The organism is Vibrio sp. M260121 (genome assembly GCF_036533715.1).
Classification (GTDB): domain Bacteria; phylum Pseudomonadota; class Gammaproteobacteria; order Enterobacterales; family Vibrionaceae; genus Vibrio.
This window is the reverse complement of the sequence record NZ_JATABF010000024.1, coordinates 1-57,671: the sequence shown is the minus strand read 5'-3', so window position 1 is coordinate 57,671 and position 57,671 is coordinate 1. Positions and strand designations below refer to the sequence as shown.

General features: G+C 46.1%; 48 protein-coding genes and 1 pseudogene (1 of these 49 running past the window's edge). 20 read left to right on the top strand and 29 right to left on the bottom strand.

Going from position 1 to position 57,671, the window contains the following annotated elements; translation table 11 throughout:
* From dcuC to QTO06_RS14300, 3 genes are all read left to right on the top strand, one after another.
* Nucleotides 1-149 carry the 3' portion of an anaerobic C4-dicarboxylate transporter DcuC gene (gene dcuC / locus QTO06_RS14310; RefSeq protein ID WP_331408617.1) on the top strand. Its footprint begins 1,219 nt before the window's first position, so only the last 149 of its 1,368 coding nucleotides appear in the window; its start codon lies off the left edge, out of view; the stop codon is at nucleotides 147-149.
* A 245-nt stretch (nucleotides 150-394) separates the two neighbouring features.
* Nucleotides 395-985 carry a LemA family protein gene (locus tag QTO06_RS14305; protein ID WP_033005634.1) on the top strand — a complete coding sequence of 197 codons (591 nt, stop codon included), beginning with the start codon at nucleotides 395-397 and terminating at the stop codon, nucleotides 983-985.
* Nucleotides 985-2,868: a M48 family metallopeptidase gene (locus tag QTO06_RS14300; protein ID WP_331408615.1), complete on the top strand. Its 1,884-nt coding sequence runs from the start codon at nucleotides 985-987 to the stop codon at nucleotides 2,866-2,868. The genes QTO06_RS14305 and QTO06_RS14300 overlap by 1 nt, the downstream gene beginning before the upstream one ends.
* A 65-nt stretch (nucleotides 2,869-2,933) precedes the next feature.
* On the opposite strand, the gene QTO06_RS14295 is transcribed toward QTO06_RS14300, so the two are convergent.
* Complete coding sequence (locus tag QTO06_RS14295) at nucleotides 2,934-3,290, bottom strand: NADH:ubiquinone oxidoreductase (protein ID WP_331408613.1); 357 nt, start codon at nucleotides 3,288-3,290, stop codon at nucleotides 2,934-2,936.
* Between the two features lie 576 nt (nucleotides 3,291-3,866).
* Here QTO06_RS14295 and QTO06_RS14290 point away from each other — a divergent pair.
* Nucleotides 3,867-5,099, top strand: coding sequence for an L-lactate MFS transporter (locus tag QTO06_RS14290; protein WP_009704178.1), 1,233 nt, complete (start codon nucleotides 3,867-3,869; stop codon nucleotides 5,097-5,099).
* A 95-nt stretch (nucleotides 5,100-5,194) separates the two neighbouring features.
* A complete protein-coding gene (locus QTO06_RS14285) occupies nucleotides 5,195-6,811 on the top strand; it encodes a VRR-NUC domain-containing protein (protein WP_331408611.1) in 1,617 nt (538 codons plus the stop codon).
* An 18-nt stretch (nucleotides 6,812-6,829) separates the two neighbouring features.
* Here QTO06_RS14285 and QTO06_RS14280 read toward each other — a convergent pair whose 3' ends face one another.
* Complete coding sequence (locus QTO06_RS14280; RefSeq protein WP_331408609.1) at nucleotides 6,830-7,903, bottom strand: tetratricopeptide repeat protein; 1,074 nt, start codon at nucleotides 7,901-7,903, stop codon at nucleotides 6,830-6,832.
* A gap of 10 nt (nucleotides 7,904-7,913) precedes the next feature.
* The gene (locus tag QTO06_RS14275; protein WP_331408607.1) at nucleotides 7,914-9,236 is read right to left on the bottom strand and encodes an anaerobic sulfatase maturase; all 1,323 of its coding nucleotides are present in this window, start codon (nucleotides 9,234-9,236) and stop codon (nucleotides 7,914-7,916) included.
* A 176-nt stretch (nucleotides 9,237-9,412) separates the two neighbouring features.
* On the opposite strand from QTO06_RS14275, the gene QTO06_RS14270 reads away from it, so the two are divergent.
* From QTO06_RS14270 to QTO06_RS14255, 4 genes are all read left to right on the top strand, one after another.
* A complete protein-coding gene (locus tag QTO06_RS14270) occupies nucleotides 9,413-10,201 on the top strand; it encodes a formylglycine-generating enzyme family protein (RefSeq protein ID WP_005437724.1) in 789 nt (262 codons plus the stop codon).
* Between the two features lie 166 nt (nucleotides 10,202-10,367).
* Complete coding sequence (locus tag QTO06_RS14265; RefSeq protein WP_331408605.1) at nucleotides 10,368-11,348, top strand: HAD family hydrolase; 981 nt, start codon at nucleotides 10,368-10,370, stop codon at nucleotides 11,346-11,348.
* Between the two features lie 137 nt (nucleotides 11,349-11,485).
* The gene (locus QTO06_RS14260) at nucleotides 11,486-12,133 is read left to right on the top strand and encodes an AcfA family outer membrane beta-barrel protein (protein WP_331408604.1); all 648 of its coding nucleotides are present in this window, start codon (nucleotides 11,486-11,488) and stop codon (nucleotides 12,131-12,133) included.
* Nucleotides 12,134-12,150: 17 nt separating this feature from the next.
* On the top strand, nucleotides 12,151-12,486 hold the full coding sequence (locus QTO06_RS14255; protein WP_038892365.1) for a YgiW/YdeI family stress tolerance OB fold protein: 336 nt from the start codon (nucleotides 12,151-12,153) through the stop codon (nucleotides 12,484-12,486).
* Nucleotides 12,487-12,551: 65 nt separating this feature from the next.
* Here QTO06_RS14255 and yegS read toward each other — a convergent pair whose 3' ends face one another.
* From yegS to QTO06_RS14155, 20 genes are all read right to left on the bottom strand, one after another.
* Nucleotides 12,552-13,454: a lipid kinase YegS gene (yegS, locus tag QTO06_RS14250; RefSeq protein WP_331408603.1), complete on the bottom strand. Its 903-nt coding sequence runs from the start codon at nucleotides 13,452-13,454 to the stop codon at nucleotides 12,552-12,554.
* 13 nt (nucleotides 13,455-13,467) lie between these two features.
* Nucleotides 13,468-14,373 carry a LysR family transcriptional regulator gene (locus tag QTO06_RS14245; protein WP_050914164.1) on the bottom strand — a complete coding sequence of 302 codons (906 nt, stop codon included), beginning with the start codon at nucleotides 14,371-14,373 and terminating at the stop codon, nucleotides 13,468-13,470.
* 139 nt (nucleotides 14,374-14,512) lie between these two features.
* Nucleotides 14,513-14,938: a bifunctional diaminohydroxyphosphoribosylaminopyrimidine deaminase/5-amino-6-(5-phosphoribosylamino)uracil reductase RibD gene (locus QTO06_RS14240; protein ID WP_027726810.1), complete on the bottom strand. Its 426-nt coding sequence runs from the start codon at nucleotides 14,936-14,938 to the stop codon at nucleotides 14,513-14,515.
* A 207-nt stretch (nucleotides 14,939-15,145) separates the two neighbouring features.
* Nucleotides 15,146-15,583 (bottom strand): F0F1 ATP synthase subunit epsilon, encoded by a 438-nt coding sequence (locus QTO06_RS14235; protein WP_005431788.1) that lies wholly within the window; start codon nucleotides 15,581-15,583, stop codon nucleotides 15,146-15,148.
* A gap of 15 nt (nucleotides 15,584-15,598) precedes the next feature.
* The gene (gene atpD / locus QTO06_RS14230; protein ID WP_005431749.1) at nucleotides 15,599-16,984 is read right to left on the bottom strand and encodes a F0F1 ATP synthase subunit beta; all 1,386 of its coding nucleotides are present in this window, start codon (nucleotides 16,982-16,984) and stop codon (nucleotides 15,599-15,601) included.
* A gap of 23 nt (nucleotides 16,985-17,007) precedes the next feature.
* Nucleotides 17,008-17,868, bottom strand: a complete 861-nt coding sequence (gene atpG / locus QTO06_RS14225) for a F0F1 ATP synthase subunit gamma (protein ID WP_331408601.1) — start codon at nucleotides 17,866-17,868, stop codon at nucleotides 17,008-17,010.
* A 21-nt stretch (nucleotides 17,869-17,889) separates the two neighbouring features.
* Complete coding sequence (gene atpA, locus QTO06_RS14220) at nucleotides 17,890-19,428, bottom strand: F0F1 ATP synthase subunit alpha (RefSeq protein WP_005437731.1); 1,539 nt, start codon at nucleotides 19,426-19,428, stop codon at nucleotides 17,890-17,892.
* A 12-nt stretch (nucleotides 19,429-19,440) separates the two neighbouring features.
* A complete protein-coding gene (locus QTO06_RS14215; RefSeq protein ID WP_005431763.1) occupies nucleotides 19,441-19,983 on the bottom strand; it encodes a F0F1 ATP synthase subunit delta in 543 nt (180 codons plus the stop codon).
* A gap of 8 nt (nucleotides 19,984-19,991) precedes the next feature.
* Nucleotides 19,992-20,462, bottom strand: a complete 471-nt coding sequence (locus QTO06_RS14210; protein ID WP_005431830.1) for a F0F1 ATP synthase subunit B — start codon at nucleotides 20,460-20,462, stop codon at nucleotides 19,992-19,994.
* Between the two features lie 43 nt (nucleotides 20,463-20,505).
* On the bottom strand, nucleotides 20,506-20,742 hold the full coding sequence (atpE, locus tag QTO06_RS14205) for a F0F1 ATP synthase subunit C (RefSeq protein WP_004727739.1): 237 nt from the start codon (nucleotides 20,740-20,742) through the stop codon (nucleotides 20,506-20,508).
* Between the two features lie 49 nt (nucleotides 20,743-20,791).
* Nucleotides 20,792-21,559: a F0F1 ATP synthase subunit A gene (gene atpB, locus QTO06_RS14200; protein ID WP_005533315.1), complete on the bottom strand. Its 768-nt coding sequence runs from the start codon at nucleotides 21,557-21,559 to the stop codon at nucleotides 20,792-20,794.
* Nucleotides 21,560-21,958 carry an ATP synthase subunit I gene (locus QTO06_RS14195; RefSeq protein WP_005431832.1) on the bottom strand — a complete coding sequence of 133 codons (399 nt, stop codon included), beginning with the start codon at nucleotides 21,956-21,958 and terminating at the stop codon, nucleotides 21,560-21,562.
* A 606-nt stretch (nucleotides 21,959-22,564) separates the two neighbouring features.
* Nucleotides 22,565-23,872 carry a BatD family protein gene (locus tag QTO06_RS14190; protein ID WP_331408599.1) on the bottom strand — a complete coding sequence of 436 codons (1,308 nt, stop codon included), beginning with the start codon at nucleotides 23,870-23,872 and terminating at the stop codon, nucleotides 22,565-22,567.
* Nucleotides 23,869-25,602 carry a vWA domain-containing protein gene (locus QTO06_RS14185; RefSeq protein ID WP_331408598.1) on the bottom strand — a complete coding sequence of 578 codons (1,734 nt, stop codon included), beginning with the start codon at nucleotides 25,600-25,602 and terminating at the stop codon, nucleotides 23,869-23,871. Before QTO06_RS14185 ends, QTO06_RS14190 begins: the two co-directional genes overlap by 4 nt.
* Nucleotides 25,595-26,686, bottom strand: a complete 1,092-nt coding sequence (locus tag QTO06_RS14180; RefSeq protein ID WP_038897153.1) for a vWA domain-containing protein — start codon at nucleotides 26,684-26,686, stop codon at nucleotides 25,595-25,597. The genes QTO06_RS14185 and QTO06_RS14180 overlap by 8 nt, the downstream gene beginning before the upstream one ends.
* Entirely contained in the window at nucleotides 26,679-27,230 is a 552-nt protein-coding gene (locus QTO06_RS14175) for a DUF4381 domain-containing protein (protein ID WP_331408596.1), read from the bottom strand. The genes QTO06_RS14180 and QTO06_RS14175 overlap by 8 nt, the downstream gene beginning before the upstream one ends.
* A complete protein-coding gene (locus QTO06_RS14170) occupies nucleotides 27,231-28,193 on the bottom strand; it encodes a DUF58 domain-containing protein (protein ID WP_038896274.1) in 963 nt (320 codons plus the stop codon).
* Between the two features lie 12 nt (nucleotides 28,194-28,205).
* Nucleotides 28,206-29,189, bottom strand: a complete 984-nt coding sequence (locus tag QTO06_RS14165; protein WP_331408595.1) for an AAA family ATPase — start codon at nucleotides 29,187-29,189, stop codon at nucleotides 28,206-28,208.
* Nucleotides 29,190-29,254: 65 nt separating this feature from the next.
* Complete coding sequence (locus QTO06_RS14160; protein ID WP_331408594.1) at nucleotides 29,255-30,571, bottom strand: anaerobic sulfatase maturase; 1,317 nt, start codon at nucleotides 30,569-30,571, stop codon at nucleotides 29,255-29,257.
* A gap of 95 nt (nucleotides 30,572-30,666) precedes the next feature.
* A complete protein-coding gene (locus QTO06_RS14155) occupies nucleotides 30,667-32,184 on the bottom strand; it encodes an arylsulfatase (RefSeq protein WP_331408593.1) in 1,518 nt (505 codons plus the stop codon).
* 127 nt (nucleotides 32,185-32,311) lie between these two features.
* Between QTO06_RS14155 and QTO06_RS14150 the strand changes: the two genes are divergently transcribed.
* Nucleotides 32,312-33,181: a LysR family transcriptional regulator gene (locus QTO06_RS14150; RefSeq protein ID WP_331408592.1), complete on the top strand. Its 870-nt coding sequence runs from the start codon at nucleotides 32,312-32,314 to the stop codon at nucleotides 33,179-33,181.
* On the opposite strand, the gene QTO06_RS14145 is transcribed toward QTO06_RS14150, so the two are convergent.
* Together QTO06_RS14145 and QTO06_RS14140 are read right to left on the bottom strand one after the other, a co-directional pair.
* On the bottom strand, nucleotides 33,168-35,522 hold the full coding sequence (locus QTO06_RS14145; RefSeq protein WP_331408591.1) for a tetratricopeptide repeat protein: 2,355 nt from the start codon (nucleotides 35,520-35,522) through the stop codon (nucleotides 33,168-33,170). The two genes, QTO06_RS14150 and QTO06_RS14145, sit on opposite strands and share 14 nt — an antisense overlap.
* 150 nt (nucleotides 35,523-35,672) lie before the next feature.
* On the bottom strand, nucleotides 35,673-37,220 hold the full coding sequence (locus QTO06_RS14140) for an arylsulfatase (RefSeq protein ID WP_020196647.1): 1,548 nt from the start codon (nucleotides 37,218-37,220) through the stop codon (nucleotides 35,673-35,675).
* Nucleotides 37,221-37,565: 345 nt separating this feature from the next.
* Here QTO06_RS14140 and QTO06_RS14135 point away from each other — a divergent pair, with 345 nt between their 5' ends.
* The 3 genes from QTO06_RS14135 to QTO06_RS14125 all read left to right on the top strand — a co-directional run bounded on the left by QTO06_RS14135 (nucleotide 37,566) and on the right by QTO06_RS14125 (nucleotide 41,840).
* Complete coding sequence (locus QTO06_RS14135) at nucleotides 37,566-39,131, top strand: arylsulfatase (protein WP_331408589.1); 1,566 nt, start codon at nucleotides 37,566-37,568, stop codon at nucleotides 39,129-39,131.
* Between the two features lie 141 nt (nucleotides 39,132-39,272).
* Nucleotides 39,273-41,630 carry a fatty acid cis/trans isomerase gene (locus QTO06_RS14130; protein WP_331408588.1) on the top strand — a complete coding sequence of 786 codons (2,358 nt, stop codon included), beginning with the start codon at nucleotides 39,273-39,275 and terminating at the stop codon, nucleotides 41,628-41,630.
* Nucleotides 41,631-41,648: 18 nt separating this feature from the next.
* Nucleotides 41,649-41,840: a hypothetical protein gene (locus QTO06_RS14125; RefSeq protein ID WP_331408586.1), complete on the top strand. Its 192-nt coding sequence runs from the start codon at nucleotides 41,649-41,651 to the stop codon at nucleotides 41,838-41,840.
* Between the two features lie 65 nt (nucleotides 41,841-41,905).
* Here the strand turns inward: QTO06_RS14125 and torS are convergent, their stop codons facing one another.
* Nucleotides 41,906-44,863 (bottom strand): TMAO reductase system sensor histidine kinase/response regulator TorS, encoded by a 2,958-nt coding sequence (torS, locus tag QTO06_RS14120; protein ID WP_050917565.1) that lies wholly within the window; start codon nucleotides 44,861-44,863, stop codon nucleotides 41,906-41,908.
* A 43-nt stretch (nucleotides 44,864-44,906) separates the two neighbouring features.
* Here torS and torT point away from each other — a divergent pair, with 43 nt between their 5' ends.
* Together torT and QTO06_RS14110 are read left to right on the top strand one after the other, a co-directional pair.
* On the top strand, nucleotides 44,907-45,956 hold the full coding sequence (gene torT / locus QTO06_RS14115; protein ID WP_331408629.1) for a TMAO reductase system periplasmic protein TorT: 1,050 nt from the start codon (nucleotides 44,907-44,909) through the stop codon (nucleotides 45,954-45,956).
* 63 nt (nucleotides 45,957-46,019) lie between these two features.
* Entirely contained in the window at nucleotides 46,020-46,475 is a 456-nt protein-coding gene (locus QTO06_RS14110) for a methylglyoxal synthase (RefSeq protein ID WP_005437764.1), read from the top strand.
* 79 nt (nucleotides 46,476-46,554) lie between these two features.
* On the opposite strand, the gene helD is transcribed toward QTO06_RS14110, so the two are convergent.
* Complete coding sequence (gene helD / locus QTO06_RS14105; RefSeq protein ID WP_331408585.1) at nucleotides 46,555-48,624, bottom strand: DNA helicase IV; 2,070 nt, start codon at nucleotides 48,622-48,624, stop codon at nucleotides 46,555-46,557.
* A gap of 292 nt (nucleotides 48,625-48,916) precedes the next feature.
* On the opposite strand from helD, the gene yccS reads away from it, so the two are divergent.
* From yccS to QTO06_RS14090, 3 genes are all read left to right on the top strand, one after another.
* Nucleotides 48,917-51,070 carry a YccS family putative transporter gene (yccS, locus tag QTO06_RS14100; RefSeq protein ID WP_331408583.1) on the top strand — a complete coding sequence of 718 codons (2,154 nt, stop codon included), beginning with the start codon at nucleotides 48,917-48,919 and terminating at the stop codon, nucleotides 51,068-51,070.
* Between the two features lie 243 nt (nucleotides 51,071-51,313).
* Nucleotides 51,314-51,475 (top strand): hypothetical protein, encoded by a 162-nt coding sequence (locus QTO06_RS14095; protein ID WP_162998341.1) that lies wholly within the window; start codon nucleotides 51,314-51,316, stop codon nucleotides 51,473-51,475.
* Nucleotides 51,476-51,589: 114 nt separating this feature from the next.
* Nucleotides 51,590-51,856, top strand: a complete 267-nt coding sequence (locus QTO06_RS14090; RefSeq protein ID WP_005437768.1) for a hypothetical protein — start codon at nucleotides 51,590-51,592, stop codon at nucleotides 51,854-51,856.
* Between the two features lie 98 nt (nucleotides 51,857-51,954).
* On the opposite strand, the pseudogene QTO06_RS14085 reads toward QTO06_RS14090, so the two are convergent.
* Nucleotides 51,955-54,057 (bottom strand): annotated as a pseudogene (locus QTO06_RS14085) (cadherin-like domain-containing protein); the annotation flags it as partial.
* 311 nt (nucleotides 54,058-54,368) lie between these two features.
* Nucleotides 54,369-55,052 (bottom strand): S24 family peptidase, encoded by a 684-nt coding sequence (locus QTO06_RS14080; protein ID WP_086589982.1) that lies wholly within the window; start codon nucleotides 55,050-55,052, stop codon nucleotides 54,369-54,371.
* A 249-nt stretch (nucleotides 55,053-55,301) separates the two neighbouring features.
* Here QTO06_RS14080 and QTO06_RS14075 point away from each other — a divergent pair, with 249 nt between their 5' ends.
* The gene (locus tag QTO06_RS14075) at nucleotides 55,302-55,577 is read left to right on the top strand and encodes a helix-turn-helix domain-containing protein (protein ID WP_025818902.1); all 276 of its coding nucleotides are present in this window, start codon (nucleotides 55,302-55,304) and stop codon (nucleotides 55,575-55,577) included.
* A gap of 1 nt (nucleotide 55,578) precedes the next feature.
* The gene (locus QTO06_RS14070; protein ID WP_140272538.1) at nucleotides 55,579-57,642 is read left to right on the top strand and encodes a transposase domain-containing protein; all 2,064 of its coding nucleotides are present in this window, start codon (nucleotides 55,579-55,581) and stop codon (nucleotides 57,640-57,642) included.
* Nucleotides 57,643-57,671: the final 29 nt, after the last annotated feature.

The window sequence follows — 57,671 nt, the reverse complement described above, 5'->3', positions numbered from 1 at the left end:
TCTCGCCAGTATCTGGTGTAATCGTTGCGACTTCTGGTATGGCAAACATCAGTCCATTCGAAGTAGTAAAACGTACATCTGTGCCAGTTCTTGCAGGTCTGATTACTGTGATCATCGGTACTATGGTGCTTGTACCAATGACAGCATAAACTGCGGTTACATAACGCTAATCAGTAAAGGCTCGGCTTCTATGTCGAGCCTTTTTTATTCTACGACTCTTCTACTTACGCCCTTCTCTTCTTCATTCACCAGCCTTTCGTTTTATTAGGTCGAGCGTTTTATTAAGCAATGCGTTCCATATTTTCAAAGTGCTCCACATTCTCAGCAGTCTGATTTGCTTACTATCTCAACAGCTTATATAAAAATCCCATACATTCACAAAATGGAACTTACTATGACTTCACTTATTGTTTTTATCGTCATCATTTTGCTTATCGCGGTGTTTGCGGTCAGCATTTACAACAAGCTAGTGACGCTACGTAATCGCTTTAAAAACAGCTTTGCTCAGATTGAAGTACAGTTGAAACGACGTTACGACTTGATCCCAAACCTTGTTAGCACCGCAAAAGGCTATATGGAACATGAGAAAGAAACGTTTGAGCGAGTGATTCAAGCTCGAAACCAAGCGATATCTGGTTTAAAAGCAGCCAGCAACGCACCAGACAGCGACGCAGCCATCAGCCAATTAGCACAAGCAGAAGGCATGCTACAAAACGCGCTAGGTAAGCTAAATGTGGTTGTAGAGGCGTATCCAGAACTGAAAGCCAACGAAACCATGAGCCAACTGCAAGAAGAGCTGACTAGCACAGAGAACAAAGTCGCTTTTGCTCGCCAAGCCTTTAATGATGCAGTCACCAGCTACAACACCTACAAGCAAACTTTCCCTCCTGTCTTGTTTGCCAATATGTTTGGTTTCCAAGACGGCAAGTTGTTGGAATTTGCAGATACTGAAGCCATCCAAGAAGCGCCTAAGGTTGAGTTCTAATGAATTTCTTTGACCATCAAGATACCGCGCGACAACGCACCGGGCTTTTGGTGTTTCTGTTTTCCTTAGCGGTATTTGTCATTACGGGTTTGGTCAGTGTCCTATCAATTGGAATTTACTATGGGGTGACGGGTGAGCCATTTGATCAAAACACGGCCATTAGCTATGTCTTATTGTGCTTTGCGGGTGTCGTGTTGATCGTAGCAATAAGTTCGATGATTCGTCTATCTGACTTATCTTCGAACGGTGGCCGAGGCGTTGCAGAAAGCATCGGTGGTAAGCTGATCTCTTCCAACACGATAGATGCCAAACACAGGCGACTTCTAAACGTGGTAGAAGAAATGGCGATCGCATCAGGGATTCCCGTTCCTCCTGTTTATGTGATGCAGGAAGAACGAGGCATCAACGCGTTTGCTGCAGGTATGAGTATTGATGATGCTGTAATCGGTGTTACACAAGGCGCACTAGACACCTTCACACGTGATGAATTACAAGGCGTGATTGCTCATGAGTTCAGCCACATCTTAAACGGTGACATGCGCCTGAACACACGTTTAATCGGGGTACTCTTCGGCATCACTTGCATTGCCCATTTCGGTCATCTGGTGTTAGACAACACACACCACACCAGTCGCGTCTCAAGAAGCTCTTCCGATTCAGATAAAGGCTTCGCGGTCATTATGTTGATAGCGATTGTATGTTTGGTGCTTGGCTGGGTTGGTACTTTATTTGGATCAATGATCAAAGCAGCTATCTCACGACAACGTGAGTTCTTGGCGGACGCGAGTGCGGTTCAGTTTACTCGTAATGACCAAGGTATTTCAGGTGCTTTGAAAAAGATTGGCGGTCATGCATCTGGCTCTAGCTTGGATGCGCAAGCGAGCAGCCAAATGAGCCATATGATGTTTGGTCAGTGCAACTTATCTGGCTTTACCGGCCTATTTGCAACTCACCCACCACTTGAAGAAAGGATTCGCCGAATTGAGCCTAATTGGGACGGCAGCTTTTTGAGTAAAAGTCCTAGCCAAGGAGCAACTTTCGGTAATGAACAAGTCAGTGGATTTGCGTCGGATGCCGACTTTAGTCCCCAAGACTTAGGTACCCAGGACGTTGAGCCACACAGTGTCGCGCCAACTTCCTCAGAGTTAAGTGAGACAGGGAAACAGCTCATTAGCCAATTGCCACAAGACTTGGTCGACATCGCACGTGAGCCTTATAGCGCTCGTTTTATTGCGCTGCTGCTGATTTTTGATGGCAGCGAAGTGCAGCGTGAGATGATCAAAGGTCATATTCCAATGGTGTCGCACGCAAAGCTATTACCTTGGTTAGATTACGAGCTGCCAACGCATTTGCGCCTTCCTCTTTTGGAATTAGCGGTCCCTGCCCTAAAAGCACTCAGTGAAGGCCAAAAGAACCGACTTTGTGAAGTGCTGCGTGAATTATCACAAACTGACAATCATTACTCTCTCGGTGAGTGGTGCGTCATTAATTTACTTGAGAAGCAGCTCATCGCACCTTTTGGCTCTACTCGCCAAAACAAGACCTTCAAGCAACTCCAAGAAAGCGTACACTGGTTGCTACGTGAATTGGCGTGGGTCACGCATTCAGAAAGAGAAGGCGCACAACGCGCATTCAACGCTTCGCTCACCTCGCTAGGATTTGCAGAAACGACATTGGAAGAGCCAAACAACAACTGGCGTTTAAGCCGCGCTGCATTAGAGCTGTTGCTGCAACTGAAGCCCGTTCAACGACGTCAGTTCGTTAAAGCGTGCCGTTTGGCCATTGAATCGGATGGGAAGATCACCGTTGCAGAAGGTGAATTGTATCGAGTGATAGCATGCTTTTTGGAAGTACCAGAGCCTCCACTGACTGTGACGCTTTAAACACGGAAAGCAAAACGCCAGCGATAATCGCTGGCGTTTTTGTGTTCATCAATTGATTACTTTGATTAAGCCGCTTTGAAGCGCTCAGGAACCTTGGTGATGCTTTGACGGTAGCTGAACCATAGGTAGGTTACTGCTAGTGAGAAGAACAAGTAAGACAAAGCAAATACGATTGGAGACGTAATCAGCTCAGCTGACATACCCCACATCACACCGACCACAGTAATCGTCAATTTAGACAACATGCCACAGATCAGTAAGAACAAAGCAAGCTGTGGGAAACGCGAACTACGGAATGCGAAGAAGTAGCAGCTACCTACTGCAAGCGATGCAATAGAAAGACCTAGCATGAATGAATGGATGTGATCTGCTGATGCGACACCTGCAGAAACAGAAGCCATAAGTAATAGGAACAATTTCATAAGTCACCTCACTACAAGTAGAGAAAAGCATCCTTTCATTAATGAAAACTCATTTTTCGCCCTATTTTGCTTATCTATTTAGCAATTACAAGCACATTTTTTGCTCACTTTGTGTTCAACCCTCCCTTTGGAATCTAGTTATTACAAGCGGTTAACATTCTCGAATTTATAAACCCTTTAGATCCTGCACTTACAAAAAGCAGTCTCTATTTTGGCCACTTTTGTTACAGAACATTAACACTTAAACATTTAGAAACTTTTTGCTTAAACTGTGAGCCAAACACCCATGTTCGAGCTATCAACCTTGTTTCACTTAGGATCTCACTACCAAACCAAAGCTTCTTTACGTTAGATCAACATTTCCTTCATATATAAAACGCTCTCATTACAATCATTTTTAATGTTTCAAATTATTTTTAGCCACAGGGGTAAAAAGAGATTCCAATCACACATTTATTGGTTATAATCCGCGCTCATTACGTTATGTGTTGAAAAACGCAAACTTATTTTGAGTAAACCCTATCTTTAAACCGACCCCTCTTTGCTATCTGCCAAGAGGTATTACTGAGAACAAAAATGAGCAAGATTGATAAAGCTATGCGCATCCTGTTAGCAGGATTCTGTATCAACCTTTGTCTTGGCATCCTGTATGCTTGGAGTGTATTCAACAAAGCACTAGTGACTGAGTCAGGCTGGAGCGCAGCAGAAGCATCTGCACCTTACGCGACTGCAACTATTACTTTCTCTATCTGTCTTCTTGTTGCAGGTATTCTTCAAGACCGCATGGGTCCACGTTTGATCCTAATCCTAGGTACTGTTCTAACTGGTCTAGGCATGATCGCGTCTGGTTTTGTTAACTCACCACTAATGCTGAACATCACTTTCGGTGTGATCACTGGTGCTGGTATCGGTTTCGGTTACGCGTGTCTTTCTCCTTCAGCAATGAAGTGGTTCCACGCATCTAAGAAAGGTATGGTTAACGGCATCATCGCAGCAGGTTTCGGTCTAGCAGCTATCTACCTAGCTCCTGTGACTTCTGCGCTGATCGACAGCATGGGCATCCAAACAAGCTTCTTAGTTCTTGGTGTTGGTATCCTTGCTATCGCTGTTCCTCTAGCAGCAACAATCAACAACCCACCAGCAGACTACACGCCAGCTGAACCTAAAGTAAAAGAAGGTCAAGCACCTAAGGTTGTGAAGAAGTCTGACGACCTAACTTGGAAAGCAATGCTTAAAACGCCACAGTTCTACTCTCTATGGATCATGTACGCGTTCGCAGCTTCTGTTGGTCTTATGATCATCGGTAACATCACAACTATCGCAAGCGTTCAAGCGAACCTACCAAACGCGGTTTACCTAGCGTCTATCCTTGCGGTATTTAACTCAGGCGGTCGTGTAGCAGCAGGTATGCTTGCAGACAAGATCGGTGGCGTACGTACTCTTCTTCTAGCGTTCGTTCTACAGGGCATCAACATGGTTCTGTTCGCAACGTTCAAAACTGAGTTCACGCTAATCATCGGTACAGCAATCGCAGCAGTAGGTTACGGTACGCTTCTAGCAGTATTCCCTACTCTAACGGCTGAATTCTACGGTCTGAAGAACTACGGTACTAACTACGGCGTGCTTTACACAGCATGGGGTATCGGTGGTGCAATCGGTGCAGCTGTTGTTGGTTTCTCAATGACTAACGGTGACGGCTACGGTCTTGCTTACACTATCTCAGCAGTAATGATGGCAGTGTGTATCGTACTAGCGTTCATCACTAAACCACTGACTGAAGCGAAAGTAGCACAACTGAAAAACGCTTAATCGACAGTCCAGTTCTATTTATCTAATAGATCTGCAGAAATTGATTCGAAAAAGGCTTAACCTATGGGTTAAGCCTTTTTTATTGTTAGTTGGTTATGGAAAACACCGTCGAACTCGCGCCAGATTACTATCTCGATAACTTCTTTAAACTCACTCAGCACGCTACCGAATGGTACAGCGACTTACTTAGCCAAGATGAGCACCAATGGCTATCCGCGCTTGAGAGCTTGAACAAACCCGCACAGTGTCTTCTTGTTCGCCTATACAGCCGTAAAGGTTGCTGGTTTCGCAGCGACAAACTCAACTATCAAGAAATCGAGAATATCCAGTCTGCTTTGGATGAATTGGCAGCTCATGATTTTGTCTCGCTCTCCCCTGACCTAACAACGCAAGAATTAGCAGCGAATCTACTGACCAAGCCAGAGGTCGTCACGCTCTATCCTGAGCATCCTAAAACCCTCAAGAAAGAGGCGTTAGTGGCATGCCTAAGTGAAGAGCGTTTCGAGCTATTTGAGGCTCTGGATTTCACGGTGATTAAGCTGAACTCCGCACACATGATTGATGTTTTGCTGACGCTGTTTTTTGCGAATACCCATCAAGACCTCAGTCAGTTCGTGCTTGATGACTTAGGCTTACACCAATTCGAACAATACCAGTTAAGTAAAGCGCGTCGATTCTTCGAGAGTAGAGAGCAAATCGATCGGCTTATTGAACTCAGCCAACTCTCCAACCTTTATTGGCAATGCGACAGAAAACAAAAAGCGAACCTCGATATTCTTATCGAAGCAATGCCAGAACGGGTTGAACATCGCTACGTCGATCGTAAACGCGAGCACATGATTAACGACATTGCCCGTGATTACGAACGCATAAACGAACTTGAGATTGCAATTGCGCTGTTTGAGACGACCACACTCGCGCCAAGCCGAGAGCGTCGTGCTCGCATATACGACAAGCTAGAACAAAACGATTTATTTAGTGACATTGTCACGGAGATGCTCACCCACCCTATCGATGTCTCTGAGTTTGAGGTGGCACAGAAGCTCGAACAACGCGTTAAACGTAAACAAGGCTTGAAAGTCCCTAGAGCCACCAAGCCCAAGTGCAACGAATACCACATCGAATTGGATCTGTCCCAACAACGTGTGGAGCTGGCAACCAAAGCGCATTTCGAAAGTTTAGGTTGGATCGTTTTCTATTCCGAGAATACCCTACTCAACAGCTTGTTAGGATTGACCTTGTGGGATGCGATTTTTGCACCGATAGAAGGTGCATTCATTAACGCTTATCAACTTCGACCATTGGATTTGTATCACGCCGATTTTGCCGATAAAAGAAAGCAGCTTATCGACAATGCACTTGGGCAAGTTCAACAAGGGAATAAACCGGCGTTGTTTGATACATACAGAGATAAAGTTGGGATCAGTAATCCCTTCGTCAGTTGGGCATATGTGAACGAAGAGCTGATATCTCTAGCTCTTGAACACATCCCTAATGACCTGTTGGTCGAACTGTTTAACGTACAGTTAAGCGACTTAAAACTCTATCGAAACGGTATGCCGGATTTGATTGCTTTTAAAGATGGGAAGTTTGAATGGATAGAAGTGAAAGGTCCAGGCGATAAACTCCAAGATAACCAATGGCGTTGGATCAAGGAGTTCAATCGCCTCAATGTGCCGTTCTCAGTCTGTTATGTAACAGCACAAGCTTAGGAAAAGAGCCAAATAGCCTTAGCTGCTTACTTTGGCGTTCTTCTGACCTTTCTTCTCTTTCAATTGATCAATCACGTAGCTTGGTGCGACTTTCTCTAGTTCGCCCAAGCACTCATCTGTTTTCGGGTTGTCGTAACGAACATAGATGTCGCAAACCGCATAAAGTTGCTCTGGCGCACCAGAGATCAAATACGCTTGCTCAAAAGACTTCACCGATTTGTCTAGGTTGTAGTCTTCTTGCAGTACGCCATTGAGATACCAGTAGTAGCTGTTATCTTTCGCCATGTTGGCCGCTTTTTCGATTTCTGTCGCTGCATTCTTCTTCTCATCCAAACGTACCAGTGTCAGCGCTTTCGAATAGTGCAAAGACGCATTGTCAGGATGAAGTTTGATCGCAGAATCCAACGTCTTGACCGCATCAGCATCGCGTTGCTGCGCTCGGTAGTTGTCGGCCAAGCTTAGCCAGATTTGTGGATTTTCAGGCTGATTGGTCACCAAAGCTTGATAGATTTTATCCGCTTTATCCCATTCATGGTGCCAACGATAAACATCCGCTAACAGCAGTTTGGAGCCGTCATCTTTCTTGTGCTCTAAGTAGCTGATCAGTTCAGCAACCGGCGCTTCCAGCGTTTGCTGTTGCTCGCTGCTCACGTTGCAAAAGTCACGCACTAAGTTGGTCGCAGCAGTAATACGGACCATGGCCTCTGGATCACTCAACAGTGGCTCAATCATGCGCCAGCGATGTTCAATCGTGTAAGGTTCTGCTCCCACAATCGCGGCCTCACGAACCGCTGGGTCTTGGTCTTGAAGGCTGCGTGCAACTGCCACCAGCGCGTTTTGACTTGGATATTTTGCCAACTCATGCAACGCTTCAATGCGCTTTTCTACTGGTTGTTTCACGTCTTGAGCTTGATAAGACCACTTCGCAACCACTTGCTGTGGCGACATCTGTGCTGAATGGGTTTCCTCAGCGCTTGTCACGCTCGCAGAAGAAACCTGGTCTGGTGCTAGCAAGGTTTCATCCTGTGCGGCAACAGATTGACTCACAGTGACGCCTAGAGCGATGGCTAATAACGTTTTAGAGAAGGTCATATCAATCCCCTTAAAATTTGGTTTCGAATACAGGACGCTTCGCCGCTTGTTGGCGTAACACTGCATCACTGTATTTGCCATGTGCCACAGGGTTACCCGTTGCACGAAGAATGTATGCCATTGCCTTATCAGCATGAGAGAAGAACTTTTTCCAACCTGCACACAGGTAGTTCAACCCAGGTTCACCGTCTTTGGTGCGAATGAAACGGTTTTTCGGACACTCGCCGTAGCAAGCGAATTGGTAATCACACTGTTGGCACTGCTTGGTTAGCGAGCGAGTCTTAGCAAAGCCAAACTTTTGCTGCTCAGGACCATACGCCAAGGTGTCTAACTTTTCGTGGTGGATGTTGCCAATCTTGTATTCTGGATAAACGTAGTGGTCACAAGCAAAAACATCACCGTTTGGTTCCATTGCCAAGCCTTTGCCACAAATCTCGCCCAGTGTACAAAGTGGGTTTTTGCGCCCCATCCAAGTCTCTACACTCGCTTCAAAGTACTGCACAAACACTTTGCCAATGTCGTGTTGAATCCACTCATCAAAAATCGCGATAAGGAAGTTACCCCACGCCTCGTCTGCCACACACCAAGGCTCTACTACAGAGTCTTTGTGACCAGGAATAAGACGCTTGTCGCCTTGTTTCAGTTGCTCTTGCGGCTGCCATGTTTGAGGTGCGGTAGTACGGAACGTTTTTTGTTCCACGATGGGAATGAACTGCATTTGCGGTGAGCGTACTTCATCACGCAGGAATCGGTATACCTCAAGAGGATTGCGACTGGTTAGATTGTTCACACAAGTCAGCGTTGCGAACTTCACTTCGTGTTTGTGCAGCAGTTCAACAGCCTTCATCACTTGATTAAACGTGCCACGACCTGCGCGGTTGGTTCGGTAAGCGTTGTGCATCATTTCCGGCCCGTCGATACTCAAACCGACCAAGAAGTTATTTGCTTTTAGAAATGCACACCAATCGTCGTTGAGCAAGGTACCATTGGTTTGTAAGTCGTTTGAAATGACCACGCCTCCAGGCTTGTACTTAGATTGAAACTCAACAATCTTTTTAAAGTAATCCAAGCCCAACATCGTTGGTTCACCACCCTGCCAAGAGAAGATGATTTCCGGCGTGTTCTGTCCTTCAATGTACTGACGAATGTAGGTTTCTAACGTCTCTTCATCCATCACAGGCGTGCAGCCTTTTTTGTACTCAAGTAAGTCCTGTTTGCTGAGGTAATAACAGTAAGTGCAATCAATGTTACAAGCCGCCCCGATAGGCTTCGCCATGACATGTAAACGCTTAGAGGCTTTACCGTTGAACTGAGGACCTTGAGTAATGTGCATACGTCACCTTTTTCGTTATGAAATGCAGCTGAGAACGCTCATAAGCGTGCCATTCTCACCTTGATGACCTAATCATAAATCCCATTAATACAAGAGGCTTGTTATACCGTTTATAACCTTTTTTCATAGCGTTTATTGCTAATATTTATCGTGACTTTTTTGGCGAGAAACTATTGATGAAATCATTTAAAAGCAAATCGTTAACCGCACTTTCCATTCTATCATTCAGCGTATTAATGAGTGGTTGTGCGACTCAATCACCGCACCCTATCGCGCTCAACATTGATCAAGACATGGTGTTGGTTGAAGGCGGTTCATTTGTCATGGGATCGGACAGCGACTCCGCCAAGAAGGCAGAAACCCCAGCACGCGAAGTAAAGGTAGACGGCTTCTACATTTCCAAATTCGAGGTCACTCAAGAGTTGTTTGAATCTGTCATGGGTTCTTCAATGAGTTACTTCCAAGGTGCAGACATCCCAGTTAACAACTTGAGCTGGCAGCAGGCGAATTACTTCATCGAGAAATTGAACGAGCTGACCGGTGAAAACTACCGCTTACCGACAGAAGCGGAATGGGAGTTTGCCGCAAAAGGTGGTAACAAGAGCCAAGGTTTCACTTACGCAGGTTCAAACAACATTGCTGATGTGGCGTGGTATGCCGACAACTCCAAAAACCAAGCTCACCCCGTTGGTCAAAAGCAGCCTAATGAACTTGGTCTGTATGACATGACAGGCAATGTTGGTGAGTTCGTGATCGACGCGTATGACGATACTTTCTACCGTTATGGCCCAACCGAGAATCCAAACAACGCTAAAGATGAAAAAGCCGGCCTAGCACATAAGTCCGTACGAGGCGGTAGCTTTGCCTATGATTCTGATGAATCAGAGAATTTCCGTCGAGACTTCGCTAGCCAGTCTATAATTATGTCGGACATGGGACTTCGCCTTGCTAAAGATGCTGATTAAGCACGATTACGCATGAGAAGCGACGTTACTGCCCCTTTACGCATTCTTACCAATTAACACGTCTCTTGGTTAGGGAAATGGTTAGGGAAAGAGGCTAGATCCACGTTGTTCTCATTTAACCTCAAATGTATACAAGCAATACATTCAAACTTAGGTAAATAATAATATGAAGAAACACATCTGTGCCCTTGCAGTCTTATCTGGTTTATCGTTCTCAGCGATGGCTTTAGATTGCGACCCAAGCTTGCTGCCTTCTTGGAAAGATGGAGCGAGTAAGACCGCCATCGTGAACTACGTTGACCAATCTTTGGATACAACAAAATCGACATTCATCCCTGAGCAAAACCGCATTGCCGTATTTGATAACGACGGTACGTTATGGTCAGAGAAGCCTTTCTACTTCCAGCTGGCTTATGCGCTAGACGAAGTGAAAATCATGGCAAAAGACCACCCAGAGTGGAAGACGCAAGAGCCGTTCAAATCAGTATTGAACGATGACATCGAAGGCGTCTTTAAGGGCGGTGAAAAAGCGCTGCTTGAGATCGTTAAAGTCACTCACAGTGGCATGACGGTTAAAGAATACCAAGAGAAAGTCGCACAGTGGCTGAAAGCCGCGAAAGACCCACGCTTTGGTAAGGCTTATACCGAGCTAACTTACAAACCAATGCGTGAAATGGTGACCTACCTGCAAGAGCACGGCTTTAAGACATACATAGTATCTGGTGGCGGCGTGGACTTCATGCGAGTTTGGGCACCAGAGGTCTACGGCATTCCTGCAGAGCAAATCATTGGTAGCGCACTAAAATACAAGTACGACTACAACGACGGTAAACCAACCGTGACTAAGTTAGGTGAAATCCTAACGATTGATGACAAAGCCGGGAAAGTGGAGAACATTCAACACATCATTGGTAAGAAACCCGTTCTCGCAATTGGTAACTCAGACGGTGACCACGCGATGATGCAGTGGGCAACCAGTCAGCCAAACTCGATGGCGATGATCGTTCACCATACCGATGAAGAGCGTGAGTGGAAATACGACCGTAAATCCAGCGTCGGTCACTTAGATAAAGCGATGGATGAAGCCAATCAACGCGATAATTGGCACCTTATCGACATGAAAAACGAATGGTGCACCGTCTACTAACACCCTGACGACTTCTTTAAAGCTCCCCTTCTTGGGGAGTTTTTTTATTCATTTTCAACCGTTAGTCTTTTCTTCACGATCACTTCACGACTCTTCATACACAATGCCTCCCATCAAAACGAAGAGGTAAAAATAAAATGAAAAGAACAGTCCTGACGATTCTAGCAGCAAGCTCATTTTCGGTAGCGGCCGCACCTTATGTGGGTTTGGAGTATGGATTCGGCACCACCGACCACGATTTTGAAACATCTTTTGAAGCTGACGGTGTGAATCTCAACCCTGAACAGGAAGACGGTATTTTTGGTGGATTTGTTGGCTACTCGATCAACGACTCTTGGGCAGTAGAACTGGGTTACAGCCAATTTGAACTGGACGATAGTCGTTCAAAAAACTTAGGCATCGAGAACGTTGATGGTAAAGACTACCACCGTGAAATGGAATGGGATTCATCCATCAAGGCAAAACAAATCACTCTTGCTCCTGTGTTTAGCTACGCATTAAACGACAAATGGACCACCAAAGTAAAAGCAGGCCTGAGCTACACACAATACGAATCTAAAGCAGGTAAGTATGAAGAGCACGAACTGGTTTCAAATGACGATGTGGAAATGAGCAAAACACTTTTCCACAACACAGAAAAGAATAACGAGTTGGGTGCCGTGTTCTCTGTTGGTGCAGAATACAAAATCTTCCCTCAATTGACCATCGGTGCAAACGCGAAGTACCAACTTGATAGCTACGCAAACACAGCATCAATCAACGTAGGTTCTACTTACTATTTCTAAATTAGGAAGCCATTAGCATGAAAAAACTGATTCTTGCGTCAATGCTCGCCCTACTTTCAGGCTCAGCATTGGCTGCCTTTACCGGCCCTGAAACCTCTGCAATCAATACCGTCAAAGAAGCACAAAAAGCGGCTGATGACAGCTATGTGTTGTTAACGGGTAACATTGTGCAAGCGTTGGGCAATGAGACTTACCTATTTAAAGACAACACGGGTGAAATCCAAGTGGAGATCGACAACGAAGACTGGATGGGGCAAGACGTGTCACCGAAAGATCAAGTTGCTATCCGTGGTGAAGTGGATTCGGAATGGACTAAAACTCAAATTGAAGTCGATACGATTCAGAAACTTTAAGCACTAGCGATTATCCCTTGTTCCAATTAAGCAAAAGCCACCGTCAGCGGTGGCTTTTCGTTTTTCTAGTGAACACTCAAGCAAGGACAATGTGACGGAAGCACCAAGCGAATGCTTTGTGGTTTGACATCAAATCGAATCTTATTAGAACGGTATGGCTCACCGTCCAAATTCAGTGGTAGCATTTTAGGAAAATCAATCTCTAACCAACTTGCCTGAGTATGCTTAACGAAGTGCCCTGTTTCGGTTGGGTTTTGAATTTCATCAATCACCTGAGGTAGCTCATGGGGCAAGAATGGATGCACCAAAGTAATGTCCATTAAACCATCATCAATAAGTGCGTTTGGCGCAAGCTCTTGTCCACCACCTGCTAAACGACTATTACAAAACGCGCCAACGAGAATTTCTCCCTGATAGCTGCCCTGCTCTATCGTCAACGAGCCATCATAAGGTTTAAAGCCTAGCGCTTTTACTAGTCCTGTTAATGTGTAAGCGCCACCACCTAAAAAGTTCTTCAGCTCTACGGGCGTCTCAGCAGTAATTTCTGCGCCAAAACCTGCTGCTGCAATGTTCATAAAATAACGGTCGTTGGCTTGAACGCTATCTACCGCAACGGCCTCACCTTTAACGGCAAGTTCTATGGACTCCCGAATCGTGGAGGGGATTTTCGTCGCAGTAGCGAAATCATTCGCAGTCCCCATAGGGATGATGGCCAACTCAGGTCTAGCATTTGAGTCTACCTGGTTGAGTGCTGTGACGGCTTCATTGACGGTGCCATCACCACCCGCGACAACGATACGTTTAATGCCTTCATTGACCGCTTCTATAACTAAGCGTTCCATATCCGCAGATTCCCAAGTGACCCGAACTTGCAGATCCACACCTTGCTCTCGCATTCGCATGATCTCACTGCGAAGCTCCGGTGTTCCGGCTTTCTTACCGTTTAGAATGGCACGTATTGCTGTCATGGTCGTCCCCTACTTAATATTCGATCGTCTTACCTGCTTGTTTAAGCTGCGCCCTCAACCACTGATGCGCACTTTCATTGTTGCGACTAGAGTGCCAAATCGCACATAAATCATGTATTTTGTCGGTAAAAGGCAGCGATATCGCTTTGATGTTATAGGTTTTAGAAAAGTGGTTTATCGTTGATAGCGGTAACATCCCAATGTATTCCGTTCCATCAATGACTGGCAACATCTCCATCGCACCAGATGCACGATAAACGATATTACGTTTCGCCAGATCTTCGATATCCTCTTCGCTCATCAAGCTTTTTCGTGCATGCCAGCGGGAAACCACAACGTGCTCTTCTGCTAAGAATTGCTCGACAGAACATGAGTCATGGATTCGCGGATGATCTGCACTGCACACTACCATCAAACGTTCGGAAAATACTGGCTCCATCTTAAGAACCGTCCGCCCACGTGGTGGCATATCGATGATCAAATCATATCGCTGTAAACGCAGATCGCTCTCGTAGTCTTCAGTAAACAAAGGATGTACTTCTAAGCCTACGTTAGGCGCGTTTTTACGGATCTGACGCATAAGTTGCGGCATCAACTCATAGCTCGCTACAGATACACAGGCGATCGAAAAAATGCGGTTAGAAACTTTAGGATCGAAGCTGCTCGAAGCGGAAAGTGTTGAGGTGAAGTTTTTTAACGCAGCAACCATTGCGGGATAGATATCCATCGCAAAGCTAGTTGGCTCGACGCCAGAAGTACTTCTGTGGAAAAGTGGTTCATCGTAAATATCACGCAGACGAGCCAGTGCTTTGCTCACCGCAGGTTGGCTGATATCAAGACGAGCAGCGGCCTTAGACAGGTTCTGCTCTTCGTAAATCGCCACAAAAATTGGGATAAGGTTTAAATCGGTGCTCTTCATTTTGCAAACATAAAACAGGACATGGTCTTATTTTAGCTAACAGTATGATAGTTAACGACTCAGAACACCGGATTTGAGCGTCTATGCATGTTTTCGCGAGTTTTAACCTTGCATTGACGAAGAATATTCTGAAAATCGCTCAGGATTTTCCTAGGTAAGGGGTTAAAAAGGCACTCACCTCTTCTCCACACAAACCAATTTCTACTTCTACGCCGCCTTCTTTCAGGATGTCGATACCACGACCAGCGTTACGTGGGTCAGGATCTAACATGGCAACCACCACTTTTTTGATACCGCAAGTCACTAAGGTTTTCGCGCAAGCAGGTGTACGTCCAACAAACGAACACGGCTCTAGTGTTACGTACGCAGTCACGTCACTTAAATCGCCGCTGTAAGCTTTGAGAGCTTCAACTTCTGCATGATTGCCGCCAATCGCCTGTGTATGCCCCTCTGACACGATTTCACCGTCTTTGACCAGCACGCAACCAACAGGTGGGTTTGGTTGACAAGCAGGCAGCGCGTTGCGTGATACTTCCAACGCACGAAGCATAAATTGTTGGCTCATTTGGATCTGATACTCGTTATTCAAAATTTGGGTGATGGATTCTAACGCCAGCATGCTTTCCTCGCTATATAAAAGTGTTTGCAAAGCTCTTACGTTTGGCCTCTCCAAACAAATCAATCCCTGTCTGTTTTTCACAAAAAATAAAACGGGGCGAACCGAAGTTGCCCCGTTGATTACCACTCTTCAGACCGCATTCCGAAAAAGTGACTAACGAATTCTCATCGTTAGTTCTACTGCACGAAGTTGCGCCAATGCTTTGTTCAACTCCATGTGTGCCTGTGCAAAGCTGATGTCGTCCACATGCGCGCGAATGTTTTCTTCCGCCGCTCTGCGAGCTTCTTCCGCTCTTGCTTTGTCGATGTCTTTACCATGAAGCGCAGTATCCGCTAGCACAGTAACCACATCAGGTTGGACTTCGACCAAACCACCAGAGACATACAGAATCTCTTCAGGCTTCGACAAGTCACCGGTAATACGAGCAACACCCGGCTTGATTTTACTGATCAGCGGTGAGTGACCAGGACGAATACCTAACTCACCATCCGCACCTGCTACCGCGATAGCGTGCGCTGGACCTGAGTAAAGTGTGCCCTCTGCACTTACCACATTCAGCTGAAACGTATTTTGTGAAACCGCTATGGCCATATTGCCTCCCGCGCTTTACAGTTTTTTCGCTTTTTCAAGCACTTCGTCGATGTTGCCGCAGTACATAAATGCCTGCTCTGGGATGTCATCGTACTGACCATCTAACAGCGCTTTAAAGCCTGCAATGGTGTCTTTTAGCGGAACGAATACACCCGGTTGACCCGTAAACACTTCTGCTACGTGGTAAGGCTGAGTTAGGAAACGTTCAACTTTACGAGCACGAGATACCAAGCGCTTATCTTCTTCAGACAGTTCATCCATACCTAGGATGGCAATGATATCTTTTAGCTCTTTGTAACGTTGCAGCGTTTGCTGAACTTTACGCGCCACATCGTAGTGCTCTTGACCAACCACTTGAGGATCAAGCTGACGTGATGTCGAATCCAATGGGTCAATCGCTGGGTACAGACCCAAAGCTGCGATGTTACGAGACAGAACGACAGTCGCATCCAAGTGCGCAAACGTAGTTGCTGGCGATGGGTCGGTCAAGTCATCCGCTGGTACGTAAACCGCTTGGATAGACGTGATAGAGCCATTCTTAGTCGACGTGATACGTTCTTGAAGCACACCCATCTCTTCTGCCAGTGTTGGTTGGTAACCTACCGCAGATGGCATACGACCAAGCAACGCCGATACCTCAGTACCTGCCAATGTGTAACGGTAAATGTTATCCACGAACAACAGTACATCACGACCTTCATCACGGAAACGTTCTGCGATGGTCAAACCTGTTAGCGCAACACGTAGACGGTTACCCGGTGGCTCGTTCATCTGACCGTAAACCATGGCTACTTTGTCGAGAACGCCCGCTTCCTTCATTTCGTAGTAGAAGTCGTTACCCTCACGAGTACGTTCACCTACACCAGTAAATACCGACAAACCTGAGTGAGCTTTAGCAATGTTATTGATAAGCTCCATCATGTTTACCGTCTTACCTACACCCGCACCACCGAACAAACCGATCTTACCGCCCTTCGCGAACGGACAAATCAAGTCGATAACTTTAACGCCCGTTTCTAATAGCGCAGTGCTGTTAGATTGCTCTTCGTAGCTTGGTGCATCACGGTGGATCTCGTAAGAGACTTGCTCACCGATTGGACCACATTCATCGATTGGATGACCCAGCACGTTCATGATACGACCTAGGGTTTCTTCACCCACAGGTACCGTGATTGGGTTGCCAGTAGATTCCACTTCTAGGCCACGTTTCAGACCATCCGAAGAACCCATTGCGATACAGCGAACCACACCGCCGCCCAACTGTTGCTGAACTTCCAGCATCAGTGAGCCATCGCTGCCATCGTTGATTTTCAGTGCATCGTAAACTTTCGGGCCTTTGCCTTGTTCGAACTCGACGTCGACCACCGCACCGATGACTTTGACGATTTTGCCAATACTCATAATTTAAACCTCAAATTCTCTCTCTAAACCGCTTGTGCGCCGGATACAATTTCACTCAACTCTTGAGTAATCGCCGCTTGACGCGCTTTGTTGTAAACCAGCTGTAGGTCTTCAATCAGTTGCGCTGCGTTATCAGTCGCGGCAGACATTGCCATCATCCGCGCGGCTTGTTCACAAGCGATACTCTCAACCACACCCTGATAAACCAGTGATTCCACATAGCGTTGAATCAGGTGGTTGAGAATGTCTTGAGGAGACTGCTCGTAGAGGTAATCCCAACGAGCCTCTTTATCACGTGAAATGTCTTCTTTCGGGAACGGCAGCATTTGCAATACCGTTGGTTTTTGCACCATGGTGTTTACAAATTGGTTGTAAACAAGGAACAAGCGGTCGATTTTGCCTTCGGAGTAATGCTCCATCATGGCATTAACCGCACCCAGCATATCTTCCAGTTTTGGTGCATCACCAAGGCCAGAAGTCTGTGCCATTACTTTCCCGAGGGACTGGAAAAAGCGGATTGCTTTCGAACCAATGAGCGTCGTATCTACTTCAACGCCCTTCTCTTGCCAGTCCTGCATTTCTGCCAATACTTTTTTGAACAAGTTACTGTTCAGGCCACCACACAAACCTCGATCGGATGAGATGATGATGTAAGCCACTCGCTTCACTTCACGTTCTTGAAGGAAAGGATGACTGTACTCCAGCGTACCGGACGAGACGTGACCGATAACCTTACGCATGTTCTCTGCGTAAGGACGGGACGCCTGCATGTTCTCCTGCACTTTGCGCATCTTGCTGGCGGCGACCATTTGCATCGCACTCGTAATCTTTTGCGTGCTACTCACGCTAGCAATTTTGGTGCGAATCTCTTTGGTATTTGCCATAACGGACTCCTGTTAGTGGTCCTACGATTGCAGCGCAGTGAACTCTTTCAGCAAGCTATGTAGCTCACTCTCGATCTCGTCGTTGTAATCACCGGATTGGTTGATCTTGTCCAGTAGCGGCTGCGCGTTTGTACGACCAAATGCCATCAACTCTTCTTCAAAACGAGAGATTTGGTTTAACGCGACATCAGTGAGGTAACCCTTCTCTGCTGCAAAGATCGCCAGTGCTTGCTCAGCAACCGTCATTGGTGCGTACTGTTTCTGCTTCATGAGTTCCGTTACTTTCTCACCGTGGTCAAGCTGACGACGTGTCGCTTCATCTAGGTCAGAAGAGAACTGAGCAAATGCTGCCAATTCACGGTATTGCGCCAACGCAGTACGAATACCACCCGACAGTTTCTTGATCACTTTGGTTTGCGCTGCACCACCTACACGAGATACCGAAATACCTGGGTCAACCGCTGGACGTAAGCCTGAGTTGAATAGCTGAGTTTGTAGGAAGATTTGACCGTCGGTAATCGAGATTACGTTGGTTGGTACGAACGCCGATACGTCACCCGCTTGGGTTTCGATGATTGGCAGTGCGGTTAGAGAACCTGTCTTGCCTTTTACTTCACCGTTAGTGAATCGCTCAACGTATTCTTCGTTAACACGTGCTGCACGCTCTAGAAGACGTGAGTGGAGGTAGAAAACATCACCCGGGAAGGCTTCACGACCTGGTGGACGTTTTAGCAGTAGTGAGATTTGACGGTAAGCCACCGCTTGTTTTGATAGGTCATCATAAACAATCAGCGCATCTTCACCACGGTCACGGAAGTATTCGCCCATGGTACAACCTGCGTATGGCGCTAGGTATTGCAGCGCTGCGGCTTCTGATGCTGACGCAACCACTACGATGGTGTTTTCTAGTGCGCCGTGTTCTTCTAGCTTGCGAACCACGTTGGCAATGGTCGATGCTTTTTGACCAATTGCAACGTAAATACATTTAACGCCCAGTTCTTTTTGGTTGATGATGGCATCAATCGCCATCGCGGTTTTACCTGTCTGACGGTCACCGATGATCAACTCACGTTGACCACGGCCGATTGGCACCATGGAGTCTACCGCTTTGTAACCGGTTTGGATTGGCTGGTCGACAGACTTACGGTCGATAACACCAGGGGCAATCACCTCAACAGGGTCCATACGGTCGAATGACACCGCACCTTTACCATCGATTGGTTGACCTAGCGTGTTCACAACACGACCTAGCAGACCGTTACCGACTGGCACTTCAAGAATACGACCCGTGCCTTTTACTTTCATCCCTTCTGACAAGTCCGCATATGGACCCATCACAACGGCACCGACGGAATGACGCTCTAAGTTCAGTGCCAACGCGAAGCGGTTATCTGGCAGTTCTAGCATCTCGCCTTGCATAACATCTGCAAGACCGTGAATTGTGATGATGCCGTCACTCACAGAGACGATAGTACCTTCATTTCTCGCTTCACTTTCGAGGTTGAAGTTAACAATTCGCTCTCTGATTAATTCACTGATTTCATTTGAATTTAATTGCATTTCTATACCCCGTTACACATGTAGGTTGGTCGCCAATCGGCTTAGGTTGGTGAGGACACTGCCGTCATACACGGTCTGCCCTGCTGTAATCACCACACCACCTACAAGGGATGGATCCAGTTGTGTTTCTAGTGTGATGGCTTTACCGTATTTTTCGGTTAACGCTTGTTTAAGCCTTGCCATCTGTTCCTCATCCAGAGGTTCTGAAACACGCACTGTTACTGTCATGGTTCGTTCGTAATCCGCTTTCATCTCTTGGAACTGAACGTTTACTTCACTGAGCGCTTTTAGGCGTTTGTTCTCTTCCATAATGCGAAGAAAATTCTCGAAGTTTTGATTCAACCATTCACCACCAGCATGAAGAATCAGATCCAACAATGGTTGTTCAGAACCGTCTTCATCAAGGTCATTCAAGACCAGAAGCGTGTTAGGTTGTTCCAAGACCACTTGGGTAATCGCAAACATTTGTTGCCAATCGTCCAAGCATTCTGCGTCGCGTGCGTAATCAAACGCCGCTTTTGCGTAGGGTTGAGCTACCACTGTCAATTCGGACATGTGCCCTCCTACATTTCGTTGATGAAGCGGTTCACCAAGTCGCGGTTAGCCGAGCTATCCAGATTGCGATTAATCAGCTTGCTGGCACTTTCAATCACCAGATCCGCCATTTCATCTTTCAGCTCTTGGCGAACTTTGCTGCGTTCGCTTTCCACTTCTGCTTTGCCTTCTGCGACAATGCGCGCTTTCTCTTGATTTGCCAGATCAACCGCTTCCGCAACCATCTGTTCTTGACGTTGCTTACCTTGGTTGATGATAGCTTGAGCTTTTGAGCGAGCTTCTGTCAGCAGCGCTTCACCGTTCGCTTTTGCCAGTTCTAACTCTTGTGCTGCTTTTTCTGTTTGCTCAAGACCTTGGGCAATTTCAGCACGACGCTCATCAAGCAGTTTTACAAGTGGTGGCCAGACATATTTCATGCACAGCCAAACGAAAATCACGAAGGAGATCGCCTGACCAAACATTGAGGCATTTAAGTTCATAGCACCCTCTCTTCTATAACGTTATGAAAATTATTAATTCGAATTACGCTACAGCGAAGATGATGTACAAGCCGATACCTACACCGATCATTGGCACCGCGTCCACAAGACCCATCATGATGAAGAACTGAGTACGAAGCATTGGGGTCAAATCAGGTTGACGAGCCACACCTTCAAGGTATTTACCTGCAAGGTTACCGATACCTGCTGCGGCACCCGCTGCACCAAGACCGATCAGTAGTGCACCCGCCACGTAAAGAACTGCGCTAACGATATCCATAACAACTCCTAGAATTGAATTTTTTAATTAAGAAACAAGATTTTTGAAATTAATGCTCTTCAACAGCCATGCCGAGATAAACCACGGTCAGTACCATAAAAATAAATGCTTGAAGAACAACAATAAGAATGTGGAACAGTGCCCAAGGAACACTTAGTGCCCATTGCATCCACCACGGCATTAATGCAATTAGAATGAAGATCATTTCACCTGCATACATATTGCCAAACAATCGAAGGCCTAAAGATATTGGTTTAGAAATTAACGTTACCAATTCAAGAACTAAGTTCACTGGATATAACAGCGGATGTGAAAATGGTTGAGTAGTTAACTCTTTAATAAAACCTTTCACGCCTTTGTTTTTAAACGTATAACCCAACACCAAAATAAATACGCCTAATGCCATCGACATCGTAATATTGACGTCAGCGGATGGTAAGTCACGGAAGTGTTCAACGCCTACAGCACGAGTAAGTGCAGGAATTAAATCAATCGGTAACAAATCCACGGCATTCATTAATAACACCCAAACAAATATTGTTAGTGCTAAAGGACCAATTAACTTGTCCTTGGCTTGAAATATTTCTTTTACGATGTCATCGACGAACTCAAATATTATCTCGATCAAACACTGGAATCGTCCTGGTACTCCTTTCGTTCCTTTCGTCACCGCATAACGGAATGAAAGAATGAAAACGAGCCCCGTCAGCCAGACCATGATCATGGAATCAAGGTTAATTCCAAACCAACCGTCGCCGGCGGTGAGAAAGGTCAGGTGGTGCTCAATATATTCATGAGCGGACTGGACAGTCTCCATTTATGCCTTCCTTTCGAAGCGGTCTCTGAACAGCGGCGTTAAGAAGTGACCAAACATCGTCACACAAAAGCCTATCAGGACCACGATGTTGCGAAGAGCCATAAATCGAAACGTCAAAACAAACATCACAATGGTGTAAATGACTTTGATATTTCGACTCAGATGCATGAGGTCACGCAAACTCTCTTCTGGTTTCACCCTAGATTTAATGGACGCGAATACCATGCCGAACAGAGATGGAAGAATCGCGATAAGCACCCCAGTAATCGCTGACTCAGCACTGAGAGAGCCGCTTCGCATGTACTCATACGCGATGAATACCAGACCCAAAGTTGCTTGAGCAATCAGAATCCTCTTGCCTGCCACCAATATTGGATCGTCGTGAATATTAGCTTCCATAAATCACCCTTTAAAATAATTTCGAATTAAACTTCTGATAATTAAACTTCACAAAATAAAGCTGCCTAGTGACGACGAATTATATTAAGATAAATTTAATACACAGAATTAAATTTAATCTGATAATTATTATTCACATATTTAAAAATCAAAACGGAATCACTCCGTATTTCCGTTTCCCCAGAAATATACACCGATAATTTTAATAATCTAAATCGAAAAACTTGCAAATTATCATTCCATTTTTGAAGTGTTATTTTATTTGAACAAACCAAAAATGAAATATACATTGATTAAGCCGTCTTTATCAGGGTTAAGACGAAAAGCTTGTCACATGGAAGTGACACTCCATCAGAAAGGAATAAAAGTGATTTTAGGGTATATATTTTCAAATATAGCAGTTGTAAATATATAACCAATTAATAAACCTGTTTAATATCGCAATGAAATATCTTTTAAATAGAATCTTAAAAGATAAGAATTAAATATATTTGAAATATATTATTTCTTCACGTCATTTGTAGCACGTTAAAATAGACATCCCATTTACTTATTGCGATTAAAAAGAACAAAAAAAGGACGCTGAATAAGCGTCCTTTTTCGTTTTTATTTCTTATTACTTGTCTGCTTATCGATTTGCGGCAAAGCCTTTGGTATCGCCCACTTGAGGCGTTTTGGCTTCAGCGCTTGTATCCCTTTCCAAAGCGCATTCATCAAGCTTGCATCCTCCTGCCCCTCTTGTAGGCGCTGTGAACGCTTCTGCCAAACGTCAGTGTTACTGGCCTTACTCATTTCAAGACCACCCGTGTTGCTTCTCAGCTGCTTATACAAGCTTGCTCGAGCAGCGCCCCATCGATTCGCTTTCACCATTCGTCTGAACACTAACCATGGCGGCGTAGGACGAGAACGATAATAACGGTGAATGCTCAAGGCGGCGATAACGAGAACAAATAGCGTCACTGCGCAGCCAATCAACCAGCCAGAATAAGCTCTAACAAAGGATTTGAATGTATGTTTGGCGTTGAAGGTCTTACCCTCAATCACCACCGTTTCCAGCTCTTTACTCTTGCTATTCCACCATTGGAACTTGTGTTCCGGCAAGGTGAACTCACCGCCTTGTTGAATCACATACACGCTTTCTTCTATTCGACTCGATTGGTAATCGCCACGTGTCTGCTTATCGTCTAAGCGGTTTGGTTGAGGATACGCTTGATAGCTGGCAGTAGAATCATTGGATAACAAGTCTGGAAGCAACACTGACAAACTGTCTTGTGCATTGATCGTTATGGTGCGAGTGATTGCATCACCGACTTTCAGCTCATCGTTAGACGTTGTCCATTTCTGATCCACACTCACCTTAGTCGCAGTAAACCATTCAGACTCATCACTGAGCAATCCAGAAGGCATAGACGCTTCAAACTTAATTGGCTGCGTATAAAGCGTGCCAGCGACCTTCGAACCATCAGGCGCAGAGACTTGCACACCAACGGCGACCGGTGGAATTACAAATTGTCCCGAGGCTTGCGGATACAGGGTTATTTCCCAACGCTGACGAGACCACGTTTGCCCCCCTTTACGCTCGGTATAGTTGGTTGCTAATTGGTTACGCTGCTTTGCAATCACGTTAGGGATTTCTACGCTGCCAATGCGTGTACCACCGGTGAACCAACGAGGCGTTGCGACTTCGATGTACAAGATCACCTGCTCATTCACACTGAACTTAGGCGCTTCTTTCGTATCTACCCCTGCTCCCTGCTTACCAACCCATGCTAACAATTCAACATTATCGCTGCGCTGCAAGTCTTGAATGTCTTGTGCGTTCGCCAAGCCAGTAAAAAACAAGGTAAACATCATCAAGATAGTGCTTAAACGCCCAACCACGGAGTCAGCGCCAAGTTTGAATGCATTCATCATTGTGCTTGCTCCTCTTCTTGTTGTGGCTGCGTTTTCACGGGCTCACGCAGTTGAATTTGGAATTTAGCGCGCAAGAAGTACTTAGGATCGGCCTCTACGCGTTTTAACCACTTATCCGCCAGTTCTTGGCTGCCAAGGATTTCGTTCGCATTGAGTTTCTCTTTCAGCATTAATTCAGCCGCGGTTTTTTCGTCTGCCCCATCTGCCGTTTGCGGGTTGTCACCCAGCTCAAACGACTCTTCGGGTCCATCTGTTGTCCCCGCTTGGCTTTCACTGGTGCGGTTAATCTCTTCGACAATGCCACCAATGACTTTTAGGTTGTGCTCAACGTCTGGTCGCAATTGCTCACTCAAGGTGTCTTTGTCTACCAGTGTTTGCAACAAATTACGCGCGGCCAAGTATTCACGTTGACGCGCCAACGCACTCGCAGCGTTGTACAAGCCATAGTCTTTTACTGCATCTGATGGATCGTTTTGCATCTCCAAGAAAGCGGTATGAGCCAGTTTGTATTCGCCTGCGTAGTAATAAGCTGTCCCTTTACGCAGCGGATCCGTAAAGTGCTTTGCTGCCTCAAGGTATTCGTTTTTGTTGAACAAACGTTGCCCTTGTTGATTTGGGGTGAGCCATAAATCCCACCACCATTGAGACGCTTTATCCCAGACGGTTACCTCTTGCACCACTTCAGGCTTATCCGCTTTGAGCGATACCGTTTCCGCCATGGCTTTTGGCGCTATAAACAAAGACGTTGATACCATCGCCACCACACACCATTGCACTAGCCAGCCTTTGCGGAACCAAAGCATCATAATGAGAGCAATTGGGAACAACAGTTGATAGCCCATGTCTTTCCAAGGCATTGATGATTCGCCATTGAGTTGCATGTTTCGCTCAACAAAGCGATTCAGCTTCTCTATGTCGCTGTTATCTACCGTCACTTCAACAAGGCGTCCACCTGTCGCACTGGCAAGATTGTTTAACGAGTCCAAATCGACTGGGTTGTTAGAAACAATGTCCGAGTTACCCGCAGCCAAGATAAGCAATTGATAAGGCTTGTCTGCAAAGTAGTTTTTGTAAGCGGTAATGGTTGCAGGATTGACGCCATCCGTAACCAACAAAACCGTAGAACCCGGTTGGCCTTGTAATTGTTGGTCAATCAAAGGCAACGCCGTTTCAGCAAGTTTACCTTCCACTGGCATGATTTCTGGTGTTATCGCCGCTAGAAACGGTTCGAATACTTTGCTGTCCTGCGTCACAGGCATTGCGACATGAGCAGAACCCGCATACACAACCAACCCAGTGCTGCCACCTTTCCGTGCGGCCAAGAGGTCACGGATCTTTTGCTTAGAACGTTCCAAACGGCTTGGCGGAAGGTCTTTTTGCAACATTGAATCGTTGTTATCCAACACCACCAGCATGGAGGCTTTATCTTCGCCAAACGGTGAAGCTTGGCGCTCCCAAGAAGGTCCCGCACAGATGATGATGGCAATCGCCACTATCACCATAAGCAGCTTAAGTGGCAGTTGTTTTCGCCAACCATAGTCGCCAATCGTTAAGGCTTTACGTAAATGCTCAGGAAGAATGTCTTTCCAGCTTGGTTTGGATTCTTCTCGCCATCTTAACCAAAGCAAAAGAAACATTGGGATGAACGCCAATAGCCACATTGGACGAATGAAATGAAACTGTGTGAAAAACTGTTCCAGCCCCATACTAGAGAAAGGAGAATCAAACATGGCGCTCTCCTTCTACGTTGTCTGTTTGTGTAGAAGCTTCACTGTTCACTGATAGTCGACGACGCTTAAATGTCGCTAACGAGAACGCGGTTAAATACATCGCAACCACCAAAGCCATTAAGTAATGATGCAAACTTTGCTTAGGACGGTAAGTGGTACTTTCATAAAGCTGGGGCTCTAACTTACCAATCTCATCATAGGCTTTAGCAAGTTCGTCACGGTTGAGCGCTTCAAACGCCTCACCACCGGACTCTTTGGCAATACGTTTGATCGTATTCATATCTAGTGCAGTTTCACCCACGGTTTGTGGATCACCCATGGCAATCACGTGGATACGTACATCTTTGGCTTTCGCGACTTTCGCCGCATCAATCGGCTCAACGAAGCTTCCCGTGTCATTACCATCCGTTAGAACAATGGCGACTTTCTCTTTGCTCTCTTCTACGTCGGTACGCGACTTTTCGCTTTGCTCAAACACCTTAATCGCCAAACCAATTGCATCACCTAAGTGAGTGCTTTGCCCAGCCATCGCCACATCCGTTTGGTTAAGCAACTCTAGCCACACTTTTTGATCGGGCGTGAACGGGGTTTGCACAAATGCCGCATCGCCGAACAAGATCAAACCTAAGCGGTCGCCTTTGCGCGTTTTGGCAAAGTCACTCAACACTTCTTTGGCTGCATCGAGACGAGAGATCTTTTCACCAGTTTTGGACGTGAAGTCTTGCTCTGCCATTGAGCCAGACAAATCGACGACGACCATAACATCTCGGCCTAAGCTTTCACGCACCTGTGGCTCGCCAAGTACTGTCGGCTTTGCCATTGCGGTCACGACCAAAAGCCAAGAGATGATGAGCGTTGCGCGCTGCCACCAGCTCGGAGTGAGTTGGCTTGCGCCTTCTGACGGCGTTTCACCAATGGCGTCCACAAGCTGGCTAAAGAAAGGCACTTTGATGGCCATTTGTTTGGTGCGGTAAGCTGGGACAAGGAAATACACCACCAAAGGCAGTGGCAAGATGATGAACCAAAGCGGATGCTCAAATTCAAAACTGCTCATGCCCAGCCATGAAGCAAGAAGATCACCCATGGCGACCTCCTTTTAATGCACGCGCTTTGTAGGCAAGCGTGCGCTTTTCAATGTTGTGAGCGTTCTCATCGTGCTCTTTCACCCACTCAGTTACGCGTTCAAGAAGTTGCAAACGCTCTGTTTTTTCCAGTTCAACACTTGGGTCAACGATACTTTGCAGCCATCGCTTCGAGACTTCATCATCAAACATTTTATGCTTAGGATTAAGCTCATCTAACTTGCGCAGGAACGCAGTATCAAACAAGCGAGCATGAGAGCTATCAAGATGAATCAAGACGATTTTCAGAATCGAGAACAGCGCTTTCGGCATGCTGGCGTCATCTGGTGTTAAACGAGAAATCGCTTCAATGGCTTCTTTACGGTAACGGTTATCCCACCAATGGTGTGCCAGTCGGTAGCCGACATACATGAGTACAATCGCACCGACAATGGCAAGGATCTTCCAACCAATGGTTTGTGGTACCCAGCTGACGCTTTCTGGCACCGCGACGTCATGCAGCTCACGCAGAATATACGTGCTTGGAGGCGTGTGTAAGTCTGTCATTTATCGGCCTCCAACGAGTTTTTGGAATTGAGTAATGTGGTCACCTGTTGTATCGATTTCGATATGAGGCAGCTTTTTGATTGCCATGAGTTGTGCCAGTGATTGACGTTGTAACTGGGCTTTCTCAACCAAACTGGCGCTGGCTGCATCGACTTTGGCTTTACTGTCTAAATTGAGTTGGTAACGACCATCACCAATCACCCATTTCACTTTCGCCAAATCTTGCGGAAGCGACTGCTCTAAAGGATCGCTTACCATCACCGCGAGAACATCGTTGTGCTGTTGAAGCTGCTTAAGGTGATCTAGGTGGTGCTCTTCGCAATCGCGCCAATCACTGATGAAAATCAGCGTGGATTGTTTTAGCTTCATCCGTTTGATGAGCTCAATCCATTTACTGAACGTCACTTTGTCTGAATCTAACGAGTCCACATTTAAGCGCTGGTTGGCTTGAGAGAGTCGTTTCAATTGAGCGAGCAAATCGTTCTGGGAACGCTGGGCCTTGCTGTGATATAGAGCGGAGTCTGAGGCGATAACAAATCCGACTCGGTCACCATCTTTCAAGACTCGCCAACCACACATAGCCGCGACTTCAGCAGCGACCACTGATTTCATGACCTCGGTCGAGGCGAAAAACATCGCACTGCGCTGGTCTACGCAAACAATCACATTGCGGTCTTTTTCTTCGGTGTAACTGCGCACATGAGGCTTGCCTGTGCGCATGGTGACTTTCCAATCTAGGTTTCGGATGTCGTCCCCTAGTTGGTAGTGACGAAGTTCTTCAAAGTTCAAACCACGTCCGCGAAATAATGAGTTATGACGGCCAGAAAGCACACTGCCCGCTTTTAAGTGAGGCAGTAAACTGAAGGATTCGGCTTGCGCTTGTAAACGCACCAATCGTGAGTAATCGCAATACAAGCGCGGGTCGAGCCCTTGGGATTGAGGAGCAAGCGTTGGCTTTGCCATAGTCCCTCCCGCTTATCCGATTTCTACACAATCAAGTAACTCTTGCACCACACGTTGATGATCAACACCATCGGCAAGTGCATCGTAAGAAAGTGAGAAGCGATGTCCCAGCACCGATGGCACCATTGCACGCACGTCATCAGGCGTTACATGGTCACGCCCTTGTAGCCACGCATAAGCGCGCGCACATTTGTCTAAGGCAATTGAAGCGCGAGGACTTGAGCCGATTTCGATCCATTTTTGTAGTTGGGAATCGGCGTAACGCTCTGGTTTACGTGTCGCCATCACAAGCGCCACGATGTAGTGTTCGACTAAATCTGAAACAGTAATGTTTGGTAATTGGCGTCGCGCTTCAATAACGAGCTCTGGTTCAATGTGTTGTGGCGTCACTAATTCGCTACTGGTTTCTGAACCTAGCTCTTCGCTGCGCACTAAGCGAATAATGTCACGCTCTGCTTCATCTTCTGGATAGTCGACAGTCACTTTCATAATAAAGCGGTCCATCTGCGCTTCTGGCAATGGGTAAGTACCCTCTTGTTCCACTGGGTTTTGTGTTGCAAGCACCATGAACAACTCAGGCAAGACGTGGGTCTTATCACCCACCGTAATCGTACCTTCTGCCATCGCTTCTAGCAATGCAGCTTGTACTTTTGCTGGCGCACGGTTTACCTCATCCGCCAACACAATGCTATTGAAGATTGGTCCCGGTTGGAAATGGAGTTGAGGCTTACCATCCAACTCTTGGTACACTTCGGTACCCGTCACGTCTGAAGGTAATAAGTCGGGGGTAAACTGAATACGACCAAAGCTGGTGTTAAGAAGGTTCGCAAGCGACTTCACCGAACGGGTTTTTGCCGTCCCCGGTAAGCCCTCTAAAAGTACGTGACCATTGGTCAGCAACCCTATCACCAAAGCCTGAACCACATGGCTTTGTCCAATGACGCTTTTTTCAGTTTGTTCGATTAATTCATTAATGGCTTGTTGTGCGTGGTTCATAGTCTACCTATTGAGTTTACGGGAGCCTGAGCGTTAAAAGTTGAGTATAAGACTGAAAGTAATAACTAAAGGTTATATTCGCTATATTCACCTGAGTTGTAAGACTTTATTAACCTTGATATGCCAACCAGAATTGGCAGCGAATGGTCAAAAAACATTTTAATTCCCGGACACAAATAGTTTAGACCAGCCTCACCATTCGGCGCGGTAAGTAGCCGATTTTTTGGGCATTCTCCCCAGCAATACTTCAAATACGGGCAATCAATGCAGTATTGCGGCAAAGATGACTTTTTCGCCATGCCAAAGCTGTATTGACGAGTTGAGATAGCAATTTCATTCAGAGATCGGTCATGAATGTTAGCCAATTGGTATTCCGGATAAACGTAGTGATCACAGCTAAACACATCTCCATTGTGTTCAATCGCTAGGCCTTTGCCGCAGAACTCTGCACTAACACACAACTGCGAAGGCATCCCCATTACTTGCGCAACAGCGGTTTCGAACAGGTTGACCAAGACTCTGCCAAGATCGTTGTTCACCCATTCTTCAAATACAGCAATCAGAAACTCGCCCCACTCTTCTGCATCGACCGACCAATCCGTAACGACCGACATCAAATGCCCCGGCTTTGCTAATTCGCTGCCAAGTTTTGGAGACATGTTTTCTTTCCAGAAATGGGGAGCGGTTTGAGTGAAAGATCGAGGTTCAACACAAGGTGTGAATTGGATATAAGTGACACGGAGTTCTTGAGTAAGAAAGCGATACACTTCGAGCGGATATTTGGCGTTAAAGCGGTTTACTGTCACCAAAGCGTTGAATGACACATTATGACGCTTCATCAAATCAACGGCTTGCATGACGCGTTGAAAGGTCGGCTTTCCACTTCGGGTTTTACGGTATTTATCGTGGATAAACTCAGGACCATCTATCGATAGACCAACCAGAAACCCATGGTCATGCAGAAACTGACACCAAGCCTCGTTCAATAAAAGACCATTGGTTTGAAGGTCGTTTTCGATACGAACGCCGTGTTTAGCGTATTTGTTCTGCAGTTCGACAATCTTCTTAAAGTAATCCAAACCTAATAATGTTGGCTCACCACCCTGCCAAGAAAACACAATCTCGTCACCGTCTTGGCTTTCGATATAGCTCTTTATGAATGCCTCAAGTGTTGCATCATCCATTTTTGGTTGAGTGCCTTGATTGAGTAATTCATCTTTGTGCAGATAAAAACAGTACTGACAATCGATGTTGCATTTTGCTCCGCCCGGTTTCGCCATCACGTGAAAACGTCGTTCGACTTTATCACTATTAGATGCAAATGCCGTTTTGAGAGGAGTTAATGCCATTTGAGTGGTATGAATGTGAGTTTGTTTTTTCATAAAGAACGATCTCGAAAGCAGAAGAAAGTCAGCGCCCAAGTTGGGCGCTGTATTTAAGGACAATAACTAGGGTCTATCGACCTATGGACAAAACGTTATTTCGGAACAAACGAACCCGGAGCCATACGCGGCGGGTACTCTTTGAAAGTATCCATGACCTCTTTCACTTTCTCGATGGCAGGCATCATCAAAAACGAACGTTCGTACATCCAACGGTCGTAACCCATACCAGTATCGCCACGCTCAAATGGGTCGATACTCAAATCATAAATTTGTGGTACGCGGAGTTTGGTGAATGGTTTCTTCCAGATATCCAAGCCCGTTTCATTTTCTTGGATCATGAAGTGATATTTGTACTTACCGTAGCGCAGAGCCAACAAATCTCCGTCGTCGCTCCAGTAGACAAACTCGTTACGAGCAGACTTGTCCGTTTTCCCCGTTAGATATGGCAGCTGATTGTAGCCATCTAAGTGGACGTTGTAATTCATATCGCCCACTTTCTTGCCCTTGAGTAGCTCCTCTTTGACGTTACTATTGCCCGCCGCAGCTACTAAGGTTGGTAGGAAATCTTCCAGAGACACAATGCCATTAAGTGTTGTGCCAGCTTGGATATGACCTGGCCATTTGATCAATGCAGGAACGCGGAAACCGCCTTCCCAGCCCGTGTTTTTCTCGCTGCGGAATGGCGTCATACCTGCGTCCGGCCATAAGTTGATCATTGGACCATTATCTGTGGTGTAAATAATGATGGTGTTGTCGTCGACACCAAGCTCTTTAACCTTATTGAGCAAGTGACCAATCTGATCGTCATGTTGCTTCACACCATCGGCGTAGAAGCCAGCGCCAGTTTTGCCTTTGTATTCATCAGGAACGTGCGTGAAGTTGTGCATGCGCGTGGTGTTAAACCACGTAAAGAATGGCTTGTCGGCTTTGACTTGTTTCTCGATAAACTTCTCAGCTTCATCTAGGAACTCGTCATCAACCGTTTCCATGCGTTTGCGCGTCAATGGACCCGTGTCTTCAATGTTGCCATCCGCATAAGAGTGGATCACACCACGAGGGCCGAACTTTTTCTTAAATTCAGGATCTTGTGGGTAGTCTACGTTCTCCGGCTCTTCTTCCGCATTTAAGTGGTAAAGGTTGCCAAAGAACTCATCGAAACCGTGGTTGGTCGGCAAGTGTTCATCGCGGTCGCCAAGGTGGTTTTTACCAAATTGGCCCGTTGCGTAACCAAGGTCACGTAGCAGTGTCGCAATAGTTGGATCTTTCTCAGAAATCCCTTCTTTCGCTCCTGGCAAACCAACCTTAGACAAGCCGGTACGTTTTGGCATTTGTCCCGTGATGAACGCAGAGCGACCTGCGGTTGAGCTTTGCTGAGCGTAGAAGTTCGTAAACTTAGCACCGTCTCTTGCAATGCTGTCAATATTTGGTGTGCTGTAAGCCAGCATGCCACCGTTGTATGCACTCAAGTTCCAGTAACCGACATCGTCACCAAAGATAACGAGAATGTTAGGCTGTTCTGCCGAATAAGCGGTCGCTGATGCCGCTCCGATCGCAAGCGTACAAGCGTTTAATACCAGCTTCTTGCCGCGTTTTTTATCGTGGTTTGCCATAAAAGGGCTCCATAAATCCGTTGCTGCTAATCTTGGTAGAAATTCAGATACCAAGATTTGATTAAGATAAAACTTGTTATTTGACGAATAAATAGAGTTCAGATACGTTTATATATAAATTTAGTTTATGGGTAATAAGATGGACTTAAACTTGATTCAAACTTTTTTGGTGGTTGCTGAGTACCAGTCCTACACCAAAGCGGCCGACCATTTAGGCCTTACGCAACCTGCGGTGAGCGCTTCGATTAAACGGCTCGAACAAGTGGTCGGAAAACAGCTTTTCGTCAAACAAGGACGAGGGATCGCCCCTACTTCGACCGCGTATCAACTCATGCCGCAGTTTCGTCAGGCAGTGAGCATCGTAGACAACGCCATTTCAGAAAGAACCACTTTTCAAGTCTGCTGCTCCGAAACCTTACTCCACAGTTTAAATCCGATTGAAAACGTGGTTTTCCACGAGTCTCCACCGGAAAAGTACTTGTTGTTTGAACAAATTCGTCAGCAAAAAATGGACTTGGTGATTGATACCATCATCACCAAAGAATCTTCTTTCGTGATTGAAAACGCCTACCATGAACCCGCAATGATCATTTGCCGTCAAAGTCACCCAAGAATCCAAGGGACATTGAGTCGGGAGGATTTTTATCGCGAAAATCACTGTATGTTTTCAGGTAAATGGAATAACACTTCTGGCTTCGAACAGCTGGCAAAAGAGCCGATTCAGGAGCGAAATGTAGAGATCGTAACGTCATCTTTGGCAGGCATGGCAATGTACGTTGCACAGCGAGATTGCTTAGGTGTTGTCTCTCGTTCGTTTGCGATGAAATGGAGTAAGGCACTCAAGTTACAGGTCCTTGAGTGCCCGATAGAAATCGACCATATTCCTTATAAATTTGTGTATCACAAGCGCGATGAGCACAACCCTGCTCATCAGCGCTTAAGGGAACAGGTCAAGCAACAACTTGAGTTTGCCCATGCTGCTCCTATTGATTTATAGACGCTCTTAAACGCTGAATCACATCAGCTGGTGCAAACTCTCCTAGTTGCTTCAAACACTGCTCAAAAGCAAATGCAACAGGACCATTTTTGTAGTTTCTAACCAGCACCTCACATTCCGCAAACAAGTGCTGTGGGTTACCTCCAACTTTGTAAGCGGTGTTCAGCGCTTTACTGGCCGCAAGTACGTCTGATTTCTCTAGAGCGAGCCCATAAACATACCAATACTGTGGGTTTCGCTCGGCGGTTTCCGCCGCTTGTTTTAAGTATTGGTTGGCTTTCACACTGTCACCCACTCGCAACCAAGCTAAACCCGTACTGTATGGCAAAGCACTCGATTTCGGCTGAGCTTCAATCCCTGCCATCAAGGTTTCTAATGCTTTTTTGTCGTTGCCCTGTGCACGATACAAATCGGCTAAGTTTGCATAGCTGTTCTCGAAGTAAGGTTCTATTTCAATCGCCTTTTGATAAGACGCAATGGCTTTGTCTGTTTCACCAAGGTCTCGATAGACATTCGCTAAGTTGGTTCGTCCAAAGCCTCGATCCGCATTGAAACGCTGGATTTCCATATAGTCTTCCAGTGGTTGTCTGATCTTGTCGCGTTGCAGCGGATTCATCTCTGGATAATGACGAACCAAAGCACCCGCTGCTTCAGCGCGAACGGACAACACTGGGTCAGTTAGTAATGGTTCAAGAATTTGCCAACGGTCGCTGAACTCATAGCCAGAAGACCCAGCAACAGCCCCAAGACGAATCATGTCACTTTCATGCTTCACCGCGCGAGCCAGAGATACCAAGGTATTTTGACCGGTATTGCCCCCCATACGCTCCAGCGCGGAGGCACGAATGATGTCACTTAATGATGAATCTTGAGCAGAGTACGCTAACGCATCAGGCGCACCACGATGACCAATAGAATCGGCGTAGAATGCCACCGCAAAGTGTTGTTGGTTACGGTATTTCGAATTCGGGAACCATTCGCCTATTTTCTGATCCGCCCACTGATTGGTTTCGTCTTCATGGCATGATGTACAGACGTTTGGCGTATTGATGTGCTGGCTCAGATCCGGACGTGGCACATGCCAGCTGTGGTCGCGACGTGGGTCAACTTGCATGTAGGTCGTTTCCGGCATGTGACAAGTGGTGCATTGGGATGCTTCGGTATTTGCCTCGTGGAACGTGTGATTCTCGGGCATGTAGTCAGACGCAATATGGCACTGAGCACAAACCGCTTCTTCAGGGATTTTTAACTCTGCGGTATGAGGGTCATGACAGTTGGTACAGGTCACCCCTTTCTCTGCCATAGCAGACTGTAAAAATGAGCCATAAACGTAATCTTCATCATAGATTTGACCATCATGAAAATAGAGCTCTGGTGTAATTAAGCTGAGGCGATATTTATCTAGGAATGAGCTTTTAACGTGGTCTGCGCTTTCATTTAACTGCGTACGACGACTATGGCACTGCGCACAGGTTTGAACTTGATGAGTCATCGCGATTTCTTTTGGCTGAAGCGTACTGCGCCCTTCTTCGTAGACCCACTCTTTTACTGCCATACCTAAATCTCGGTCAAAACCATAGTGGTTCGCTGAGGAGATGGTATTCCCAGATTTTTCTGCTTGTTTGGCAAGCTCGACGTGTTCACTGGCTGGGCCATGGCATGCTTCGCAACCGACGTTGATTTCTGACCAGGTCGTCGAATACGTATTGGCTGTTGCATCGTAGTTTTTTTCTAGATTGGTTGAATGGCAATCGGCGCACATGAAGTTCCAATTCTGACCCGTGTTCGTCCAGTAGAACTCATCTTTTGGGGTGGTATCGGGATAAAGATGGAACCATCGCTGCCCGCCCTCTTGCTTGGTTCTCGAATCCCAAGCGAAAGGGATTAACTGTACGCGTCCGTCTTCGAATTCCACCATGTATTGTTGAAGCGGCTCCCACGCAAAGGTGTAGCTGATTTTGTAATCATGCCATTCACCATCAGGCCCTTGGATATTGACCCAATACTCTTCCCCTTTTCGATAGAAGCGATTTGGCTTCCCTTCAAAGGTGAATGTGTGGTCATCAAAGTCACCGAGAACAGATTCCGCATCGGCATGACGCATCGCCATATCGTGATGAGAACCTTGCCACGCTTCGGTTTCTTTCTTGTGGCAATCAATACACGCTTCGCTACCAACATAGGTAAGCTTCGAGGAATCGATTGATTTAGGTGTGTCCGTCCCTACTTGCTGCCCGGCAAGAGGTTCTTGTGAAGAAAGCGTTTCTTGTGCAAACAGAGAAAAACTGACGAGCGCTGCTAGGCCGATCAGAGCCTGCTTCCAACATGCCCACTGAGTCATAACTGTCCTTGTGTGTGATTCTTTTTATACTCTGATCAAAGATAGAAGTGTTTTTTCTTTTTAGACAAGCAATTACACGAGTTTTAAGAAAAACTGAAACGAGGCGCAAAAAAGAGGCTCCGAAGAGCCCCACGTTTACTTGCAATCAATTTATTTATTGTGACTTTCCTGCAACTTCTCCATCACTTGATCAAGTGAGAAACTTGCTGCTTTTTGTCGCGGTGGGAATTCTTCGAACGTTGCCAAGAATTTACCCACATAAGCCTGTGCTGGAACCAACATGTATGCGTGGTCAATCAACCAGTCGTAGTATGTATTCGACGTGATGTCCGCCACTTCGTATGGGTCCATACGTAGGTTGAAGATCTTAGGCACACGTAATGGAGTAAATGGTTCAGCCCAGATACGCAGTGTTCCTTTTGCGCGCTGCTCTAGAAATACGATCTTCCAGTTGCGGAAGCGAAGTGAACTCAAATCACCATCATCAGTGAAGTAGAAGATCTCTTCACGTGGTCCTTTTTCTTCTTTACCAGTTAGGTAAGGCAAGAAGTTGTACCCATCGAGATGGTTCTTAAATGTTTTATCACCCGCCGTGTAGCCTTTTAGCAGCTTCTCTTTGATTTGATCATCACCGGCAGCAGCTAGGAGCGTTGGCATCCAGTCCATGTGGTGCATAATTTCGTTGGAAACGCTGCCCGCTTCAATCTTACCAGGCCAACGAACCATTGCAGGTACACGGAACGCACCTTCCCAGTTGGTGTTCTTCTCACCACGGAATGGCGTTGTACCCGCATCTGGCCAAGAGTTCATGTGCGGGCCGTTATCGGTTGAGTAGAATACGATGGTGTTGTCTTTGATGCCCAAGTCATCCACTTTTTTCAGCAGCTCGCCTACTTGGTTATCGTGTTCTACCATACCGTCAGCATAAAAACTGATGCCTGTTTTACCCAAATTTTCTTCTTTCACGTGAGTGCGGAAGTGCATGCGAGTTGCATTCCACCAGACAAAGAAAGGTTTGTCAGCCTTCACTGCTCGATCCATAAAATCAAGCGCCGCATCTAACGTTTCTCCATCCACCGTTTCCATACGCTTACGCGTTAGAGGACCGGTATCTTCGATTTTGCCGTCAGCAAAAGACTTGATTACACCACGAGGACCGAATTTCTTACGGAATTCTGGATCTTTCGGGTAGTCCACATTCTCAGGTTCTTCCTCGGCGTTCAAATGGTAAAGGTTGCCAAAAAATTCGTCGAAGCCGTGATTGGTTGGAAGGTGTTCGTCTTTGTCGCCAAGGTGGTTTTTACCAAACTGACCTGTCATGTAACCCAGTGGTTTAAGCATTTCTGCAATCGTTGCATCTTCAGCCTGAAGACCCAAATCTGCACCCGGAAGGCCAACTTTACTTAAGCCAGTTCTCAATACCGTTTGTCCGGTAATGAAGGTAGAACGGCCAGCAGTACAAGATTGTTCACCATAGTAGTCGGTGAACATCATGCCTTCTTTTGCAATACTATCGATGTTTGGTGTTTTGTATCCCATTAAGCCAAATGTGTAAGCACTGATATTAGATTGACCGATATCATCGCCCCAAATGACCAGAATATTCGGTTTCTCTGCTGCGATACTGCTACTTGTCGCGCCGATAAAAGCAGCGGCAAGAATCGCTAATCGGCGTTTCACGCCATAATTCGCTGTCATATAAACCTCTGTATGTAATAGAAAAGTGCATCCTGCACACAAACGTATAGCTCACAAAACAGACTAATGCGAATCAAATGGCATAATTATACTTTGGTTAACACTAAGGTCTTATATCCCTATTTAGAAGGCGGATTAACGTGACCTGAGTCTCGCTTCAGTTTTCCCCACAAATTCTAAGGTCGAAACAATCAACAGATAAAACAACAAGTTATTTCTCTACATAACTTATGGTTATAAACACTATAAAGCGACATTCTTCAATTGCATCATTAACTTAATAGTCAACGAAGCATGGGCGGTACCTAAGCTTCTTTTCCAACTTACAACCAATTTGGAGTTTTTATGGCTAACCAAATGAGCAAGCTGGCTGTCGGTCTCGGCGTACTGGCAACCTCAAGCGCAGCAGTGGCAGCAGACAAACCAAACATCCTAGCGATCTTTGGTGATGATGTTGGTTACTGGAACATCAGTGCATACAACCAAGGTATGATGGGTTACGAAACCCCGAATATCGACCGTATTGCAAACGAGGGCGCACTATTTACTGACCACTACGGTCAGCAATCTTGTACTGCAGGCCGTGCAGCATTTATCACAGGCCAAGAACCGTTCCGTACTGGCTTGCTTACAATCGGTATGCCAGGCTCTACTCACGGTATCCCTGATTGGGCACCGACCATTGCAGACCTACTAAAAGGTCAAGGCTACATGACGGCTCAGTTTGGTAAAAACCACTTAGGTGACCAAGACCAACACTTGCCAACTAACCACGGTTTCGACGAGTTCTTCGGTAACCTTTATCACCTCAATGCTGAAGAAGAACCAGAAACTTACTACTACCCGAAAGATCCTGAGTTCCGTAAAAACTACGGCCCTCGTGGTGTAATCAAGTCTTTTGCTGACGGTAAGATTGAAGATACCGGCCCAATGACGCGTAAGCGTATGGAGCACGCGGATGAAGAATTCCTAGAAACGTCACTGGCGTTCATGGAAAAAGCCGTGAAAGCAGACAAGCCATTCTTCATCTGGCACAACACTACTCGTATGCACGTTTGGACACGTCTACAAGAGAAGTACCAAGGTAAATCAGGCATCAGTATCTACGCTGACGGTATGCTAGAACACGATGATCAAGTGGGTATTCTACTGGACAAACTTGATGATCTTGGTGTGGCTGATAACACCATCGTTATCTACTCAACCGATAACGGTGCAGAGACAGTTACATGGCCTGACGGCGGTGCAACACCATTCCATGGTGAGAAAGGTACCACTTGGGAAGGCGGTATGCGTGTACCTCAGCTTGTTCGTTGGCCTGGCGTGATTGAACCAGGAACTAAGATCAACGAAATGATGGCACACCAAGACTGGCTACCAACACTAATGGCTGCAGCTGGCGTTCCTGACGTGAAAGAGAAGCTAGCGAAAGGCTACAAAGCGAACGGTAAAGACTGGCGCGTACACATCGACGGTTACAACTTCATGCCTTACTTCCAAGGTAAAGAAGAGAAAGGTCCACGTGAGTCACTACTTTACTTCACAGCGAACGGCGAGCTAAACGCAGTACGTTGGAATGACTGGAAACTGAACTTCGCGGTTCTTGAAGGTGATATCTCTAACGCGATTCGCTTCTCTCCAAACTGGCCACAAATTATTCACCTACGTGCTGACCCATTCGAGAAAGCTCCGCACGAATCAGGTATGTACCTGCGCTGGATGGCTGACAACATGTGGTTGTTCGTACCTATCCAAGACGTTCTTGGTGAATTCTTCAAGACGCTGCCAGATTACCCAATGCAGCAAGGTCAGATGATGAACCCGGCGTCAATTAGCTACCAATCTCTTGGCCTACAAGGCAAGATGAAGCAGCTAGAGCAACTTCAGCAAGAAGTTAAAAAAATGAACTAGTTTCTTTTGCAACTACCGAAAAAGCCCACCAACCTTGGTGGGTTTTCTTTTTGTTTTTCGCGACTAATCCCGCTTCTTTTTGGTATTTAACCGCTTATTTTGCTTTAATTAACGCAAATTCAATTTACTCAAAATAACTCAATGAATTTACGTTTAATTTTCACACTGTGTATCGCCACTCTGTTTGCAGGTTGTGCGACCTATGCGGGCCTAAACTACGACAAACTGTTTGGCCCTGAAGAAGTGCGTGAGCGTACTGTTGCTATTGAAACACCCCAAGCGGATTTCTTTCAACATGAAGTAAAACCTATCGTCGATAATCGATGTGTTGTTTGCCATGCCTGCTACGATGCCCCTTGTCAGTTAAAACTCTCTTCCGTAGAAGGCATCGACCGTGGTGCAAGCAAAGCTTTGGTTTACGAAGGCACACGCTTGAGCGCAGCAGCCCCAACTCGCTTATTTGAAGACGCGCAAACTACGCAAGAATGGCGTGATGCTGGCTTCCATCCTGTGCTCAACGAGCGTGAGCAGAGCATGGCGGCTAATATGGATGCAGGTTTGATTGCTCGTATGCTTCAACAAAAGGAACGTCATCCACTCCCTGATCAAGTTCAATTAGAAGGCTTCGATTTTTCCATCGACCGTGAACAAACGTGTCCGACGATTGAAGAGTACGCAAAATACGAACAAGACAACCCGACATGGGGAATGCCTTTCGGGATGCCGAATCTAACGGCGATAGAATATCAAACGCTCATGCTTTGGCTGGAAAATGGCGGCATCATGAATGCGCATATCCCGCTTACCGAGCAACAAAAAGCTGAGGTTCAGAAATACGAGACGCTGCTGAACAAGAGTTCTCGCAAAAACCAGCTCGCCGCTCGTTATATTTACGAACACCTTTTCTTATCGCACCTGTTCTTTTCTGAACTGGACGGTGAGCAACCACGATTCTTCATTCTCGTTCGATCTTCGACACCACCGGGAGAGCCAGTAAAACGCATCACAACGCGTCGTCCTTATGATGATCCGGGTGTTGAGCGCGTGTACTACCGAATCATTCCTGAGCAAGGTACTATTGTCGACAAGACGCACATGCCGTTTGCGCTGAACAAACAACGTATCGAGAACTGGAAAAAATGGTTCATTGATGCCGATTACAAAGTAGCGAAATTACCAAGCTACGAGCCTGAAATCGCGGCAAACCCAATGACGGCTTTCATTGATTTGCCTGTGAAGTCTCGCTTCAAATTTATGTTGGACAACGCTCAGAACACCATCATGGCCTACATCAAAGGTCCGGTATGTCGTGGGCAGCTGGCGTTAAACGTGATTAATGACCGCTTTTGGGTATTCTTCCTAGACCCAGACAAAGCCGACATCCCTGAAGTGAACGAATTCTACCGCTCGCAAGCGGCCAATTTAAAGCTACCGGGAGAGCTTGAGAGTAATACCGTGCCCGTGACTAACTGGGTGAAATACTCACGCCAACAAGCGCGTTACCTAGAAGCAAAATCTGACTTCATCAACAAATGGTTTAAGAACGGTGAACACCTTTCTACGGACGTAATTTGGGATGGCAACGGCACCAACCCCAATGCTGCGCTTACCGTATTCCGACACTTTGACAGTGCATCGGTGGTACAAGGCTTAGTTGGTGAGCAACCCAAAACCGCTTGGGTATTGGACTATGCCCTCCTAGAGCGCATTCACTACCTGCTCGTTGCTGGTTTCGATGTTTACGGTAACTTTGGCCACCAATTGATCACTCGTATGTTCATGGACTTCTTACGTCTGGAAGGGGAAAGTAACTTCATCGCTCTACTTCCTGCGGATATGCGTCACCAAGAACATTCAAGCTGGTACCAAGATCAACCTCGCCAGTTAAGTGATTTCTTGCAACGCAATGTCGCTCCATTTAGTCAGCCAACTAGCGTCGTCTACCATACTGACGATCCTAAGTCAGAGCTATTGGATATTCTACGTAAGCAAGTTTCACCTATCCTGCTGCCACGCTACGACATCATCGATACGGCGCTGACAGTAGAAAGCGAACAGCAATTGGCGAGTATCAACCAAGTTCGTGGAGAGGGATTAAAAACCGTTCCGCAAATCACCATGCTGATGGTTCGCAGTGAATCAGGGAAAGATGAGCTGTTTACCCTTCTTCACAATAATGCGCACATCAACATTTCGAGCCTATTTAATGAAGAGAGCAACCGTGACTTTGCCAACGATGATATGACCATCGTTCGAGGAGTCGTTGGCAGCTATCCGGCGGCATTTTTCTCGATCGAAGAAGATCAAGTAAAAGAATTTGTCGATCAATTTAGCACCCTAAAATCAGAGAGTGATTACGTTAAGTTACTGGATAATTTTGCGATTCGCCGAAGCTCAGAAAAGTTCTGGCCATTTAGCGATCGAATCCACGCTTGGTATCGTACAAAACAACCGATCGAATTTGGTTTACTTGACTATAATCGTTTTGAGAATCGTTGATGATTTAAGGGGGTTCTCATGGGTATCCGAGACAACATTGCCGCTCTCGAGCAACAGATCTACGTTGCTTGCTCAGAGGGGGATTACGACACGGTCAACATGTTAGAGCACCAACTCGAATACTTGCGTGGCAGAGTTGAACATCCATTTGAAGATGATCCTTATGCCCTAGACACTCGGTTCGAGTGGGAAGATGATCTGACCGAATAGAAAAAAACCTCCGGCGCAAACCGGAGGTTTTTGTTTATCGTTCAAGCAGTAAGCCTGTGAAGAACTTATTGCGCCATCAAATTATCCAAAGCAATCACTGACTCACTCACTTGTGTTTTTAACGCGTTGTGATGCTCTGTGTATGCCTCCAGCGACTCCGCTGCAACCTCAATACTCTGACATGTGTTCATTAAAGCCGTTAAACCTAAACTACCTGCGCTACCTTTCAGTTTGTGGGCTAGATCTTTTACCGCTCGGCTCTCACCATTTTCCGCTGAAGCTTCCATTTGGCTTAATACATCAGCACTGGTTTGTCGGAACAAATCGATGATGTGCAGCATCTTCTCTCTGCCCAAAAACTTCATGTCTGATTGAATCACATTCGGGTTGATGATTACCATCGCTGGCTCCTCTGCTATTGGGTCTGTTGTGACTAACATTTCATTGTTATTCGTTGTTGTCGTTGTCTCATCTTGAAGAACGCACTCTTGAGGTAGTAAGAGCTGTTTGCCATCCAACATGTCTTGAATGAGCGCCGCAAGCGCTTCTTTTTCCATTGGCTTCGGTAAATAACCGTCAAAGCCTGCGGCTAAGTAGCTTTCCACTTCTTCAGCAAATACATGAGCAGAAACCGCGACCATTGGCGTTGGAGCCAATGCTTTGTCGGCTGGCTTATTACGCTCTATGCGTTTGAGGCGGTGGATTAAATCAGCACCGTTACAATCTGGCAAGTTGATATCAACCAAAGCGATGTCGAAATCATGCTTGTCAATGATCTGCTCCGCTTCTAGGCCATTTTCTGCCATCGTAACTTCATGCCCCATGCTCTCTAAAAAGCCTTCCGCCACCACGCGGTTAACAGGGTTATCTTCTACAAGTAGGACTTTTGCACGAACCTTACAGCGGGCATTTGCAATCGTTACGGTTTCTACTGGCTCGCTTTCTTCTAGGGGAATAGAGAACCAGAAGCGGCTACCGTGGCCTTCTTCCGAATCCACATCCAAACAACCACCCATGGCCTGAATGATGCGACGGCTGATTGCCAGGCCTAAGCCAGTGCCACCAGTTTGGTTCATCCCACCTTCCGCTTGGGTAAAGGCATCAAATAGCGTTTTCTGATCTTTCTTGGCAATGCCAATACCTGTGTCAGACACTTCAAACAGAACTTGTGACTCATCTTCTGGGTTAAGGCTAACGTAGATATCAATCTCACCTTCTTCAGTGAATTTAATCGCGTTACCAACCAAATTGCTTAAGACTTGGTTGATTCGAGTAACGTCTCCTTTCCAGTAACGGCCGACGTCACTTTCAATATGGTAAGAGAACAAGAGCTTCTTCTCTTGTGCCTTTCCGTTCATCAATTGGAAGGTATCTTCCACCATCTGATGCAAGTCGAAGCCTAAGCTGCGGATCTCCAAGTGTCCGGCTTCGATTTTCGAGTAATCCAATACGTCATTCAAAATGGCTAACAAGGTTTTACCACTGCGGTTGATGATTTCCGCGTAGCGTTTTTGCATTGGATTCAAACCAGAGTCAATCAGTAGACGGGCAGTTCCCAGCACCCCATTCATTGGCGTACGAATTTCGTGACTCATCGTCGCAAGGAAAGCAGATTTCGCCCGGCTTGCTTGTTCCGCTTGTTTGCGCGCTTTAGCGTGGTTTAACACCTCTTCATTCAAACGACGGTTTGCTTGTTTCAACTGGGATGTACGTTGCTCAACCAGCTCTTCCAAGTGCTCCTTGTGCTCTTCCAGCTCACGTTTGGCTTGCGCCTCGCCTTCAGCGACAACTTTTAGTGCTTGTGCCGTGTTACGTGCCGTGATGATCGCTTGCCCCATATGTGCCAGCTCATCTTTGCCTTTTACTTCTAGCTCAACCGCAAGGTTACCTTGAGCAACAGACAGTAGCGCAGATGAGTACTCTGCTAAACGCTTCACTACAGAGACGTAAACAACGCGCCAAAGAATGATTACGACGATGATAAGGCCAATGATAGAAATCACCGTCAGAGACCACTGAGCGAACTTCAAGGTGCTGGTCAGTTGGTCAACAGCAACGCGCGTGGTCTGGTTAGAGTCATCCACCAGCTTATTCACCGTGCCATTCAACTCAGAGAAAAGCTCAAGCGTTTTTTGCATTAACTCTTGCGACTGTTCATTGTTCTCATACTGTTGAAGCAAGATGGTGAACACAACTTGGCGTTTACCAAGATCAGTGAGCAACTGGCTCATTTGTTCTGAGCGAGTTGGGTCTTCTACCGCAAGCACACGACGCTTCATGATCTTGAGGTTATCTTCAAACGCCGTTTGGATTTGTTGAATACGGTCGACATTGGTGAGCGTGCGGGCTTCTTCAATCTGGTTGAGCATTTTAAACGCCAACAAATGCAGTTCATGCAGTCGCTCAGTCAGGTCTAGGTCGACTTCAACTAACGCGTCCAGTGCTTGATACACTTGGGCTTTCTTGTTGGATTCCAACAGGTCATAAATATGGGTAACGTTGGCAACCGCAATCGTACTGGTGTTTTGTACTTGAGTACGTGTTAACTGTTCTAACTCTTCGCTCAACAAACGCATTTCCTCAACGCGAGTGTCGATCTCTTTGGTTAGCCACAATTTACGTTCTACTGTGACGCCGAGCTCCGCTAGGTTGTTAATCACGTTCTGGACGTTATTTTCTAGCGCTTCAAGAAGCTGAGCATCAAAAGATTCGCCACCCAACTCTTTAATGTGCGTCAGCAATGACTCAAGTTGATCGAACAGGACGCGTCCCGCCTCTTTACGCTCTTGTTCATTTTGCGCATTCGACAACATTTGCACCGATGAAATAATACGGGTACTGAGCTCTGATACTTGTCGAGCTTCTATCATTGCCGGTATGGCAGAGTCCACGACGTTCCTTTCTGTTTTTGCCACCAGAGAGAACCCTGATACACCGATTAACGCTGATAACATCACCAACATTGCCATAGCAATGAAGGACAACAACAGTTTACGACCGATGCTTGCGGTAGCTAGCAACATATTTTCCTGACCTTAATATTCGTGTTCGGCGACATATTACGTTATATTTTGCAGTGTTTACTTAATCTATGCCAACGAACTTCATTTCATGGTTATAAATCAGCGTTCATTTCGCACAATTTTCAAGCATTCTACACTCGCATTGTCACTTTTCGCTTCAGTGCCTACTTTTGCGGCTGAGAAAATCTGTGCCATATACCCTCATTTAAAGGATTCATACTGGTTGTCAGTAAACTATGGAATGGTTTCCGAAGCGGAAAAACTCGGTGTTGACCTTCGTGTTCTCGAAGCGGGCGGCTACCCGAACAAAACTCGTCAGGAGCAACAGCTCGCTCTGTGTTCCCAATGGGGCGCAGACGCCATAATTCTTGGCACCGTAGATCCGCAAGCCTACGAGCACAATCTCCAAAGTTGGGTTGGTAAGACGCCTGTTTTTGCCACCGTCAACCAGCTTGACCTCGACGAAGAGCAATCAAAGTTACTCAAAGGCGTTGTCGGTGTTGACTGGTACTGGATGGGCTATGAAGCGGGTAAGTACCTTGCAGAGAAGCACCCGAAAGGATCAGGCAAAACCAATATCGCTCTTTTGTTGGGCCCAAGAACCCGTGGTGGAACAAAGCCTGTCACAACTGGTTTTTACGAAGCCATTAAAGACAGCGACATCCGCATCGTCGATTCGTATTGGGCAGATAACGACAAAGAGCTTCAACGTAACCTTGTGCAACGTGTCATTGATATGGGCAACATTGATTACATTGTTGGCAGCGCGGTAGCGATTGAGGCTGCCATCAGCGAGTTACGCAGTGCAGAAAAAACCGAGGAGATTGGTTTGGTTTCTGTGTACCTAAGTCATGGTGTTTATCGTGGCTTGTTGCGTCACAAAGTTTTGTTCGCACCAACAGACAAAATGGTGGAACAGGGTCGCCTTTCTGTCATGCAGGCAGTCCACTACTTGCGTCATCAACCGTATGAAAAACACGCGTCTCCAACCATTAAGGCGCTGACGCCAAAGACACTTCATGACGACACAATTGAAGATTCGTTATCTCCGTCAGAATATAGACCTACATTCAGTGTTAAGGCTGTTGATTGATGGGCAAAAAACGTGTTTTATTGGATGCAGCGAATTTAAAATCATAAAAACGGAAATAACTTGATGCAAAAAACAACTCGTACCATGCCAGCGCACAAACATGTGGCATTGGTTGCCCACGACAACTGCAAGCCTGAATTGCTTCGTTGGGTGAAAGAGAACAAAGAGAAGCTGCAAAGCCACTTCTTGTACGCGACCGGTACAACGGGTCACATGCTGAGCAAAGAAACTGGCCTTGCTATCAAGAGCATGATCAGCGGCCCAATGGGTGGCGACCAACAACTTGGCGCTTTGATTTCTGAAGGCAACATTGACGTGCTTGTGTTCTTCTGGGATCCACTGAATGCGGTTCCTCATGACCCTGATGTAAAAGCCCTACTACGTATTGCAAGCGTATGGAATATTCCTGTGGCAACGAACCGTGCGACCGCAAAATTCCTATTCAACTCTCCGCTGATCGACCAAGAAGTGGATATTGAAGTACCAGACTACGAAGCATATCTTGCTGAGCGCACGTAATTCCTATTAACGACGCTTCCAAATAAAACAAAGGCGATACTCAGTATCGCCTTTGTTTTACCCAAGTAATGGGAAGGAATTATCTTGAAGTGACGATTGGATAATCGCCATTCACCAGTTCTTGTACAAAAGCAGAACCTGCACCTGTGTGGGTGATCCAAACCTTCTCTTTCGCACGAGTTAAAGCAACATAGAACAAACGACGCTCTTCTGCATAAGGGTATTTGTCTTTCGACTCACTCAATGCCCCATCGATATGTGCTTGCTTCTTCTTCGCTGGGAATTGACCTTCATCCACCGACAGAATAATCACAAAGTCCGCTTCTCTGCCCTTACTCGCATGACACGTCATAAAACGAATCTCAAGGTTCGGGAAACGCTTCAACCAATCGTCATATAGATCGGGTTTGTGATAATGGTTTCGTCCTAACAGCAACACCGACTTGGTTTTCTTCGCTTGCTGGTTCAGTTGGTCAAGGATCTTCTCAACTTGGTTGCTTGGTGCAGTATGAACACTCTTCTGTTTACGCTGCTTGTGGCTGTTAAGCGTCTTCGGCAACTGAGAAGGGTTCTCTTGAACAAAGGTATTTGCCACATCACCGATTTGGTTGTTGAAGCGGTACGTGGTGTCTAAATGATGCACGGTTGAGTGTGTGAATCGATCTTGGAAGCCCGTTGTGAGATCCACATCGGCCCCTGCAAACTGATAAATTGCCTGCCAATCATCGCCTACAGCAAACAAGGTTGCTCCCGCTTGCTTCTCTGTTGACTCACATAGCGCTTCAATAAGCGCTAAACGGTCAGGAGAGATATCTTGGTATTCATCCACCATAATAAAGCGCCAAGGCGAAATGTATTTCCCTTTTTTAACGTAATCCGTCGCTCGACTGATCATCGTTGGGAAATCCACCTGATTGGTCTCTTTTAGCATCTTTTGCCACGCACTAAAGCACGGCCAACACAGTGCAAGCTCACTGTTCAAGCGCGTATAGTCTTGGTGATTCACCAGCTTTTCTTGCACTTGCTTTTTAGTCAGGCCAACCGCAGCAAGCTGTGACAGTTGATTGTCTAGCCAAGCGATCAATTTCGGGTTTTCGGAGTGACTGCCTAGCTCATCATCACCTTTCAAGTACGCAATCGGCCACTTATCTAAGTGCTTTTGCCAGCGCTTAAAGTTAGTCGGTGTCATCCAATGCTTCTTGAGCCAATCGATGCACCATGCTGTACGTTGATTGTCATCTAAAGCAAGTGGGCTGATTTCTACCGGCTGAGGTTCCACTTGGTTTAAAATGCGCAGACCAAGTTGGTGAAAAGTATTCACGCGAACGCCTTCTGCCGCCAAGCCCACTTTATCGACCAAGCGCTCTTTCATCTCTTTCGCAGCGTCACGACCAAATGCCAACATCAATAACTCTTCTGCCTGCGCTTGGTGGCTCTGAAGTAAATAAGCCACGCGAGCAGTCAGTACGCTGGTTTTACCGGAACCCGCCCCAGCAAGAACAAGGTTATGATCATCATTGAGCAGCACTGCATGCTGCTGAGAAAGGTTAAGCGGTGAAGACTCAATACGGCTAAACAGAACTTCCCAGTTCGGACGCTCATTCTCTAGCCACTCATGGTTACGTTCACTCAAGGTCTGAGAGGTCTCAGACAACCATGGCTCAATCTCTGCCATTCGCTTAGGCATACGCATTTTCGCTTCTACCAAGCTGGTTTTGATTTCAACAAGTTCGCCGTTAAGTTGGTCGACCCAATTTTGCACTCTCGAATGCGAGAGATAAGCTGGAAGATGCTTGAGTTGATACAACTCGTCTTCCCACTTAGGGAGGTATTCAGCAAGTTTTCGGCACTGGTTGTTATGCCAGTCTTGATATTGACGAACCGCTTCAACCGCAAATTTACGACATTGTGGCCAAGGCAAACCTTGCACTAACCAACTTTGTTGCTTGCCATCTTGTTCATGAGCGAAAAACTGCAGAGAGCTCCAGAGCAAACCGCGTTTAACGCCAACTTTGCCATTCCAAATCGTAAATGGAATGTGCTCTTCACTGCCGACTGAACTTAATAAAACACTGTTTTCTTTTATTTCGACTTGGTAATACTCATTTTGAATAAAAAACTGTGCTTTATTGGTGGCAGTAAGCTGCATGAAAGGTGCGCCTTTTGATAGAGAAGTTCTCGTTTTATATCATTTTAGTCAGTTAAATTGTAGCGATGGATGAAGCACAAATCGCCTTCTGTCGGTATTCTTAATTAAAATTCACATTACTGTTGAATTTGTGAACAGCGGTTCGTTCATGATTCTCTCTCAACAAGTTAAGTCAATGACAATTCTGTTGATTTCCTGAGCAAGTGACGTTTTTTATTAAATTAGGTCATAAACACGCTATAGTGAGTTTGTTAAAATTCTCCTGTTTTCCACCGGCAACGAAAGGCGCATCGTGCAAGCTGCTTTAAAACTTCGCCTCTATTGGGCAAACAAAACCATTAACTACAGCATTCTGATTCTTATCACCCTTTTAGGCGTGGTGATTCCTGCTTGGTATTTTAAGCAACATACGTTGATTACTCCTCTTATCTTAGGCGTGATTGCTGCTGCTTTGGCTGAGAGCGACGACAGTTTCACTGGCAGGATAAAAGCGCTCATTCTTACCTTTATCTGTTTCGCCGTCGCTGCTTTCTCAATTGAGATCTTATTTGATACACCATGGGCTTTTGCCATCGGCCTGTTTGTCTCGACGTTCGGCTTTATTATGCTTGGCGCTATTGGGCCTAAATACGCCAGCATCGCGTTCGGCTCTTTATTGATTGCCATCTACACCATGCTTGGGGCTCATGAAAGCACCAATATTTGGTTCCAACCATTGCTGCTGTTGACTGGTGCGGCGTGGTACTACTTTATGTCGATGATTTGGCAGATGTTCTGGCCACTTCAACCTGTTCAACAAAGCTTAGCAACGGTGTTCTTACAAATTGCGAACTACCTCGATGCCAAAGCGAAGCTGTTCCACCCTGTCACAAACTTAACTCCGCAGCCTATGCGCATCGAGGCGGCAAAGCTAAATGCTGCTACCGTTAATGCACTGAATGCTTGTAAAGCAACGCTGTTAAGCCGTTCTAAGCGCGGTCATATCGATGGTCCAAGCGACCGCTTCCTTAATATTTACTTTATTGCGCAAGACATTCACGAGCGTGTGAGTTCAAGCCACTATCGATACCAAGATTTGGCTACTGAGTTTGAGCGCTCAGACGTTTTGTTCCGCTTTAAGTACTTACTGGAATCTCAAGCGCAAGCTTGTCGCGATATTGCTCATGCGATTCGACTAGGCAATGAATACACCCATACTGATCAATCTATTCTTGCATTGGCAGAGCTACAAAACTCCCTAGGTTACTTGGAAGAACAAGAACAAAGCCACTGGAAGCGTTTATTGGCTCAGCTTACTTACCTGTTCAATAACTTAGCGACGGTAGAAAAACAACTCAGCAATATTAATAACCCAGACGCAGAGCGCCTCGAAGAGGATGTGCTGGATGATACAAACCCACATACGCTGAAAGCCATGTGGCAACGCATCTCAGCGAACTTACACAAAGATTCGATGCTGTTCCGCCACGCACTACGCATGTCGATTGCCCTAACTGCCGGTTACGGAATTATCCAAGCGTTCGACATTGACCGTGGTTACTGGATTCTGCTTACTACGCTATTTGTTTGCCAACCTAACTACAGCGCAACACGACAAAAACTTACTGCCCGCGTTATCGGAACACTTGCAGGTTTGTTGATAGGTGTGCCCCTGCTGACCTTCTTCCCTTCTCAAGAAAGCCAGTTGGTATTCATTGTCATCTCTGGGGTGATGTTCTTTGCGTTTCGCATCAACAACTACGGTTATGCCACCGGCTTTATCACCCTACTCGTGTTGTTCCTGTTCAACCAATTAGGCGAAGGCTACGCCGTGGTACTGCCTCGACTTGCTGATACCTTGATTGGCTGTGTGTTGGCGGTTGGCGCCGTTTTAGTCATTCTGCCTGACTGGCAATCGAAGCGCCTGCATAAAGTGATGTCCGACGCGATAGATGCCAATAAGCAATACCTGGGTCAAATCATTGGCCAGTACCGAATTGGTAAGAAAGATAACTTAAGTTACCGAATCGCCCGTCGACAGGCACACAATAACGATGCAAACCTTTCTTCCGCGATCAGTACGATGCTGGCAGAACCTGGTAAGTATCGAACCGCCGTGGATGAGAGTTTTCGCTTCTTAACGCTTAACCATGCCATGCTCAGCTACATCTCTGCTCTTGGCGCACACCGCACAAGAATAGAAGATGAGGCCATCCATCAATTGGTGCTTGATGCACACCGTTGTATCCACCAGCATTTGGACGTGTTACATCAACAATTACATCACAACAGCGAAGAGTGTGATTTGTCGTCGATCGACGATACTAATTTGGAACAACGCCTGAATGAATGGCGTGATGAAGATGATCATTCTGCTCGAATGGTGCTTCAGCAATTGCACCTCATCTACCGCATGCTGCCTGAGTTGCACTCTCTTGCCTCTAAGTTTGCCGTTCGTGTGAACTAAACAAGCCTCTTGAACCAATGAGGCATATTAAAGGGGTAGACTATGATTCTACCCCTTTATGATTACCGCCTTTATTCATAGGAAAAGTCTTACAAGTTACTTGATGCTTACTGACATTACTCGGACAAAAAAACACCATTCAAAAACTAACCTAAGAATATTAGAACATTCTTTAATTGTGACCATGGAGGTCGCTGAGGTGGGTGGATGAAGAAGAAGCCCAAGAAATGTGAGGAGATCGAAATGACTACTCAACAGTTTAATGAACTGAGACAAAAGATTAATGAGCTGACAGCGAGCCAATTAAAGTCGCTTCAGGGTGACATTAGTCAATCGCTTAACAAAAAGGAAAGCCCGCTTCTTTCTAACGAAGAACGCGATATGCTTTCAAAACTGTTTGCATAATCAAACCGTTCGAATAAAGAACTTGCACGAAATTGCAACACTTCCTATGCTAACAAAAGCATAACAAGTGAGAGAGTTAACATGCCAGTATCAGGAATTCAGTCCGGATATAATATGATTCAGCTGTCGCAGAAGATGGCTGAAGGTGCTGCGCATGAAATTCAACAAGACTTTGTGAAAGAAAATGATTTAGCGTTTAACAAAGTTGACCTCGTCAAAGACAACGAGCTTAATTTCAATAAAGTCTCCTCTGAATTGCCTTCAAACCCAATCGAACCGCTCGTTAACTTAACTCAAGCTGCAAGCTATAATCGAATCGGTGCATCGGTTGTTGATAAGAACAATGAAGTGATCGGCAGCCTACTCGACATTCACGTTTAAACAACGCTTTAAATATCAATCAGCACACTGCTTTTTATACCAGACACAAAAAAGCGCGATAACTCTAAGAGCTATCGCGCTTTTGCTTTTAGGTTGTGTTAACCATTGGCAAGCACATTATTGTTTAGCAGTGACTCAACGATCTCGTTCGAGCTCATACCGTTAAAGTCCAGCGCATCACCTAAGTGTTCAACCACAATGGTTTGGTGCACATTGGTGTCGGTTGTGATGTTTAAAGATACCGCCTCGGTAGCCGCATCGTAGTCTGCCGAAATGTGGCCAAGCAGATCATCCATATCGATCATCGGATTGTTAAGATCAGAGATGACCTCACGCAAGTCGATACTGTCTTCGTTCACTGTAAAGTCAGTAATGGTATCCACTGCCCCTTCGTCAACTGAGTCCACTGTCCATTTGAAGGTATCGCTGCCGTCACCACCGGTTAGGATGTCTGAACCTAGACCACCAATCAGCACATCATCACCATCGCCACCTACGATAAGGTCGTCACCTTCCCCACCGATTAAGTTAATGCCTGTGTCTCCACCAACTAAGTAGCTGTCGTCCGTTGCGCTTGACTGATCAATATCGTCGTTATCACCGCTCACATCCAAGCTAATTTGGACAGGCGAAGACTGCGCTTCATCGCCATTAGATTCTGTTGATATCGCAGTAACCGAAATATCGTAAGAACCGATATCAATACCACTGTTGGTGTCCGTCGCTACAATTTCTAGTGTATCAATTTCATCGATTGGTACTGTCCAAGTGGTGCCATCGAAGCTAATGCCTGATGGAGAAACACCGCTTGTCACCTCTGCACTAGCAGGTACACCCGTTAGTTCCAGTGAAAGTACCTCGTCAATGTCAGTCAACGCCGCCATGATACCCACAATTGCAAGGCCTTGACTGCTCGCGGTTTGGCTAGCAGCAATTTGACGAATGTAGTTAAACTGAGGATCGATACCTAACGTTGGCGCATCAGCCACTGGGGTCACATTGATAGTGAAGTCTTGATTCGCCTCCAATGCTGTACCCGATGCATTTTCAAAGTACACACCGTTGTCTTCGACTTTCACCGATAAGGTAAATGAAGCGGCATCCACGTCTCCTGCATCTACAAATACGCCCTCAGAAGCATCTGTCGCACCAAGAACGGAGTTAATGCTATCTGGTGTACCCATTAGGATAATTTCACCAAACATACCCGCACCTACAGTGACACCACTACCTGCCGGCGGCTCAACACGAACGTCACCGTCAGTCACCGCTAGCGTCACCGTCATGATTTCGTTCGCCTGTGCACCAGTGAAGTCAATGTCGCTCACACTAATACCCGTTATTTTTTGGCCATCGGCTTCGTTGATCGTATCCGTTACCGACGTTGCTGTGATTTCAGGTGCGTCATTAGTCGCTTCAACATTCAATACTGCTGTGCCCGCAATTGTGATTGGGTCTGGCGCACTGTTTGTGGTTCCGTCATCTGTAATTTCATAAGTGAAGTTAACGTCACCAAAGAAATCTGCAGCAGGTTCAAACGTCCATTCTGTCGCGTTGACTTGCGTCAACGTACCCGCCGAAGGGTCTGCCAAAGCAACATTACTAATGGTCAAGTTATCCGACTCAGGGTCGCTCGCATTACTCAGAAGTTCTGTCGCAGTAATCGTCACCGCACCACCATCTTCTTCCGTACTGCTTAGCGTTACCTCAGATGTTACCGGAGAATCGTTCACCTCGGTGACTTCAAAGGTTGCCGTTCCTGACACTGTCTGAGGATCAGAAGCACCATTCGTCGTACCGTCATCGGTAATGGTGTAAGTCAGATTCACCGTGCCGTTGTAGCCCGGAGCAGGTGTAAATGACCATGTACCTGAGACGTTATCGAAATCCAATGTACCGCTACTTGGGTCGACCAATTGAACGCTATTCACTGTCAACGTATCGTTCTCAATATCAGACGCATTCGCCAACAAATCAGCTTGGGTAATCTCAACCGCCGCACTGTCTTCCGCAACATCAGAAAGTGTCACTTCAGACGTTGTTGGTGCATCGTTTACTTCCGTTACATTGAAAGACGCGCTGCCATTAACCGATTTAGGATCGGATGCACCATTTGTCGTGCCATCATCTGTAATGGTGTACGTGATTTCAACTGGGCCGTTGTAATCTGGTGCTGGGGTAAACTCCCACTCACCAGTTGAGGGTGTTAAATCAAAACTAACTAAATTGTTATTTTTAAGAGAGAGTCAATGAAGTGCCATTCTATAAGGGATTGGAGGGATTTAAAGCGAATTCATGATCCTTTTTAAAACTCGCTTTAAATCCACTTAAAACAAACCAAAAATAACACACCAATCAAACAGCATCTAATTCTCTGTGCTCTTCTTTATCATATAGTCCGCATTCACCATTTTCATGAACTGGACATTCAAAATTACCACGCCCTGTCATTAAGCACGAGCCATCTGGCTGCATGTAAACGCATTGCTTGACTGGTTTCGCTACGCGTCCTCTAATCCTTGGCTGGCTGGCTGGCTGGCTGGCTGGCTGGCTGGCTGGGTCTCCCCATTACCATTACCACTTCACCAATTACGCGCATACGGTCTTGCATGAGCTCCTCTAGGCCTATGAACTCTTCAGGGTATTCGGGGTTGTCGCTAATGATGCGGTATCCGTTTCTCTGAAGGCTGTATTGTAAGCGCTTAACCTTTAGCATTCCATCAATGCTAATTACATGAACGCCACTCAAAACGTTGTCAGCATTGAACTCAACGCGCTTTAGCAGCAAGTCATCACCACTTTCTATGTATGGGGCCATTGAGTCTCCGTGAGCCTCTACAATGATCAAATCAGCATGAGATACGCGGAGACGTCTTAAGTATTCCAGACTGAATGGGTAATAATCTTCGACGCTTTCCTCTTCAATGTATGACCCTCCACCAGCAGAGGCTAACACTCCGAATTTTGGAACGTTTAGGTGTCTTTTTGATTGCTCGACTTTGTGAGTGCTGGTCTCGCCATAGGCTAGCCAATTGAGGTCTACGTCCTCTTGCTTTGCGATCTTTGCTATAGCGACAAATGGTGCTTTTGAATCAGAGTTTATCCAATTCCTAAGTGTATTAAATGCAATTCCCCATTCTTGGGCCGCCTTCCTAATACTCCGTCCTTTTAAAAGAGTCTCTAGTCTATTGCTCATCGTTTTTTTCTTTCTCCAACAAAAGAACGCTATCGACCCAAAATTGGGTCACGCATTCTTTTAATTAATTCAATTTAAATATCAGTAACTTACAAAAAATTGAACAATTTAAAGTGCAAAAACAGAAAACAACGCTTGAAATGAACCAATTTGTGATCAATAGTTAATGCACTGACTCACATCATGAACGCAATTATTAATGGTAGTTACTGCATTTAGTTCATGAACTGACTTTTTAGGGTATCAAGAATGACAAATGGAAGCACTAATTTTTCAGAGAAGCCGGACATGCCGCGCGAAGATATTGTTGCTGCTTTGCATAAGAAAGGATGGTCTTTGCGTGCTCTGTCTCAATTTCATGGATTGAAGCCAACAACGTTAAATAACGCCCTGAATGGACCTTACGATAGGGGTGAAAAAATCATAGCCGAAACCTTGGGGATTGATGTTTGCGACATATGGCCTTCTAGAGTTGCTCGACGAGAACGTAAAAGAGTTGTTCAGCAGTTGTTAGAGGGTATTTGATATGTGGTATCTGGTTAAGGATTTGGTCGGAATTCCTGGCATGCCAGGAACAGAACAAAACGTTCGCCTTAGTTTGAACAAACTAGCAAAGGATGATCAAAAGCGTAAGCGTCAAGGTACAAAGGCTTTTGAATACCACATCGACTGCTTGCCAGCAGAAACTCGCATGGCTTTGATGCAGCAAATTGCCAAAGAAGAAGCGGACAAGTCTCAATCTGCCGAAACTCGTGAAATGTCTAGCGCAGAGCTTTGGTATGAGTTCGACCTAGCGACTGACAAGCAAAAAGAAAGAGCGACGGTAGCGCATGAGTTATGTGTTCGTGTGCGCACCTATGTAGACGATGGCATGAACCAAAGAGAGGCGATGCGTAAAGTTGCCGATGAAGCTGGTTGCTCCTTTGGTCGCATTCACCGCTACTTCTACAACTCTCCAGGTTTGCGCGTTAATCGCATCCCAAAAAGCGACTGGCTTCCAGCGTTGCTTGACGGCAGAGGTGGTGCCACTCGCACTGCTGACATGCCAGATGAAGCGTGGGAATTATTCAAAGCGGATTATCTTCGTCCTGAAATGAAGTCCGGTACATTCACGGAAGTTTATCGTCGTTTGAGTCGTATTGCAGAAGCTCGTGGTTGGGAACTGCCATGTCTAGGCACTTTTAAAAACCGTGTAAAGCGAGACATTCCAAAAGAACTTGTTTTACTCAAACGCTTTGGTCTTGCTGAGTTCCAGCAAACCGTTATTCCAGCTCAGCGTCGCTCTCGCAAGGGGTTGCACGCCATGCAAATCGTCGCTGGAGATGGTCACAAATGTCGCGTGTTCTGTAAGCGAAACGGTAAGGTGTTCCGCCCTGTGATTTGGGCTTTCATTGACGTGTATAGCTCGATGATTGTTGGTTACAGCGTTGATGTTAGCGAAAACACAGAAATGCTTGGTTTGGCTGTTTACAACATGGTGAGTAAATATCACGCCCCTACGCAGTACATCTTTGACCGAGGCAGTGTCTTGCTGAGTGAAGCGATGACTGGGCGTATGTCTCGACCTAAGCGTGACGGTAGTGGAAAGCTCGTACACAAGAAATTCGATGCTTACGAGATTGAAGGTGCGTTAACCGCGATGGGTTCAACGGTTAACTGGATCCGACGTTACGACGATAACGAAGGTTCAAAAGGTAACTCTCGTGCAAACCCTATTGAGCGCCTTTGGCATTCTAAAGGTGGCTTTGGTCAGTTTGAGCGTGAGCCTGTTTTTGATGAGGCATACACGGGCGCAAACATTGACGACAAGCCAGCGAACTACAACGAGAACAACGCCGTGGATTACGATGTATTTCTAGAGCATCTCGACGCATGGATTCACCGTTGGAATCATGAAGAAGGTCGTCGCACTGAGATGGCAAAAAGCCGGAAGCTGAGTTACGCGCAAGTGTTTAAAGAGAGTTACGAGCAATCAGAAATACCTAAACCAACACAAGAGCAGTTAGCGCTTTGTTTGCTGAGAACTCGTAAAGCCGTAAAGGTTCACGAAGGTGGCTTGGTTGACCTCAACGCTGGCGATTACTCCAACCATGAAACGAACCGCTACCGTTCGCCGCTTCTTTTTGAGTACGTAGGTTCAAAGGTCATGTTGCGATTCAATCCTTACGACTTAACTCAGTACGTACTGGCCTACTCAGAAAATGGGCGTTTTATCGGGAAAATTCCGCTTTATGGTGATGTGGCAGTTAATGACTTGAGCGCACCACGACATAAGCGCCTGATGGAAGAGAGTGAAGTGGAGCGCGTTGAAAATATCGCTTCAGTCATGATCACCAAAACCGTTGATGACCTCGTTGAAGCTTACGCACCAAAAGAACACGAGAAAACCGATATCGGAGGCCCAGTACCTGGCATTACGAAGATGGTGCCAAGTATGCCTAGAACACTTGATGACTTTAGTGATTTCGACATGGGAGAAAAAACAAAACGCGCCGTTGGTCATGACGCGTCTTGGGATGCTGATGATGACTACTTCAATGATGATATGACCCGAGTAATACAACAGCAATTTGGAAAGAATACGGAGTAAAGAATGAATGATGTAATTGAGCGTGTCAA

What these genes read in the sequence shown, in the direction of transcription:
- QTO06_RS14305 (WP_033005634.1), top strand. Translation starts at nt 395, where the DNA reads ATGACTTCACTTATTGTTTTTATCGTCATCATTTTGCTTATCGCGGTG.
- QTO06_RS14300 (WP_331408615.1), top strand. Translation starts at nt 985, where the DNA reads ATGAATTTCTTTGACCATCAAGATACCGCGCGACAACGCACCGGGCTT.
- QTO06_RS14295 (WP_331408613.1), bottom strand. Translation starts at nt 3,290, where the DNA reads ATGAAATTGTTCCTATTACTTATGGCTTCTGTTTCTGCAGGTGTCGCA.
- QTO06_RS14290 (WP_009704178.1), top strand. Translation starts at nt 3,867, where the DNA reads ATGAGCAAGATTGATAAAGCTATGCGCATCCTGTTAGCAGGATTCTGT.
- QTO06_RS14285 (WP_331408611.1), top strand. Translation starts at nt 5,195, where the DNA reads ATGGAAAACACCGTCGAACTCGCGCCAGATTACTATCTCGATAACTTC.
- QTO06_RS14280 (WP_331408609.1), bottom strand. Translation starts at nt 7,903, where the DNA reads ATGACCTTCTCTAAAACGTTATTAGCCATCGCTCTAGGCGTCACTGTG.
- QTO06_RS14275 (WP_331408607.1), bottom strand. Translation starts at nt 9,236, where the DNA reads ATGCACATTACTCAAGGTCCTCAGTTCAACGGTAAAGCCTCTAAGCGT.
- QTO06_RS14270 (WP_005437724.1), top strand. Translation starts at nt 9,413, where the DNA reads ATGAAATCATTTAAAAGCAAATCGTTAACCGCACTTTCCATTCTATCA.
- QTO06_RS14265 (WP_331408605.1), top strand. Translation starts at nt 10,368, where the DNA reads ATGAAGAAACACATCTGTGCCCTTGCAGTCTTATCTGGTTTATCGTTC.
- QTO06_RS14260 (WP_331408604.1), top strand. Translation starts at nt 11,486, where the DNA reads ATGAAAAGAACAGTCCTGACGATTCTAGCAGCAAGCTCATTTTCGGTA.
- QTO06_RS14255 (WP_038892365.1), top strand. Translation starts at nt 12,151, where the DNA reads ATGAAAAAACTGATTCTTGCGTCAATGCTCGCCCTACTTTCAGGCTCA.
- yegS (WP_331408603.1), bottom strand. Translation starts at nt 13,454, where the DNA reads ATGACAGCAATACGTGCCATTCTAAACGGTAAGAAAGCCGGAACACCG.
- QTO06_RS14245 (WP_050914164.1), bottom strand. Translation starts at nt 14,373, where the DNA reads ATGAAGAGCACCGATTTAAACCTTATCCCAATTTTTGTGGCGATTTAC.
- QTO06_RS14240 (WP_027726810.1), bottom strand. Translation starts at nt 14,938, where the DNA reads ATGAGCCAACAATTTATGCTTCGTGCGTTGGAAGTATCACGCAACGCG.
- QTO06_RS14235 (WP_005431788.1), bottom strand. Translation starts at nt 15,583, where the DNA reads ATGGCCATAGCGGTTTCACAAAATACGTTTCAGCTGAATGTGGTAAGT.
- atpD (WP_005431749.1), bottom strand. Translation starts at nt 16,984, where the DNA reads ATGAGTATTGGCAAAATCGTCAAAGTCATCGGTGCGGTGGTCGACGTC.
- atpG (WP_331408601.1), bottom strand. Translation starts at nt 17,868, where the DNA reads ATGGCAAATACCAAAGAGATTCGCACCAAAATTGCTAGCGTGAGTAGC.
- atpA (WP_005437731.1), bottom strand. Translation starts at nt 19,428, where the DNA reads ATGCAATTAAATTCAAATGAAATCAGTGAATTAATCAGAGAGCGAATT.
- QTO06_RS14215 (WP_005431763.1), bottom strand. Translation starts at nt 19,983, where the DNA reads ATGTCCGAATTGACAGTGGTAGCTCAACCCTACGCAAAAGCGGCGTTT.
- QTO06_RS14210 (WP_005431830.1), bottom strand. Translation starts at nt 20,462, where the DNA reads ATGAACTTAAATGCCTCAATGTTTGGTCAGGCGATCTCCTTCGTGATT.
- atpE (WP_004727739.1), bottom strand. Translation starts at nt 20,742, where the DNA reads ATGGATATCGTTAGCGCAGTTCTTTACGTGGCGGGTGCACTACTGATC.
- atpB (WP_005533315.1), bottom strand. Translation starts at nt 21,559, where the DNA reads ATGGAGACTGTCCAGTCCGCTCATGAATATATTGAGCACCACCTGACC.
- QTO06_RS14195 (WP_005431832.1), bottom strand. Translation starts at nt 21,958, where the DNA reads ATGGAAGCTAATATTCACGACGATCCAATATTGGTGGCAGGCAAGAGG.
- QTO06_RS14190 (WP_331408599.1), bottom strand. Translation starts at nt 23,872, where the DNA reads ATGATGAATGCATTCAAACTTGGCGCTGACTCCGTGGTTGGGCGTTTA.
- QTO06_RS14185 (WP_331408598.1), bottom strand. Translation starts at nt 25,602, where the DNA reads ATGTTTGATTCTCCTTTCTCTAGTATGGGGCTGGAACAGTTTTTCACA.
- QTO06_RS14180 (WP_038897153.1), bottom strand. Translation starts at nt 26,686, where the DNA reads ATGGGTGATCTTCTTGCTTCATGGCTGGGCATGAGCAGTTTTGAATTT.
- QTO06_RS14175 (WP_331408596.1), bottom strand. Translation starts at nt 27,230, where the DNA reads ATGACAGACTTACACACGCCTCCAAGCACGTATATTCTGCGTGAGCTG.
- QTO06_RS14170 (WP_038896274.1), bottom strand. Translation starts at nt 28,193, where the DNA reads ATGGCAAAGCCAACGCTTGCTCCTCAATCCCAAGGGCTCGACCCGCGC.
- QTO06_RS14165 (WP_331408595.1), bottom strand. Translation starts at nt 29,189, where the DNA reads ATGAACCACGCACAACAAGCCATTAATGAATTAATCGAACAAACTGAA.
- QTO06_RS14160 (WP_331408594.1), bottom strand. Translation starts at nt 30,571, where the DNA reads ATGAAAAAACAAACTCACATTCATACCACTCAAATGGCATTAACTCCT.
- QTO06_RS14155 (WP_331408593.1), bottom strand. Translation starts at nt 32,184, where the DNA reads ATGGCAAACCACGATAAAAAACGCGGCAAGAAGCTGGTATTAAACGCT.
- QTO06_RS14150 (WP_331408592.1), top strand. Translation starts at nt 32,312, where the DNA reads ATGGGTAATAAGATGGACTTAAACTTGATTCAAACTTTTTTGGTGGTT.
- QTO06_RS14145 (WP_331408591.1), bottom strand. Translation starts at nt 35,522, where the DNA reads ATGACTCAGTGGGCATGTTGGAAGCAGGCTCTGATCGGCCTAGCAGCG.
- QTO06_RS14140 (WP_020196647.1), bottom strand. Translation starts at nt 37,220, where the DNA reads ATGACAGCGAATTATGGCGTGAAACGCCGATTAGCGATTCTTGCCGCT.
- QTO06_RS14135 (WP_331408589.1), top strand. Translation starts at nt 37,566, where the DNA reads ATGGCTAACCAAATGAGCAAGCTGGCTGTCGGTCTCGGCGTACTGGCA.
- QTO06_RS14130 (WP_331408588.1), top strand. Translation starts at nt 39,273, where the DNA reads ATGAATTTACGTTTAATTTTCACACTGTGTATCGCCACTCTGTTTGCA.
- QTO06_RS14125 (WP_331408586.1), top strand. Translation starts at nt 41,649, where the DNA reads ATGGGTATCCGAGACAACATTGCCGCTCTCGAGCAACAGATCTACGTT.
- torS (WP_050917565.1), bottom strand. Translation starts at nt 44,863, where the DNA reads ATGTTGCTAGCTACCGCAAGCATCGGTCGTAAACTGTTGTTGTCCTTC.
- QTO06_RS14110 (WP_005437764.1), top strand. Translation starts at nt 46,020, where the DNA reads ATGCAAAAAACAACTCGTACCATGCCAGCGCACAAACATGTGGCATTG.
- helD (WP_331408585.1), bottom strand. Translation starts at nt 48,624, where the DNA reads ATGCAGCTTACTGCCACCAATAAAGCACAGTTTTTTATTCAAAATGAG.
- QTO06_RS14095 (WP_162998341.1), top strand. Translation starts at nt 51,314, where the DNA reads ATGACTACTCAACAGTTTAATGAACTGAGACAAAAGATTAATGAGCTG.
- QTO06_RS14090 (WP_005437768.1), top strand. Translation starts at nt 51,590, where the DNA reads ATGATTCAGCTGTCGCAGAAGATGGCTGAAGGTGCTGCGCATGAAATT.
- QTO06_RS14080 (WP_086589982.1), bottom strand. Translation starts at nt 55,052, where the DNA reads ATGAGCAATAGACTAGAGACTCTTTTAAAAGGACGGAGTATTAGGAAG.
- QTO06_RS14075 (WP_025818902.1), top strand. Translation starts at nt 55,302, where the DNA reads ATGACAAATGGAAGCACTAATTTTTCAGAGAAGCCGGACATGCCGCGC.
- QTO06_RS14070 (WP_140272538.1), top strand. Translation starts at nt 55,579, where the DNA reads ATGTGGTATCTGGTTAAGGATTTGGTCGGAATTCCTGGCATGCCAGGA.